Here is a 56,532-nt window from a genome sequence, read left to right on the forward strand (position 1 = left end):
GCCATAGTTCGTGCCCACGGTTTCGGTTCCTGCCCCCGCTTCGCGAGGGGGCGGAATCGCAGGCCCGTGGGCACGAACTATGGCAAGCTGGCGCTGATGTCACTCGTCGATCCCCGGCAGGTGCCGCCCTACCCACCTCCGCGCTAAACAGCGCCCGAAGCGGAGGTCAGCGGCTGGGTGCGACGCGGCACGGAACCGGCCGACTACGACTCGTTCGGGCTCGTGAAGTACCACTATCTCGCCGACCAGAAAGCGACCGGCGGCGACTACGGGCTGTATCGCGTCGATATCGCACCGAACGGCGGTGGGCCGGGACCACACTTTCACCGCGCGATCTCCGAGGCCTTCTTCGTGCTGTCGGGAACGGTGCGGCTCTACGACGGCGCCGACTGGTTCGATGGCCTCGGCGACCTCACCGACGAAGAGCGCCGAGAGTGGTTCATCCGCAACGACAATTTCTTCATCGAGTGACCAGCCGCGCGGCCAGGTACGGCGCCGTGCGGCTGCCCTTGGCCTGACTCACCTCCTGCGGTGTGCCCGCCGCGACGATGCAGCCGCCGTCATGGCCCGCACCCGGTCCGAGGTCGATCACCCAGTCCGCCCCGACGACCATCCGCATGTCGTGTTCGGCCACCACCACCGTGTTACCCGCGTCGACGAGGCGATGCAGTTGCGCGTCGAGCAGGTCCACATCCGCCGGATGCAGACCCGTCGTCGGCTCGTCGAGTACATAGAGCGTGCGACCACGCCGGGATCGCTGCAGTTCCGAAGCCAGCTTGATGCGTTGGGCTTCCCCGCCGGAGAGTTCGGTGGCCGGCTGCCCCAGACGCAGATAACCGAGCCCTACCTCCCGCAGCGTCGCCAGGCTCCGGGACGCACCGGGGATGTCCTCGAGGAACTGTGAGGCTTCGTCGACGGTCATCGCCAGGACGTCGGCGATGGTGTGGTCGCGGTAGCGCACCCGCAGCGTGGCCTCGTTGTAGCGGGCGCCTCCGCAGGTCGGGCAGGTGGCGTAAGTGCCTGGCAGAAACAGCAATTCGACCGATACGAAGCCCTCGCCCTGACAGGTCTCGCATCGGCCCTCGGCGACGTTGAACGAGAACCGGCCAGCCGTCCAGCCGCGGCGACGCGCCGCCGGCGTCGCGGCGAATTCCCGTCGCACGGCGTCGAACAGGCCGGTGTAGGTCGCCAGCGTCGAGCGCGGGGTGCGCCCGATCGGTCGCTGGTCGACGGCGACCAGCCGGTCGATCACCTCCACGCCCTCGGCGGTCACCCCGATGCTGGCGTCGTGATCCAGGTCGACGATCTCGGCGTCGGAATCGTCGCTGTCGCCGTCGCTTTCGGCCAGGCCCACCGCGCGGCCCAGATGACGATTCACCACATCCCCGAGTACCTTCACAACGAGCGTCGACTTGCCCGATCCGGAAACGCCGGTGACCGCGGTGTAGACGCCCAGCGGCACGTCGACATCCACGTCGCGCAGATTGTGAAAACAGATGCCGCGCAGTCGCAGCCGCGATGACGGTTCGCGCGGTGTCCGCGGTTCGGCCGCCTCGTCGCCGAACAGGTAGCGCCGGGTGATCGACTCGTCGACGTCCTCCAGGCCGTCGACGGGACCGCTGTAGAGCACGCGCCCGCCGAACTCACCAGCGCCGGGTCCCACGTCGACGATCCAGTCGGCCCGGCGCACGACGTCCATGTCGTGTTCGACGATGAACAGCGAATTTCCCGCTCGCCGAAGCCTATCCAGCACATCGAGCAGCGGCTCCGCATCAGCGGGGTGCAGGCCGGCCGACGGCTCGTCCAACACGTAGAGCACCCCGAACAGTCCGGCCCGCAGTTGCGTGGCAAGGCGCAGTCGCTGCAGCTCACCAGGTGACACGGTCGGGGTGCGACGGTTCAGCGTCAGATAACCCAGCCCGAGGTCGATGAGCACCTGGATGCGGGCGACCAGATCGGCGGCGATCATCGTGGCGACCTCGGTGTGCTCACCGGACGCTGTCGACTCGAACGCCGGCGCGGCATCCGTGCGCGACGCGGTCGGTCGGAGCGCGTCAGCGAGTTCGGCCAGCGGCATCGCAACGTAGTCAGCGATGCTGCGACCCGCAAAGGTCACCTTCAGCGCCTCGGGCCGCAGCCCCGATCCGTGGCACACTTCACACTCGACGCTGTCGACGTATTGCAGGACGCGGCGGCGCATCATCGCGCTCTGCGAGTTCGCCAGCGTGTGTCTGACGTGGCGTTCCGCACTCGAGAAGGTCCCGTTGTAGTAGTACTCCGCGGTGACCGGGTGCTGGCTCGGATCGATCTCGACGGTGGGCTGCTCGTCGGTGAACAGGATCCAATCACGTTGGCGTTTCGGCAGTTTGCGCCATGGCTTGTCGATGTCGAACCCCAGCGTGATGAGGATGTCACGCAGGTTCTGGCCCTGCCATGCGCCGGGCCACGCCGCGACGGCGCCCTCGCGGATGGTCAACGAGGGGTCCGGCACGAGCGACTGCTCGGTCACCTCGTGGAGCCGGCCGAGACCGTGACACTTGGGACACGCGCCGACGGCGGTGTTCGGGGAGAACGCGTCGGAGTCGAGTCGTTCGGTGGCGCCGCGCGGGTAGGTCCCGGCGCGGGAGAACAACATCCTCAGCAGGTTGGACAGGGTCGTGACGGTGCCGACCGTGGACCGCGACGTCGCCGTCCCTCGGCGCTGCTGCAGCGCGACGGCAGGCGGCAGCCCGGTGATGTCGTCGACCTTGGGCGCACCGGTGGGCAGGAGCAGGCGCCGCGCGTACGGGGCGACCGACTCGAAGTACCTGCGCTGCGCCTCGGCGTAGATGGTGCCGAACGCCAGCGACGATTTGCCGGATCCGGAGATGCCCGTGAAGGCCACCAGCGCGTCGCGCGGCGCGGCGACGCCGACGCCCCGTAGGTTGTGTACGCGGGTACCGAAGACACGGACGCACGGGTCGATGTCGTCGCTGGGGGGAGTGGGGGTTGCCGACATGGTTGGCGGAGAGTACCCATGTCGCGCCCGGACAAGCATCGTGTTTGCTGCGTGCACTCCTCCAGCGAGCCATCGAGTGCCGTCGGCCGCTCGACGCTCCGGTGCGCATCGGACCCGTAGGCAACCCCGACACACCGGCCGTCCAGCGACACGCCAAGCGAAGATGCGCAGCCGTAATCCGTTGCGCTAGGCTGCTGTCCGATCAGTGAGGAGTCTTTGGGTGCGGGCAGACACAGCGCCCGACACCCAGGCTTTGCGAGGCTGGCAGCGTCGGGCTTTGGTGCGGTATCTTGGCGCCAAACCGCGTGACTTTCTCGCTGTCGCCACCCCCGGGGCGGGTAAGACGACGTTTGCCCTGCGCGTGGCCGGCGAGCTGCTGGCCGACGGGACCGTCGAGCGCATCACCGTCGTCGTACCGACCGAACACCTCAAGATCCAGTGGGCGCTGGCCGCCGCGAGACTCGGCCTGTCGCTGGACCCGAAGTTCTCCAATAGCGCCGCACACCACTCGTCGGAGTACCACGGCGTCGTGGTCACCTACGCCCAGGTGGCCAGCCACCCGACCCGACACCGTGTGCGCACCGAGAACCACCGCACCCTGGTCATCTTCGACGAGATCCACCACGGTGGCGACGCGAAGAGCTGGGGCGAGGCGATGCGCGAGGCGTTCAACGACGCCACCCGCCGGCTGGCGCTGACCGGCACGCCGTTCCGCAGCGACGACAGCCCCATCCCGTTCGTCACCTACGAACCCGACGGCGAGGGGGTGTTGCGCTCACGCGCCGACCACGTCTACGGCTACGCCGACGCGCTCGCCGACGGGGTGGTGCGGCCGGTGGTGTTCATGGCCTACTCCGGGGAGGCGCGGTGGCGTGAGCGCGCCGGCAGCGACGATGTTGTGTACTCCGCGCGGCTCGGTGAACCGCTCAACGCCGAGCAGACCGCGCGGGCGTGGCGCACAGTGCTCAACCCGAACGGCGAGTGGATACCGGCGGTGCTGCAGGCCGCCGACACCCGGCTCTCCCAGTTGCGCAACGGCGGCGTACCCGATGCGGGCGCGATGGTGATCGCATCGGACCAGAAGGCGGCGCGTGCCTACGCCAAGGTGTTGACGACGCTGACCGGGGAGACACCGACGCTCGTCCTGTCCGACGACCCCGGATCGTCGGACCGCATCGCCGAATACGCGGCCGGCACGTCTCGTTGGCTGGTCGCGGTGCGCATGGTCTCCGAGGGCGTCGACGTGCCGCGCCTGGCCGTCGGGGTGTACGCGACTTCGGCGTCCACCCCGCTGTTCTTCGCGCAGGCGATCGGCCGCTACGTCCGGTCCCGTCGGCCCGGTGAGACCGCGAGCATCTTCCTGCCGTCCGTGCCGTCGCTGCTCGACCTGGCCAGCGAGATGGAGGCCCAGCGCGACCACGTGCTCGGCAAGCCGCACCGCGAGTCCCAGGACGACGCGGCGCTCGACGACGCCAACAAGAAAAAGGACGAATCGGCCGAGCTGGACAACGGTTTCGAGATGTTGGGCGCCGACGCCGAACTCGACCAGGTGATCTTCGACGGCTCCTCGTTCGGCACTGCGGCGGCCGTCGGCAGCGAGGACGAGGCCGATTATCTCGGCATCCCCGGCCTGCTCGCCCCCGATCAGATGCGGGACCTGTTGCGGCGCAGGCAGGAAGAGCAATTGACCCGCCAGACCGCCTCGGGCGAGGTCCCCCGCGTCTCGACACACGGCCAACTGCGCGAGCTGCGCAAGGAACTCAACACGTTGGTGTCCATCGCGCACCACCGCACCGGCAAGCCCCACGGGTGGATCCACAAGGAGCTGCGCCGGATCTGCGGTGGGCCGGCCGTCGCGGCAGCCACGACGGATCAGCTGCGAGCCCGCATCGAGGCCGTCCGCAAGCTACAGGCCTAGCCGCCTGCAGCGCCGCGCTCCTCGGCGAGGGTGGCGAGGTTCTTCAGCGAGTTGTCGAGGTGCTGGGGCTCGAAGGGCGGAAACTCGATGTCGCGCATGTGCGGCGCCACGTTCGACCAGTCGTAGGTCAACGTGACCGCGGTTTGTCCAGGCCCGGACGCGTCGAGGTCGTACCGCCAGATCCAGCCGCCCCATTGGAGTTCAGTGCCGTTCATCAGATAGCCCCGCTGCTCAGGGCCCTGGCCCGGCTGCCACGCGATGGCACGCGGCGGGTCGAACACCTCGATGCGGTTGGCCATCTCGTAGTACTTCTCCGGATGGTTGTCGTGGTACATGCCCATCAGGAAGACCTGGCCGATCTCGGTCAGCGGCTTTCCGTCAAGCGGTTCGCGCACCCATCCGGTGCCGTCGATCGCATGGTGCGTCGACGGGTCGGCGAGTACCTCGAAGACGGTCTCGATCGGGGCGTTGACGGTTGTGGTGGCGTGTATGCGTTGTTCGGTCATGTCGATACAGACCGCGGCGACCGCGGAAAGTCATCGCTAAAACACTCCGCAGCCGGCCACCCCGCACGCCATCGAGCTGATCAGCAGGAGCGGCCACAGACCAACCGTGACGACCAGGGCCGCGATGTTGGCGAAGATGGTGAAGTCGCCCGACAGCGCCGCCTCCAGCTGTCCGATCAGCTCGATGTGGAACGCCGCGTACACCACACCGATCACGGTGTAGATCAGAAGGATCCACAACACCACCTCCAGGTAGGTGTTGATCCCCCGCTGCAGCAACATGTGCTGCAACCGCTCCCACATCGATTCCCCTACAGTTCGAGCAGTCGTGGCAAATCCGCCACCGAGTCGATGACGTGGTTTGGCTGCATCGCGAATTCGTCTGCCGCCCAACGGTCCAACGTATCCTGTCGGAATTTGCCGGTGCGCACCAACACGCCGGTCATACCGACCACCTGCGCCGCCAGCACATCGTTGTTGAGGTCGTCGCCGACCATGTACATCTCGTCGGGTTCGACACCGAGGCGGCTCGCCGCGGCCAGGAAACCCTCGGGTGCGGGCTTACCGACCGCCGTCGCCTTCCGTCCGGAGGTCTCCTCCATACCGATCAGGTACATGCCGGTGTCCACGCGCAACCCGTCGGTCGTCGTCCATGCGGTGCTGCGGTGCATCGCGACCACAGGCACGCCCTGCGCCATCCAGTCGTAGACCCACGACAACGTCAGGTGGCTGTACTCCGGGCCAGCACCCCCGAGCAGGACGACGTCCGGGGCCTCCGGCGCGCGCGGACCGCTGAACTCGTGGGAGTAGACGATGTCGATGCCCGGCATGTCCTCGGCGATCTGCCCGTTGTTGACCAGAAAGCAGCGCGCGTCCGGATACCGGTCGCGGACGTACTGCGCGGTCAGCACCGCGGCGGTGATGACCTCGTCAGGCCGGACCGACATACCCGCCTCGGTGAGCAGTTCGGCGATCTGCACGCGGGTCTTGGTCGTCGTGTTGGTCAGGTACGCGCAGGCAATCTGGTTGTCGTTCAACGTCCGGACGGTCCGCGCCGCACCCTCGATGGGCTGCCACGAGGTCACCAGCACGCCATCGATGTCGAACAGCACCCCACCGATAGACATGGCCCCGACAGTAAACGGCGGATGCGCCAGCGCAAATCGTGGAGCCTCGGTGGATTCGAGTAGTCGACTACGCTAGTGCGCCGCGAGCGGCCGTCGAAAACTATCCCTTACCAGGGCCGATACCGGCCACGGATGTCGAGGTGAGGGGTGGACGATGCCAGTCGTAGGCGAACGAGCGGTGGTTCTCGGCGCGAGCATGGCAGGCATGCTGGCCGCCAGGGTGCTCGCAGACAGCTACCGGACCGTGACCGTGGTGGAGCGGGACGCGCTGCCGACCGGACCCACGCCGAGGCGTGGAGTCCCTCAGGGCAGGTTGATCCACGCCCTGCTCGCGCGCGGGGCCCAGGTGCTCGACGAGCTGATGCCGGGCATTCTCGACGAACTCGTCGAAGACGGTGCCATCAGGTGGGACGGCGATTACTCCAGGCTCTGCTTCACGCCCGGTGGTCATCGACTCGTGCAATCGGGCCGGTGCCCGTCCCCCGACTCGATGCCTTTCTACTTCCAGAGCCGGCCGTTTCTGGATTGGCATGTGCTGCGGCGCATGCGCGAGATTCCCAACGTGACGATCGTGGAGCGCCACGACGTGGTCTCCCTGGCGGCAACCCCCGACCGCAACCGGATCACGGGCGTCGACGTGATCGACCGCGACACCCGCGAGGTGACGATGCTGGACGCCGACCTAGTCGTCGACGCGACCGGGCGTGGCTCCCGCACACCGCTGTTCCTCGAGCAGTTGGGTTATGACCGGCCGCCGGTGGACGAAGTAGTCGTGCAATTGGCCTACGCCTGCCAGCCGGTGCGCATCAAGCCCGGCGCGCTCGCGGAACACTTCATCGCGCTCATGCCGGAGCACGGTAGGCCCCGGATGTTTGCGACCGCGTGCTTCGAGAACGACGCGACGATGTTCGCGATCGGGGCCATGGCCGGCCACCCGGTGCCGGACACGTCCGATGAAATGCGTGATTTCGTCGCCGATTTCGTGCCCCCGAACGTGCTGGCGGCCCTCGCCGACGCCGAACCGCTTGGACCCGTGGTGAATTACCGGGTGCCGTCCAACCGCTGGCGCCGCTACGACAAGTTGCGCCGGCTACCCGACGGGCTCCTGGTGCTCGGCGACGCGGTGTGCAGCTTCAATCCAATCTACGGGCAGGGCATGACCGTTGCGGCCGTTGAGGCCACCGTGCTGCGCGACTGCCTGCAGCGCGGCGACAGGAATCTGGCCCGCCGCTTCTTCCGATCCAGCGTCAAGCCGATCCGCATCGCCTGGCAGACCGCCGTCGGATCGGATCTGGCGTTGCCCGAAGTCGAGGGGACTGTGCCGCTGTCGATACGGCTTAGCAACGCGTACCTGGACCGTGTATTGACGGCGTGCGAAACGGACGAGGCGGTCACGCTCCGGTTCCTTCGCGTCCTCGGGATGCTGGACCCGCCGACGAAACTCTTCTCGCCCTCGATCATGCGACGGGTGCTGCGAGGCCGGCAGCCCCACTACCGCCGCGACCACTCATTGTCGCCCACCCACGGCGAGGCCTCGGCCGCGATCGACCACGCCAGCTCGGTGGGCACATCTATCACCTGATAGTGCTTGACCCCGGCGGCTGTCGCGGCAACCAGCGTCGCCACCCCGGCACGCCGCTGCATCCACGTCTGGCGCACCGTCCATCCGATGATGCCCGTGGCCTCGATGCAGTCGCGACGACGTTGCAGGCTGCCGGTGCGCGCGACCAGCCACCCGTCTCCCACGCGGTGTCCCAACGACCGTGAGCGGTCGACCGCCAGCATTGCGCAGCAACCGGTGATGACGGCCCACAGCACCCACCCCCATGCCGGCGTCGGCGCCGCCAGCAGCACCACCGCGGCAACCGCGGGCATCACCATCGCCCGCGTCCACCGTCTGCGACTCGCGACCGCCCCGTGCGCACGAAGCGGACCCGTCACCGCGTCGGGCCTTTCGATCAGATCGGTCAACACGTCGTCGGCCGTGCGCTTGGGGCAGGGCGGCAACAACAACGACGACTCACCCTCTCCCCCGACGCCGGTCATGACCGCATCGAGGCGGGCGCCGCCGAACAGCCGGACCAGCAACGGTTCCCGAAGTGTGCCGCCGCGCATGCGGCGCATGTCGAAGGTGTGCTCACGGACGCGCAGCAACCCATACCGCAGGTGCAGCACCTCGAAGTCACGCCGCAACTCGAGGTTTCCGTAGGTCACCAACGACTGCAGCACCGACAGCACGACGGAGGCCAGCAGAAGCACCACAACGCCGGCCGCGATGCTGGCCGCGGTGCCGAAGCTCCTTGCCGTTTCGACCCACGACTGGGCCAGCCGCGAATCCTGCACGCCGCTTTCGGCACCCACCTGATACACCACTCCCGCAGCGGCGGCGATCATCGCGAGCCCGGTGAAACTCAGGGGGCTGTAACGCAACCACGACGGCCTCCACCGGGCCAGCACCCGCCCGGGGGCCGACGGCTTGTCCTCCTCGACCGTCAAGGATTCGGCCAGCAGCAACGCGCGCAGCGGGCCGACCTGGTCGCTGGGTACGGCGTCGAGCGCGAACGCGGCGTCCCCCCTGGCTTCCCGGCCGGTGCTGACCCGCAACACCGTCAACCCCAGCAATCGGTGCAGCAGGCGGGCGTCAGTGGACACCGACCGAATCCTGTTGCGCGGCACCGAAAGCTCCTTGCGCTGCAGAACGCCGGTGCGCAACTGCACGTCGCGCGGCCCGATGCGATACGTCGTGGTGAACCAGCGGGCCAGGCCGAACGCCACCGTGATTCCCAGCGCCGCGAAGGCCAGCACCGGATTCCCGGTCGCCGAGCCGAGCAACAGTGTGCCGACGATGACGGGGATCTGGCGGACCACCTCATGCACCGGATGCACCAGCAGCATCCGGGGGCTGAGGCGCTGCCACATCTGGCCGGGCGGTGGATACCCCCAGCCGGGGCCCGTCCCGCTCGTCATGTCGCGTCCTCGGCGCCCAGCGCGGCGATGTCGGTGAGCCTGGCGACGACCGCATCGGCGACGTCGGCGTCCAGCGCGATGATGCGCACCGCGCCCGCCGACGACGCGGTCGTCACGGTGACGTTCGCGAGCCCGAACAACCGGTCCAGCGGTCCGCGCTCGGTGTCGACGGTCTGCACGCGCGAGATCGGCGCGATGCGGCGCTCCTGCGTCAACCAGCCGGTGCGGGTGTACACCGCGCGTGGGTCGACGTCCCACCGGTGCACCCGGTACCTCCACCACGGGACCACCACGACGAACAGGACGATGCCGAGCAGCGTGCCGAGCGCCGCGAGCGCGTGCACCCACCACGGGTGCGAATCCACCGCGAACCAGACCAGCTGCGCGAACGCCAGCATCGACCACGGGATCGCCGCGCCGATCGCCCACACCAGCGGCGCCTTGCGGCTCGGTCTGTTCGCGGGGTCGACAAGATCGGTCATCAGTCGTCCAGCCTAGGTAACCGCGAGTCGGTCGGCCGCTGAGTATGTTGATCGACATGGGCAGCAAGTGGACCGCGGCCGACATACCCGACCAGTCCGGGCGGACCGCGATCGTGACCGGAGCGAACAGCGGGCTCGGCTATGACACCGCGGCCGCCTTGGCGGCCAAGGGCGCGCAGGTGGTGCTCGCGGTGCGCAACCTCGACAAGGGCAACGAGGCCGTCGACCGCATCAGGAAGTCGACCCCCAACGCCGCGGTCAGTCTGACCGAACTCGACCTGTCGTCGCTCGGCAGCGTCCGCAGGGCCGCCGACGAACTGCGCGCCGCGCATCCCCGTATCGATCTGCTCATCAACAATGCCGGCGTGATGTATGTGCCGAACCGCGAGACCACCAAAGACGGCTTCGAGATGCAGTTCGGCACCAATCATCTCGGCCATTTCGCGCTGACCGGCCTGCTACTCGAGAACCTCCTGACCGTCGAGGGGTCACGCGTCGTGACGGTCAGCAGCGTCGGCCATCGCATCCTGGCCCGAATCCGCTTCGAGGATCCGCATTTCGAGACCGGATACAACCGGGTGCGCGCCTACGGCCAGTCGAAGCTGGCCAACCTGATGTTCACCTACGAACTACAGCGCCGCCTCGCGGCCAAAGGCGCTCCGACCATCGCGGCCGCCGCGCATCCTGGCCTCTCCGACACCGAACTGATGCGCTACATGCCCGCTTTCATCCCCGACTTCGTGTGGAAGTTCGCGGCCCAACCGCCGGACAAGGGCGCACTGCCGACCCTTCGCGCGGCCACCGACCAGGGCGTGCAAGGCGGACAGTACTACGGGCCCGACGGGATCGGCGAAGTGACGGGGAATCCGAAACTCGTTGCCTCCAGCGCACAATCGCACGACGAAGACATTCAGCACCGATTGTGGACCATGTCCGAGGAGCTGACCGGCGTCACGTATCCCGTCTGATGCGGACCGTCGATGAGCACCAGCGCGTCGTCGCCGCGCTGATCAACGCCCGCCCGCCCGTCGGCGTCCAGATCGCCGACGCTCTTGGACTCGTGCTCGCCGAGGACGTGGTCGCGCCGTTGTCCCTGCCGGGTTTCGACAACTCGGCGATGGACGGCTACGCCGTGATCGCCGACGACGTCGCATCGGCGACGCCCGAGAGCCCGGTCAACCTGCCCGTCTCCGAGGACATCCCGGCCGGGCGCACCGACGTTCTGACGCTGAAACCCGGTACAGCGCACCGGATCATGACCGGGGCGATGTTGCCGTCCGGCACGACGGCGGTGGTGCCGGTGGAGGCGACGAACGCGGCGACCGACACCGTGGAGATCCGCGCGGCCGCGAAGAGCGGCCAGCACATACGGCGCGCCGGTGAAGACGTCACGGCCGGAACGGCGGTGCTGCGCGCGGGTCAGACCGTCACGCCGGCCGCGCTCGGTTTGGCCGCCGCCCTGGGGCTCGCTGAGCTGACGGTGATACCGCGACAACGAGTGCTGGTGATGTCGACCGGCACCGAACTGGTCGCGCCGGGCACACCCCTGGCGCCCGGCCAGATCTACGAGTCGAACGCAGTCATGCTCGCCGCTGCATTGCGCGACGCCGGCGCCGACGTCGTGGCCTCCCCCATGACCGGTGACGACGTCGACTCGTTCCGCGCGGCCCTCGCGACACACACCGGGGACGCCGACCTGATCATCACGACCGGTGGGGTGAGCGCGGGCGCCTACGAAGTCGTCAAGGACGCACTCGCGGGAGCCGTGGAATTCGTCAAGGTGGCCATGCAGCCCGGTATGCCGCAGGGCTGCGGGGTCGTCGACGGAACCCCGATCGTGACGCTGCCGGGAAACCCGGTCAGCGCGCTGGTGTCCTTCGAGGTGTTCCTGCGCGCCCCGCTGCGCGCAGCGATGGGCCTGCCGAACCCCGGCAGGCCGCGACGCACAGCCGAGCTGACCGAGGACCTCACCTCACCACGCGGGAAACGGCAGTTCCGCAGGGGTGTGCTCGACGCCGACGCCGGGACCGTGACCAGCTACGGGCCCCCTGCATCGCACCACTTGCGCTGGTTGGCGTCGGCGAACTGCCTGTTGGAGATCGCCGAGGACGTCGACGCGCTGCCGGCCGGGTCACCCGTCCAGGTGTGGGACCTGACCTGAACCCGCCCCGTAGAATCGCTGCACGATGGCCAGACGCCCCGACCTGAAATCCGGCCCCGCGCGGCTCCTGGCGCTGGCCCGGACCACGATTCCCCCGATGCACCCCGCCGGACTGCCGTTCGTCGGCGCGAGCCTGGCGGTGGCCGCGCTCGGGCACCGCAACCGGTGGGTGCGTGGCACCGCCCTGGCGTCGGCCGCGGCCAATGCGTTGTTCTTCCGCCACCCGCCGCGTGTGCCGCCGACCCGCCCCAACCTCGTCGTCGCTCCCGCCGACGGCCTGATCTGCCTCATCGAGGAGGCGTTGCCGCCGGCCGAACTCGGTTTGCCCGCAACGCCGTTGCCGCGCATCAGCATCTTCCTGTCGATCTTCGACGCGCATGTGCAGCGTGCCCCGATAGGCGGTGAGGTCGTCGCCGTCGAGCACCGCCCGGGCCTGTTCGGTTCGGCCGAACTGGAAGCCGCCAGCGAGGACAACGAGCGCAACAGCGTGCGCATCCGCACCGCCGACGGCGTCGAGGTGATTGCCGTGCAGATCGCCGGCCTGGTGGCGCGGCGCATCGTGTGCGAGGCGAAGGTCGGCGACAAGCTGGAGATCAGCCAGACCTACGGGTTGATCCGTTACGGCTCGCGCCTCGACACCTACCTGCCCGCAGGGTCGAACATCCTGGTGACGACCGGCCAGCGGGCGGTGGCGGGCGAGACGGTATTGGCCGAAATCGGGCCCGATGTCGCCGGCCGGGCGGCTCCCGCACCCGATGTCGCCGGCCGGGCGGCTTCGCGATGATCCGGCCCCGCATCAAACGTTCCGTCGTCAGCCTGCGGATCCTGCCCAGCGCGATGACCGTCGCGGCAATCTGTCTCGGCCTGAGCGCGGTCAAGATGGCCCTGGACAACCGGCCGACGGAGTCGATGGCGTTCCTGGCGGTTGCCGCGATTCTCGATGCGCTCGACGGTCGCATCGCGCGTGCGCTCAAGGCGACCTCGCGCATGGGTGAGGAGATCGATTCGCTCGCCGACGCGGTCAACTTCGGTGTCGCGCCCGCGTTCATCGTCTACGGCACTCTGCTGTCGCAGTCGCAGATCGGGTGGATCGTCGTGCTGGTGTACGCGGTGTGCATCGTGCTGCGCCTGGCCCGGTTCAACGCGATGCTCGACGTCGACAAACCGGACTACGAGAAGAAGTACTTCGTGGGCATGCCCGCCCCGGCCGGCGCGATCGGCGCCATCGGTCCGCTGGCGGCCAAGATGCAGTTCGGCGAAGGTTGGTGGACCTCCGAACCCGCGGTGGTCATCTGGATGCTCGGCGTCTCACTGCTGGTCGTCAGCACGATTCCGATGCGCAAGATCCACACGTTCTCGGTGCCGCCCAACATGGTCGCGCCGCTACTGGCCCTCGTGGCGATCGGCGTAGCGGCCGCAATCCTCTACGGCTACCTGGTGATCCTGATCATCATCGCCGCCTACGTCGTACACATCCCGTTCGCCATCCGCACCCGCCGCTTCCTCGCCGCGCATCCGGAGGTCTGGGACGACAAACCACGCCAGCAGCGCGCCGCCCGACGGGCCATCCGCAGGGCCCAACCACACCGCCGATCGGTGATGCGGCTCGGGTTGCGCAGGCCCGGTTCCGGGCATGACTGAGCTGCAGTCCGACCGACCGGGTCCCCGGCAGCAGCTCACGCTGACCGCACGGCTGAATACCTCGGCACTCGATTCACGCAGGGGCGTCGTCCGCCTGCACCCGGAAGCCATTGCCGCGCTGGGCATTCGCGAATGGGATGCGGTGTCGCTGACCGGTTCGCGCACCACCGCCGCCGTCGTCGGCGCGGCGCCTGACGGCGTACCGGCGGGCACCGCGCTGCTCGACGACGTCACGCTGTCCAACGCCGGGTTGCGTGAGGACACGACCGTTCTCGTCGCCCCGGCGACCGTTTACGGTGCGCGGTCGGTGACGCTGACCGGTTCGAGGCTCGCCAGCCAATCCATCTCACCGGCCACCCTTCGACAAGCGTTGCTGGGCAAGGTGATGACGGTCGGTGACACGGTGTCGCTGCTGCCCCGAGAGTTGGGTCCCGACATCCCGACCTCGCGCGCGACGGCGGCACTCGCCTCGTCGGTGGGCATCACCTGGACCTCTGAACTGTTGACGGTGACCGGTACCGATCCCGCCGGACCCGTGAGCGTGCAACCCAATTCGGCGGTGTGCTGGAGCGACGGTTCTCCCGTCGGCTCCATCGCGACGGCCCCCGACACGACGCCCGGTCAGGTGGTGGTGACCGGGCCGGAGAAATCGCAACCGGCGCTCGGCATCGACGACCTCAAGGGGTCGCAGGCCGAGGCGCAGCGCCTCACCGAATGGCTCAAGCTCGCACTCGACCAGCCTGAGCTGCTCGAAACCCTGGGTGCCACAGCAAATCTGGGGGTCCTGGTGTCCGGGCCCGCCGGTGTGGGCAAGGCGGCGCTGGTGCGCGCGGTGTGCGCCGACCGGCGACTGGTCGAGCTCGACGGGCCGGAGGTCGGCTCGCTGCGGGCCGAGGACCGGCTGGCGAGCGTGGCGTCGGCGGTGGCCACCGTCCGCGACGGAGGCGGGGTGCTGCTGATCACCGACGTCGACGCGCTGCTGCCGTCCACGGTTGAGCCGGTGGCCACGTTGATCCTCAACGAACTGCGCACCGCGGTCGAAACGCGGGGTGTGGCCTTCGTCGCCACGTCGCAACAGCCCGACAACGTCGACGCACGGTTGCGGGCACCCGATCTGTGCGACCGCGAACTCGGGCTCAGCCTGCCGGACGGCGCGATCCGCAAGCAACTGCTCGAGGTACTGCTGCGCGACGTCCCGGCCAAGGAGCTCAAACTCAACGAGATCGCCGATCGCACACCGGGATTCGTGGTCGCCGACCTCGCCGCGCTGGTTCGTGAGGCCGCAATGCGGGCCGCGGCGCGGGCCAGCGCCGACGGTGAGCCACCCGCCCTCACCCAGGACGATCTGCTGGGCGCGACGACCGTGATCCGCCCGCTGTCGCGGTCGGCCACCGAGGAGGTGTCCGTCGGGTCGGTGACGCTCGAGGATGTCGGCGACATGGTCGACACGAAGCAGGCACTCACCGAGGCGGTGCTGTGGCCGCTGCAGCACCCTGACACGTTCGCCCGGCTCGGCGTCGCCCCGCCCCGCGGTGTACTGCTCTATGGCCCGCCGGGGTGCGGCAAGACGTTCGTGGTGCGCGCACTGGCCAGTTCGGGACGGTTGTCGGTGCACGCGGTCAAGGGCGCGGAACTGATGGACAAATGGGTCGGCTCGTCGGAGAAGGCCGTGCGCGAACTGTTCCGCCGCGCCCGCGACTCGGCGCCGTCCCTGGTGTTCCTCGACGAGATCGACGCGCTCGCGCCGCGCCGCGGTCAGAGCTTCGACTCCGGGGTCACCGACCGCGTGGTCGCGGCGCTGCTCACCGAGCTCGACGGCATTGAACCGCTGCGCGACGTGGTGGTCCTCGGCGCGACGAACCGGCCCGATCTGATCGACCCGGCGCTGCTGCGCCCCGGCCGGCTGGAGAAGCTGGTGTTCGTCGAACCGCCCGACGCCGATGCCCGTCGCGAGATCCTGCGCACCGCGGGCAAGTCGATACCGCTGGCCTCCGAGGGAGAACAGGCCGTCGACCTCGACGCATTGGCCGGTGAACTCGAGGGGTACAGCGCCGCCGACTGCGTCGCGCTGCTGCGGGAGGCCGCGCTGACCGCGATGCGGCGCTCGATCGATGCCGCCGACGTCACCGCCGCCGATGTCGCGGCCGCCCGCGAGGCGGTGCGACCGTCGCTCGACGCCGCGCAGGTGGAGTCGCTGCGCGCATTTTCGGCCGCCCGCTGAAGTAGATCTTGACAATGACTAGTTGCATCGGCACACTCGGAATAACTTGCCATTGTCAAGATCGAGGGGAGGTCGCCATGCCCGCCATCGCACCCGTCGTCCGCGCGGGAGACCCGGACCGGGAGAAGACCGCTGACGTGCTCGGTCTGGCCCTGACGCAGGGCTACCTCGGAATGCCCGAGTACGAGGCCCGGTTACAGGCCGCGTTCGCCGCGACCACCCGCCAGGAACTGCACGGGCTCACCGCCGACCTGCCCGTCGAGCGCCTACGGCGCAACGATCCGCGCCGCCGGGAGGCCCGCAGGAGGATGGCCCGCCGCGGTGTGCAGGTGCACCTGGCCGGTTACCTGACCATGGTCGCGATCGTGCTGACGGTGTGGTTGGCCGTCGCCCTGACCGCCGGCGCGTGGTACTTCTGGCCCATCTGGCCGATCCTCGGCGCTGGCATCGGACTGCTCGGCCACGCTCTTCCGGTGCGGTACGCGCTCCCACGGGCGCCCCGCCGAGGCGGTCACGGTTCGATCAGGCCGGCGCGAATCACGTAGCGGGTCAACAAGACAAGGCGCACAAGGCTGGTCTTGGCCAGCAGCACAGTGTGTTTCACGACCGCGAGGCCTTGCTGACCTCGACTCAGGCGAGCCAGCGGGGCGCGGCGGCGGTCATCTGGGCCGCGTCGGGAATCCGGTCGCTCGCCCACGCCACGTAGCCGTCCGGGCGCACCAGAACCGCGTCGGGAAGGCGCGAACCGGCGCCGACGGCACGGACGACGCCGGCCATATCCACGTCCACCGAGGCTGCTGTCACCAGAACAAACTTCTGCTCGCGCAGGAGTTCGTAGATGCGTGTACCGCCGCAGTCGAAATCCGGCATCCGTCGGCCGACCATTCGATGCTCGCCCTGGGCGTGCGGATAAGCGATGCCGATGCCGCTGAGCCGTTCGGCGATATAGCGTTTCGTACGGGGGACGCGGGTCAACGCGCCCACGGCGACCCTCTGCGCGAACCGCTGAACCGGCGAACGGCCGAGCACCAGTTCGTTGAATGCGTCGGTGAGTCGAAGCACCGACTCGCCGACGGGATGTCGCTCGCCGCCGTAGCCGTCCAGCAGCCACGGCGGTGCCGAGCCCCGCACCGCAGCCGCCATTTTCCATCCCAGGTTCATCGCATCCCCGATACCGGTGTTCATGCCCTGACCGCCAAGCGGTGAGTGGACATGTGCGGCGTCCCCGGCCAGAAACACCCGGCCCCTGCGGTAGTGGCTGGCCTGTTTGCGCTCACTGAGAAACCTTGAACTCCAACGCATCTCGTTCATTCCGTAGTCGTCGTCCGCGATGCGGCCGAAGGAACCTCGGATCTCGTCGAACGTCACCGGCTCAGAGAGCGGCGCCTGCTCCCGCGTTCGGTCCCAGGCGATGGCGCGGAACCAACCGTCACCGAACGGAATCATCAAAACCGCGCCGCGGCCGTTGAACACACCGGTCAGGGTGTCGCCCGGTGCCCTCGCAAGCTGGACGTCGGCCAGCAGGATGTGCGTTTCGTACTGCTTACCGATGAAGTCGATGCCGACCGCGGTCCGCACGGTGCTGTGGGCGCCGTCGCACCCGACGACGTACTGGGCCCGCACCGACGACCCGTCGGCGCACCGGACCGTCACCCCCTCGTCGTCCTGAGCGAGCCCGGTCACCGCGGCGCCGCGCACGATGGGCACGCCAAGCTCGTCGGCGCGGGACTGCAACACCTGTTCGGTGCCGCTCTGCGGAACGATCAACAGCATCGCGAAGCGACTGTCGAGCGCGCCCAGATTCATGGTCGCTCCGCCCGGCGGCGCGAACTCTCGGACCGGCACACCCCGCGGCAGCAAATCCTCCGCGAGGCCGCGCGCGTCCAGCAGTTCCAAGGTGCGGGCATGCACCGCGAACGCTCTAGTGATGTTGGGTTTCGAGGTCCGTTCCTCGAGCAACTGCACGGCGGCTCCGCCCAGCGCGAGCTCACACGCCAGCATCAATCCCGTCGGACCGGCGCCGACCACCACGACGTCGGTGGTGCCCACGACGCGGCATCGTAGCGCCGATCGTCCCCCGTAGAATGAAGATCACCGAAAGCCTTACTCGGCTGACACCCCGACCATCAGTTCTCCGGTTGGCGGCCGCGTGCTGACCAACCCAACCGATCGGAGTGCCCTGCTCGCCGTCCTGCTCGCTCACGCGGTCGCCACCGCGCTAGCGCCCCTGCTCGTCCATAGGTGGGGGCGCAATGCCTTCTATCCGCTGGCGCTGGTGCCGCTGGCATCCTTGGTCTGGGTGATGCTGAACTGGCCGTCCGCCGGCCGGGCCGGCACCGTCGACGTGCAGTGGGTGCCCGAGCTGTGGATGAACATCACCCTGCGCTTCGACACGCTCGCCGCGATCATGAGCGTGCTGGTGCTCGGCATCGGTGCGCTGGTGCTCCTCTACTGCGCCGACTACTTCCGGCACCACGACGGCCGCATCGAGAACCGGCTGCCGAGCTTCGCCGCCGAACTGGTTGCGTTCTCCGGCGCGATGTTCGGGCTGGTCACCAGCGACAACCTGCTGGTGCTCTACGTGTTCTGGGAGATCACCTCGGTGCTCTCCTTCCTCCTGGTCGGACACTACGCCGAACGGCTCACCAGCCGACGCGCCGCGACGCAGGCGCTGCTGGTCACCACGTTCGGCGGCCTGGCGATGCTGGTCGGCATCATCGTGCTCGGCAATCTGGCCGGCACCTATCTGCTCTCCGAACTGCTCGCCTCCCCACCGGGCGGGGTGGCCGCGGCGGTCGGGCTGGTGCTCGTTCTGGTCGGCGCCCTGTCGAAGTCGGCGATCGTGCCGCTGCACTTCTGGCTGCCGGGCGCGATGGCCGCGCCCACCCCGGTGAGCGCGTACCTGCACGCCGCGGCGATGGTCAAGGCGGGCGTCTACTTGATCGCGCGGATGAGCCCCGGCTTCGCCGACTCCCCGGTATGGAAACCGATCGTCGTCACCCTCGGCCTGCTCACCATGCTGCTGGCGGGCTGGCGTGCGGTGCGCGAATACGACCTGAAGTTGATCCTGGCCTTCGGGACGGTGAGCCAGCTGGGGCTGATCACGGTGATGGTGGGCACCGGCGGTGCCGACATGATGCTCGCCGGGCTCGCGATGCTGGTGGCACACGCCATGTTCAAGGCGGCGCTGTTCATGGTCGTCGGCATCATCGACCACGCCACGGGCACCCGCGACATCCGCCGGTTGGCCTGGCTGGGCGACAAGGCGCGACCGCTGCTGGTCATCGCCGTCGGCGCGTCGGCCAGCATGGCGGCGCTGCCCCCGTTCTTCGGCTTCGTCGCCAAAGAAGCCGATTTCGAAACCGTGCTGCACAGCCCAACGCTCGGTGCTTTCGCGCCGGTCGTGCTGGCGGGCATCGTGCTCGGCTCGGTGTTCACGACCATCTACAGCCTGCGTTTTCTGTTCGGCGCGTTCGCCCGCAAGGGGCATTCGCACCCCAGCACCCGCGTCGCCGAGATGCACCGCCCCGAGCGCACGTTCATGATCGCGCCGGGTGTCCTCGCGGCGGCCGGCCTGGCCTTCGGGATCTGGCCCCTCGGAATCGGCGACGTCCTCGAGGGGTACGCCGACACCGTGCCCGGCGGCAACAACGAGTACCACCTCGCCCTGTGGCACGGCGTCAACCTGACGCTGCTGTTGTCGGTACTGGTGATCGCCACCGGCGTCGTCGCCTTCATCGGACGCGAGCGGTTGCGCCGGTTCCGCACGGTGCACGAACCGCTCGGCAACGCCGACCATGTGTACGACGCCGTCGTGCGCAGGCTCGACCTGTGGTCAGTGGAGCTCACCGCGATCACGCAGCGCGGCTCGATCCCGGCGACCCAGTCGGCGATCCTGTCGACGCTGGTGCTGGTGCCGACGATCGTGCTGGCGCTGGGCGCGCGGGACCGCCCGGAGTTCAAGCTGTGGGGCTCACCGCTGCAAGTGGTGATCGGTCTGATCATCCTGGCCGCCGCACTGGGGGCGCTGGTGATGCGCAACCGCCTCGCGGCGGTGCTGCTCGTCGGCGTGACGGGATACGGCTGTGGTGCGATCTTCGCGCTGCACGGCGCACCCGACCTGGCGCTGACCCAGTTCCTGGTCGAGACGTTGACGCTCGTGGTGTTCGTCCTGGTGCTGCGCACGCTGCCCGCCGAGGCCGACCGGCTCCACATCCGGCGGTACCGGTGGCCGCGAGCCGTGCTGGCACTCGCCGTCGGTGCGACCGTGACCACCACGGCCGTGTATGCGATGGCCGCACGCACCGGAGTCCCGATCGCGGCGCTGATCCCCGACGCGGCCTACTACCGCGGCCACGGCGCCAACGCCGTCAACGTCCTGCTGGTCGACATCCGCGCCTGGGACACCATGGGCGAGGTCATGGTGCTGCTGGTGGCAGCGACCGGCGTCGCGTCAATGGTGTTCCGGCACAGACGATTCGGGGCGCCACCGCGGGTGGCCGACGCCGGTCAGCCCGACATCGGACGGCTGCCCGCGATCGTGAACACCAGCCCGGCGGCCGGTGAGATCACCTGGCTGCGAGGCAGCGAGCTACGCGACCCGCGGCACCGGTCGCTGATCCTCGAGGTGGCGACGCGGGTCATCTTCCCGCTGATCATGGTGCTCTCGGCGTACTTCTTCTTCGCGGGACACAACACCCCGGGCGGCGGGTTCGCCGGCGGATTGACGGCCGGGCTCGCGCTGGTGCTGCGATACCTCGCCGGTGGACGTTACGAACTCGGTGAGACGCTGCCGCTGGACGCGGGCAAGATCCTCGGCGCGGGGCTGACTCTGGCCGCGGGCACCGCGGTCGCGTCGCTTCTGGTGGGCGCGCCCGCGCTCTCGTCGGCGCTGATCGAGGTCGACGTGCCGGTGTTGGGCACCGTCAAGTTCGTCACCGCGTTGTTCTTCGACCTCGGCGTGTACCTCATCGTCGTGGGGCTGGTGCTCGATGTGCTGCGCAGCCTCGGCGCCCGCATCGACGTCGAACTCGGCCAGGAACAGGGGACGGCGGTGAGCTCGCAATGACGACCTCGCTCGTGCCGCTCGTCCTGCTCGGCGGCCTCACCAGCGCCGGGGTGTACCTGCTGCTCGAACGCAACCTGACGCGAATGCTGCTCGGGCTGTTGTTGATCGGCAACGCGATCAACCTGCTCATCCTCATCGCCGGCGGCCCGTCCGGTAACCCACCGATCCGGGGCCGCACCAGCGACGGCCGGACCACCACCGCAGATCCGTTGGCGCAGGGCATGATCCTGACCGCGATCGTCATCACGATGGGCATCGCGGCGTTCGTGCTGGCGATGGCCTACCGGACCTATCGGTTGACCACCGAAGAGGAAGTGGGCGACGACCCGGAGGACGCGAAGGTCTCCGAGCTGGCCGCCAAAGACACCGCCGCCGTCGAGGAGGACCGCCCCCAACCCGAAGCCGCGCGCGACACCGACGCACCCGACGAGCTGGACGCGTTGCCCGGATACGAGGGTTCGAAGTGATCCGGATGCAACGAGCGAAGGCGGACCGCGCATGACGTTGGCCGCCACCTTGATTCCCCTGCCCGTGCTGTTGCCCACGCTGGGCGCGGCGACGACGTTGATCGCCGGCCGGCGGCCGCGACTGCAGCGGCTCGTCACGCTCGTCGTGTTGTGTGTCGTGGTCGCGGTGTGCGGCGCGCTGCTCTATCTCGCCGACAGGGACGGCACGCTTGTCCTCAACGTCGGAGGCTGGGGACAAACGGCGCCGGGGATGGGGCCGCTGGGCATCACGCTCGTGGTGGACCGCTTGTCAGCGCTGATGCTCGTCGTCTCGTCGATCGTGTTGGTGGCGGTGGTGTTCTACGCCATCGGACAGGGTGTCCGCGACGGTGACGAACGCCAACCGGTGTCGATCTTCATGCCCACCTATCTGGTGCTGTCGGCGGGCGTGTGCATGGCGTTCCTCGCCGGCGACCTGTTCAACCTGTTCGTCGGCTTCGAGGTCCTGCTGGCCGCGAGCTTCGTGCTGCTGACCATCGGAGCGAGCAAAGACCGTGTGCGCGCGGGCATCTCCTACGTGATGGTGTCGATGGTCGGGTCGCTGATCTTCCTGTTCGGCATCGCCCTGGTCTACGGCGCCACCGGAACACTGAACCTGGCCGAGGTCGCCGTGCGTCTGGACGACGTGTCGGGAGGCGTCCGTTCGGCGATGTTCGCCGTGCTTCTGGTGGCGTTCGGTATCAAGGCCGCGGTCTTCCCGCTTTCGGCCTGGCTGCCCGACTCCTACCCGACCGCACCCGCGCCGGTCACCGCCGTGTTCGCCGGCCTGCTCACCAAGGTCGGTGTGTACTCGATCATTCGGGCACACTCGCTGCTGTTCCCCAGCGGTGGTCTGGACCCGATCCTGTTGGTGGCGGCGCTGCTGACGATGTTGATCGGCATCTTCGGCGCGATCGCGCAGAGCGACATCAAACGACTGCTGTCGTTCACGCTGGTGAGCCACATCGGATACATGGTGTTCGGCATCGCGCTGTCCAGCCAGCTCGGCATGTCGGGAGCGATTTACTATGTGGCGCACCACATTCTCGTGCAGACGGCCCTGTTCCTGGTCGTTGGGCTGATCGAACGTCAGGCCGGCGCGTCGACGTTGGACCGCCTCGGCGGCCTGGCGGCCGCCAGCCCGCTGCTGGCGTTCGTGTTCGTCGTGCCCGCGCTCAATCTCGGTGGTATACCGCCGTTCTCCGGTTTCATCGGCAAGGTCGCGCTGCTCGAGGCGGGTGCGGAGGACGGTTCGGTGCTGGCCTGGACGCTGGTCGGCGGGGGCGTGGTGACCAGCCTGCTGACGCTGTATGTCGTGGTCCGGGTGTGGACGAAGGCGTTCTGGCGGTCGCGTGAGGACGCTCCGGAAGGGCACCTGTCCGCGGCGGTGCCGTCGGCATTGCTCGACGAACCCGAGGACATCCAGTTCGTCGACCGAGACCACGTCGGCCGCATGCCGGCGGGAATGGTCGGGCCGACGGGCGCGCTGATCGCGGCGGGGCTGGCGCTGACGGTGCTCGCCGGACCGATCTTCGGATACAGCGAGAGGGCGTCGCAGGAGGTGCTCGACAGGGCTGAATACATCACCGCCGTGGTGGGGCAGCGATGAGCGCTTGCGCGAAGAGCAGAAGGCAGCGATGAGCGCTTGCGCGAAGAGCAGAAGGCAGCGATGAGCGCTTGCGCGAAGAGCAGAAGGAAGCGATGAGGGCGTCGAGGACCGCACCGATGAGAAGCGTCGCGCTGCGCATCTGGGTCCTGTGCTGGCTGGTGCTCGTCTGGATCCTGTTGTGGGGCACGTTTTCTGCGGCGAATGTGCTTTCGGGCTTGGCCGTCGCGACGTTGATCACCTGGCTACTGCCGCTGCCTGCCGTGCCGGTCGAGGGCAAGGTGCACGTGCTGTCGCTGATCCGGCTCATCCTCACCGTCGCCTACCGGCTGGTGCTGTCGTCCGTACAGGTCGCGTGGCTGTCGTTGAAACCCCGCCCACCACTGTCCGCCGTACTGCGCGCGCAACTTTCGGTGAAGTCGGATCTCGTGCTGTCGCTGGCGGTCATCATCTTCAACCTGATTCCGGGATCGATCGTGCTCGAGATCGACCAGACCCGCCGCCTGCTCTACATGCATGTCATCGACGTCGGGTCCGACCGCGCGCTGAGCGCGTTCTACCACCAGGTGGCCGTGATTGAACGACTGCTGGTCCGAACGTTCGAACGTCCCGAGGATTGGCGTCCGTCGCACGAGGAGGACGAAGCATGAATACCGTGTGGGTCATCGCCGCGGTGATGATCACCGCCGCCTCGGCGATCACGATGTTTCGGCTCCTGGCCGGCCCGAGCACGCTGGACCGGCTGGTCGCCGTCGACACGCTGATCGCGGTGGCCATGTGCGGGATCGGCATCTGGGGCGCCTACAGCTTGGACAGCACCGTGACCTACGGGATGGCCGCGCTGGCTTTGATCAGCTTCGTCGGGACGGTGAGCGTGGCGCGGTTCCGTGTTCCCGACGTCGACAAGCCGCGGACCGTCCGGGGGCGGCGATGACGACGTTGGACATCATCACGGCCGTGCTCGTGCTCGGCGGATCGACGCTGGCGCTGACCGCGGCGATCGGCATCGTCCGTTTCCCCGACACGCTGACGCGGATGCACGCGGCGTCCAAACCGCAGGTGCTCGGGCTCCTGCTGGTGATCGCGGGCGCCGCGATCCGGCTACGGGGCAACACCGATGTCGGCATGCTCGTGCTCACGGGCTTGTTCACCATCATCACCGCTCCCGTGGTGGCGAACCGGGTTGGTCAGCTCGCGTACCGGGAACAGAACGTCCGGGACGATCTGTTGACCGCGGACGAGATTGACGAGTTCGCCGACCACCCGGGAAGCGGTGCCAATGGCCAGGACTGACGACGACAGCTGGGACATCACCGAAAGCGTCGGCGCGACCGCGCTGGGTGTGGCCTGGTCTCGTGCGCAGGAGCAGAACACCGGCTGCCCGCTCTTCACCGACCCGTACGCCCAGATGTTCATCGACGCCGCTGTCGAGCGTGGTTGGCGACAACCTCCGCACCACATGGTCGAGCGGATCCGCACGATCGGCGGCTACGCCGCGTCGCGCACCAAGTGGTTCGATGAGTTCTTCATCGCCGCCGGTGCCAACGGCATCGACCAGGCGGTGATACTCGCGGCCGGCCTCGATGCGCGGGCATGGCGGTTGCCCTGGATCGACGGCACTGTCATCTACGAGATCGATCAGCCCAAGGTGCTGGCGTTCAAGGTCGACACCCTGAGCAAGAACGAAGTCGAGCCGACTGCCCGATACGTCCCCGTGCCGATCGACCTTCGCGACGATTGGCCACGGGCGCTGCGCGATGCCGGGTTCGACCCGAGCGAGCCGACCGCGTGGGCGGCCGAGGGGTTGCTGCCATATCTGCCGGCGAGCGGGCAGGACCTGTTGTTCGAACGGATCACGGGACTCAGCGCGCGAGGCAGCCGCATAGCCGTCGAGGCGTTCGGCGCGGGATTCTTCGATCCGGAGTATCTGGCGAGTCGCCAAGAGAAGTTACGCGAGTACCGGCAGCAGGCCGACGAGGAAGGCGACGAGAACGCATACGACGTCCAGGACCTGTGGTACGTGGAGGACCGCAGCGAGGTGAGCGAGTGGCTCGCCGACCATGGTTGGGACGTCAACGCCGTCACCGCGGCGGATCTGATGGACCGCTACGGCCGGTGCGCCGCTGGCGAAGCCGACGACACCACGCCGCGCACGGTGTTCGTCGAAGGGAAGCGGACCTGCTGATCCGCTCGTCAGCGACTAGTCCCCCGAGGACAACTGAAACTCGACCATCGCAGTGACGGTCTCGACCGCGTCGCGCAGCGCGGCCAGCCGCGCTGCGGCTGTCGGCGCGGCCAGCACGGCATAACGGTCGGCCTGCCCCATCGGCAGCCGGGAGGTCAACGCGTACAACCACTTACCGGCGTCACCGGAGGCGTCGGCACCGGCGATGAATTCGCGGCCGTTGACCTCGCCGCCGCGCGCCACTGCGATCCGCTCGAACAAGGCGACCATGCGGTCCTCGACATCGCGGATCGCATCCACGTCGACGGGATCACCCGGCTGGTCAGGCCACGGTTCGACCGCGGCACGCGGATACGGGTCGTCGGGCTGCCATTCGATGACCCGGATGCGTTCGCCCATCGTGCATTTGAGGCGGTAACGGCCATCGCCGAAGTCCGCGACCTCGACGATGTGGGCCAGAGCGCCCACATCGCTGCGGACATCCCCGCCGCCCACCTCACGGCCCGCGGTGATCAGCACAACGCCGAACGCCGGATCCTCGGTGGACAGACAGTCCGAAACCAGTGCGCTGTAACGCGGTTCGAAGATGCGCAGCGGCAGTTCCTCACCCGGCAGCATCGCCACCTGCAGCGGGAACATCGGGATGGCCGCCATCGTCTACAAATCCAGTTCGGCGACCAGGGCGTCGACGACGGAACGCAGGTCACCGTCGTGCTCCTCGGCGACGCGGCGCTGGCGTTGATACGACGCGCCGGAGGTGTAGATCTCCGCGACCCGGCGGAGTTCGTCGGCGCAGTGCAGCGACGCAGCGACCGGTTCAAGACGGTTGAGCAGCTCGTCGAGATCCTCGGTAACCAGGCGCTCGTTGCTGTCGGCGTCCTGAATGATGATCGCGTCCAAGCCGTAACGCGCTGCGCGCCACTTGTTCTCCTGCACGTGCCACGGCGGCATGGTCGGCAAGGACTCACCCGCGTCGAGCCGCCTGTCGAGGTCGACAACCAGGCAATGCGTCAACGCCACCAACGCACTCAGCTCGCGCAGATTGGACACACCGTCGAAGACCCGTACCTCCACGGTGCCGATGTGCGGCGAAGGCCGGATGTCCCAACGGATCTCGTTCATGTGATCGATGATGCCGGTCTTCTTCTGGTCGTACACGAACCGTTCCCACTCAGCCCACGTTTGGAAGTGGAACGGCAAGCCTGCCGTCGGCAACTGCTGGAACATCATTGCCCGGTTGGACGCGTAGCCGGTGTCCTGACCATCCCAGAACGGGGAGGACGCCGACAGGGCCAGCAGATGTGGATAGTGGTTGAGCAGCGAGGTGTTGATCGCCATCACCTTGTGCGCGGACCGGACTCCGACATGGACGTGCACGCCCCAGATCAGCATCTGCCTGCCCCACCACTGGGTGCGCTTGATCAGTTCGGCGTAGCGCGGGGCGTCGGTCAGGCTGCCCGGCGACCACTTCGCGAACGGGTGGGTGCCCGCGCAGAAAAGCTCCATGCCGCGGGACCGGACGATCTCGCGTGCCGCCCCGAGCGTCGAGCGCAGGTCCTCCATGGCCTCGGGCACCGAATCGCAGATGCCCGTGACGATCTCGACGGTGTTGCGCAGCAACTCTTTGTGCACGCGCGGGTTGTTCTCGCCAAGCTCCTCGATGACCGCGGTGGCCTCGTTGCTCAGATCCCGCGTCGTCGCGTCGACAAGAGCGAACTCCCACTCGACCCCGACCGTGGGTCGCGGCGAGCCGACGAAGTCAATATGGCTGTTAGCCGGTACGGATAACACCGCATGCCACCCGCGATCCGGCGTCACCGGTCGCCAGAGTGGTCGCATCCGGCGGCGGGTCACCGTTTACCTGTTGGTAGCGCTCCGGCGGGATGTTGGCGAAGTTGTCCGCCTTCTCGTGGATGATGATCGCGGTTCCCGCGCCGGAGGTGAGTTCCTCGGCGGTGAATGCGTCGGTGGTTGTCACCACCTTCGCCGAACCGTCCTCGCGGACCTGCAGCGACGACAGGTCGCCGCTGGCCGGGTGGCCGCTGTGGCCGGGCACCTGGAAGTGCCCACCCGCGGAGTTGAAGTTCCCCGGCGCACCGCCGGTCGGCGCGACCGAGTTGGCCTCACACTTGCCGACCTGATGGATGTGCATGCCGTGGAAGCCGGGAGTCAGCTTGCCCGATGCCTTGGTCTCGACGGTGATCGTCGCGTAGCCGCCGCTGAACTGGATGTCGGCGGTGGCCACCGGCGTGCCGTCGGCCAGTTTCAGTTCGGCGCTGAGGGTCTCACCGGAGCCCTGACCCTCGCCTTGGCCTGGATTCTGACCCTGGCCCTGTCCGCCACCGTGGCCGCCGCCCTCACCCGGCGGAGCCGACGGAGGCGGCGAACCCGTCCACACGGGCGGCGGGGTGCCCTGAACGTTGCTGGGCTCCTCGGGTGACGAGCAGGCGCTCAAGGCCAAAGCGGGAATTGCGAACAAGGCAGCGGCGGCGACGGTCTTGAACATGTGCAAGAGCCTAACCGGTGACCACCACGATGACGCCCGGCGGTTGTTCGGCGAGTGCGGGCAGCCGCGGTTCGACGGGCGCCTCGAGCAGACGCCCCACCTCTTCTGCGGCCTTCTGTTCGCCGGGGGCGTCGCTGAAGTACACGGTGGTCGCCGTGACCTCCGGCAGTTCGAGGTTGCCGGTCTCGGTGACGTTCCAGCCGGCTTCGCGCAGCCGCCCGGCGGCGCCCTCCGCCGCGCCCTGCACTGCGGAGATGTTGAACACCCGCACCTCGGCCTCGGCGGGTTTGGGCGTGGCCGAGGTAGTCGGCGTCGTGGACATGGTGGTCGTGGCCAGCGGTGGCGCGTCGTCGTCGTCGCTGTCAGAACCCATTGCCTGGAACGCGATCAACAGGAACACGACGCCCAGGAAGAGCAACACCATCACCATGGCGCGCAGCGGCAGCCCCGACGAATCTCGCTGGTTCATTGCGCCCACCTTATCGAGCGGGCCACGCGGCCCGGGTAACTCAGGTGACGTCGAAGCCGAGGCGGCGCGCCGCCCGCGCCTTCTGCCTGCTGGCCCGCAGCCGTCGCAGCCGTTTGACCAGCATCGGATCGGCGGCGAGCGCCTCCGGCCGGTCCACGAGGGCGTTGAGGACCTGGTAGTAGCGGGTGGCCGACATGGAGAACAACTCCTTGATGGCGTCTTCCTTGGAGCCGGCGTACTTCCACCACTGCCGCTCGAACGCGAGAATGTCGTGCTCGCGCCGGGTCAGTCCGTCGGAGAGTTCAGAGTTGTCTCCGGATTGTTCAGTCCGCGCGATCGCGCCGTCCATCTGGCTCTTGGACCCTTCCGACAACTTGAATGACATCGCTGTGGTTCGGCGCTCATTCAACCACGTGATCGGCCGATGAGCGCTTCGACATGCCCGCGAGTCGGCCGGCAAGCATTGCCGACCTAAGATTTTGCGCATGGCAGTCGTTCCGATCCGCATCGTAGGAGATCCCGTCCTGCACACGGCCACCGAGCCGGTGCCGGTCGGAGAGGACGGTTCACTGCCCCCCGATCTCGCGGATTTGATCGCCGACCTGTTCGACACGATGGACGCGGCGAACGGGGTTGGCTTGGCCGCGAATCAAATCGGGGTGTCCAAGCGGGTGTTCGTCTACGACTGCGCCGAGGTGCGCGGTCGTCTGACCCGCCGCCGCGGCGTGGTCGTCAACCCGGTGCTCGAAACCTCCGAGGTTCCAGAGACCATGCCGGATCCGGACGACGACGACGAGGGTTGCCTGTCGGTGCCCGGGGAGTCCTTCCCGACGGGGCGGGCCGACTGGGCTCGGGTGACGGGTCTGGACGCCGAAGGCAATCCGATCACCCTCGAGGGCACCGACCTGTTCGCCCGGATGCTGCAGCATGAGACCGGCCACCTCGACGGCTTCCTCTATCTGGACCGCTTGGTCGGCAGGCATGCGCGTAGCGCCAAGCGCGCGGTGAAATCGCACGGCTGGGGTGTGCCGGGGCTGTCGTGGATGCCCGGTAAGGATCCCGATCCGTTCGGTCACTGACCGTGGGCGAGCTGCCCACGGTCGGAACGCGGGTGATGGTGCGTTACCGGCGGCCGGCCGGTTCGACCCCACCGCTGACCGACTTGATCGGACACGTCGTCGATGTCGGTGCGACACTTCGCATCCGAACGAAGTCGGGTGCCGTGGTGCAGGTCGCAGTCGACGACATCGTGGCCGTCAAGGCGCTTACTGCCGCGCCGGTGCGCACCGCCGACATCCGCAACACTGAACACGCGGCGGCCATGGCGTGGCCCGGTGTCGAACAGAAGTGGCTCGACGGCTGGCTGTTACGCGCCGCCGACGGTTACACTCACCGCGCCAACTCCGCTGTGCCGCTTGGCTTCGACGCCGACGCGACGGCCATCGCGGCGATCGTCGACTGGTACGGCGAACGGGGGCTGACGCCGTGGCTCTCGGTGCCCGATCGGCTGTTCGGCGCGGCTCCCGTCCCGCCCCACCTCGAAACCGAGTTCATGACAAGCGATTTGCCTCATGCAGTGACCGACGAGCGGGTGCGCCTGACCCCGACCCCCGACGCGCAGTGGTTGGACCTGTATCGCCGCGACGTGCCCGTCGAGGTCCTGACCGCCGTCGTCGACGGCGAGGTCGCGTTCGCGACGATTCCCGGCGCGGCCGTGGGCAGGGCCGCGGTGACGACGGCGCCGGACGGTCGGCGCTGGGTGGGGTTGTCGGCGGTGCGCGTCGACGAACAGGCCCGCGGCCGGGGGCTGGCGCGTGCGCTGTGCACGACACTCCTGCACTGGGGAGCGGAACGAACGGCCACCCGCGGCTACGTGCAGGTTCTCGTCGACAATGCGGTGGCGCTCGGCCTCTACCGGTCGATGGGTTTCACGACGCAGCACCGCAGCCGTTACGTCGACGCTCGTAGCCTGTAGGCCATGCGGATCGCCACCTGGAACGTCAACTCGATTCGGGCCCGTGTCGAGCGGGTCACCGACTGGCTCGAGCGCGCCGACGTCGACGTGCTGGCGATGCAGGAGACCAAGTGCAACGACGAGCAGTTCCCCGTCATGCCGTTCCTCGCGGCCGGTTACGAGGTCACCCACTGCGGGTTCAACCAGTGGAACGGCGTGGCGATCGCGTCCCGCGTCGGCATCGACCACGTGCAGGTCGGGTTCGACGACCAACCGAGCTGGAGCGACAAACCCGAAGTGGAGGCGGCCGCGGAGGCCCGCGCGCTCGGCGCCACGTGCAACGGCGTCCGCGTGTGGAGCCTCTACGTGCCGAACGGCCGGTTCGTCGGCTCCCCGCACTACGCGTACAAGCTGGAATGGCTTGATGCGCTTCGCAATACGGCACAGAAGTGGTTGTCCGACGATCCGGCGGCCCAGATCGCGCTGGTCGGCGATTGGAACATCGCGCCCACCGACGAGGACGTGTGGAGTGTGGAGTTCTACCGCAACAGCACCCACGTGACCGAACCCGAGCGCGCTGCCTTCAACGCGGTGGTCGAGACGGGTTTCGCGGATGTGGTTCGGCCGTTCACCCCCGGACCGGCGGTCTTCACGTACTGGGACTACACGCAGCTGCGGTTCCCGAAGAACCGCGGTATGCGCATCGATTTCATACTCGGCTCACCCGCACTCGCCGAGCGCGTCACCCACGCCGAGATCGTCCGCGATGAACGCAAGAGCGGCAAGGACCGCGTCGGGGCGCCGAGCGATCACGCCCCGGTCTTGATCGAACTGGCCTGACCGGAGGCGGCGTTCTCGTTCGCTTGGTCGCCGTAATTCCCGGGGTTGAAGATCGACGCCACCGCCCCGATGAGCATCATCACCGCCGCGGCGATGAACACGACGACCAGCCCGCTGTGAAACGGTCCGGTGATCAGATGCGGGAAGAACGTTTGGCCCGTCAGGGTTTCGGCATCCACACCGGGCTGCTGAAGCGCGTGGTAGGGCTCGAGGAGTTCGGCCATCGGGTTGTAGCCGAGGAAGGCCGCGAACAGGCTCCCGACCGGAGGCAGGTTGGCCACGTCATGCGCCACAGGCGCGGAGACCCCCTGCTCCTGCAGGCCCGCATTGAGCGCCTCGGGCAGCGTGTTGGCCAGGCCGACGATCATCAGCGAGAAGAAGATGCCGATCGACAGCGCCGAGCCGGCGTTGAAGAACGTCGACCGCACGCCCGACGCGGCGCCGCGTTCGGCGGCGGGCACGCTCGACATGATCGCCGCGGTGTTCGGGGCGGTGAAGATGCCGCCGCCCAAGCCGTTGAAGAAGACCAGGACCGCGAAGACCCAGTAGTCGAAATTCACCGGGATCATCACCAGGGCGACGAAACACACGGCCATCAGCAGCATTCCGCCGACGGTGAACCACCGGGCGCCGAATCGATCGGCCAACGAGCCGGCAAGCGGCGCCGCGATCAGGAAGCCGAACGTCGCGGGCAGAAGATAGATGCCTGCCCACAGCGGCGTCGATTCGAAGTCGTAGCCGTGCAACGGAAGCCAGATGCCCTGCAGCCAGATGATCAACATGAACTGCAGGCCGCCGCGGCCGACCGAGGACATCAGCCCGGCGAGATTGCCCATCCCGAACGAGGTGGACCGAAACAGCCGGATGTTGACCATCGGCTGCGGCACCCGCAGTTCGATGACGCAGAACGCGACCAGCAGCCCGAACCCGCCGATGATCGATCCGAGAACCCACGGATTCGTCCATCCCGTGGACGAATTGCCGTAGGGCTGGATGCCGTAGGTGATGCCAACCAGCAGCGCGGTCAGGCCGATGCCGAACGTCAGGGTGCCGGCCCAGTCGAGCCGCCCCGGCGTCCGCACACCGAGTTCGCGCAGCGACCGATAACTCCACACCGTGCCGAGCAGCCCGATGGGCACACCGACCCAGAAGATCGCCTGCCAATGGATCTCGGCGAGCACTCCGCCGATCAGCAAGCCGAGAAACGACCCGGCCACCGCGGCCGTCATGTTCACCCCCAGCGCCATGCCCCGCTGATTGGCGGGGAACGCATCCGTGAGGATGGCGCCCGACGATGCCATCAGCATCGCACCGCCCACACCCTGGACCACACGCCAGGCGATCAGCCACATCGCCCCGCCGCCGAGTTGGAACGGGTCGAAGGACAACGCGATGGCCGCGACGGTGAAAACGGCGAAGCCGAGGTTGTAGATACGGACCCTGCCGAAGACGTCGCCGAGGCGTCCGAAGAACACCACCAGCACCGCGGTGACGACCAGGTAGCCCATCAGCATCCACAGCAGATAGCCGACGTTGGCAGGCGACAGCGGGTTCAAGCCGATGCCGCGGAAGATCGCCGGCAGCGAGATCAGCACGATCGAGGCGTTGATCGCGGCGAGCAGCATGCCCAGCGTCGTGTTGGACAAGGCGATCCACTTGTATCGCGGGTGATCGTGGTCCATCAGCATCCGACGACGCGTCGTTTCGGTGAGCGCCGTCTCGGCGTCGGGCGCCATCGCAGGCTCTGTGGTCTCAGGGGTCATCGCTGTCGCTGTCCACTTCGCTCCGGGTCGATGGGCGCCGCAATGGCGGAAACACATATGTTAGCTATACAAATTACTCACCCACAAATCCGCGCGATTTCGTACTCCCTTCGACGCCGCGGCTGCGCTAGCGTGGCAGGCGTCCACACACGGGAGCGCACACCAGTGCGCTGAGAGGACGGGTGGGCCCGTCGACCGTACGAACCTGACCGGGTAATGCCGGCGTAGGGAGATTGATCAGATGACGCACGTCGCGAATGGTTCTGTCACCGTGACCACCGGCCCCATCGAGGGCAGCACAAAGATCTACCGCGAACTCGACGGGGTGCCCGGCGCGAAGGTGCCGTTCCGCCGGGTGCACTTGTCCAACGGCGAACACCTCGACCTGTACGACACTTCCGGTCCGTATACCGACCCGACCGCAAATCTCGATCTGCAGGCGGGCCTGCCGGCACGGCCCGGCGTCGTGCGCGACCGCGGCACCCAGCTGCAGCGGGCCCGCGCCGGCGAGATCACCGCCGAGATGGCCTTCATCGCGGCCCGCGAAGGCGTCCCCGCCGAGTTGGTCCGCGACGAGGTCGCCGCGGGCCGAGCCGTCATACCCGCCAATCACAATCACCCCGAGACCGAGCCGATGATCATCGGCAAGGCCTTCGCGGTGAAAGTCAATGCCAATATCGGCAATTCGGCAGTGACCAGTTCGATCGCCGAAGAGGTCGAGAAGATGGTGTGGGCCACCCGGTGGGGCGCCGATACGATCATGGACCTGTCCACCGGCCGCGACATCCACACCACGCGCGAGTGGATCCTGCGCAACTCCCCGGTGCCCGTGGGCACCGTGCCGATCTACCAGGCGCTGGAGAAGGTCAATGGTGATCCCGCCGCGCTCACCTGGGAGTTGTACCGCGACACCGTGATCGAACAGTGCGAGCAGGGCGTGGACTACATGACGGTGCACGCCGGTGTGCTGCTGCGCTACGTTCCGCTCACGGCCAAGCGCGTGACCGGCATCGTCAGCCGCGGTGGTTCCATCATGGCCGCCTGGTGCCTGGCGCACCACACCGAATCGTTCCTCTACACCCACTTCGAAGAACTGTGCGAGATCCTACAGCGCTACGACGTGACGTTCTCACTCGGTGACGGGCTGCGGCCCGGTTCGATCGCCGACGCCAACGACGCTGCACAGTTCGCCGAGCTGCGTACCCTCGGCGAGCTCACCAAGATCGCGAAATCGCATGGGGTGCAGGTGATGATCGAAGGCCCCGGTCATGTGCCGATGCACAAGATCGTGGAGAACGTGCGGCTCGAGGAGGAGTGGTGCGAGGAGGCGCCGTTCTACACCCTGGGCCCGTTGGCGACCGACATCGCCCCCGCCTACGACCACATCACCAGCGCCATCGGCGCGGCAATCATCGCCCAGGCGGGCACCGCGATGCTGTGCTACGTGACGCCGAAGGAACACCTGGGCCTGCCCGACCGCAAGGACGTCAAGGACGGGGTCATCGCCTACAAGATCGCCGCGCACGCCGCAGATCTCGCGAAGGGCCACCCGCACGCCCAGGAGCGCGACGACGCGTTGTCCCGCGCGCGCTTCGAGTTCCGCTGGAAGGACCAGTTCGCGTTGTCGCTCGATCCCGACACCGCGCGTGAGTACCACGACGAGACGCTGCCCGCCGAACCGGCGAAGACAGCGCACTTCTGCTCGATGTGCGGGCCGAAGTTCTGTTCCATGCGGATCACCCAGGACGTCCGCGACTACGCCGCCGCGCACGGCCTCGACAGCGAGGAGGCGATCGAAGCCGCCATGCAGATGGGAATGGACGAGAAGTCACGCGAATTCGCCGAACACGGCAACCGCGTATACCTGCCGCTGGCATGAGCTATCTGCCGCTGTCCGAGCCCGGCGTCACACCGGTGCGGGTGCTGACCATCGCCGGCTCCGACTCCGGCGGAGGTGCCGGCATCCAGGCCGACATGCGCACATTCGCGCTGCTCGGGGTGCACAGCCTGGTCGCGGTCACGGCCGTCACTATTCAGAACTCGCTCGGCGTCAAGGGTTTTCACGAGATCCCGCTCGACGTCATCGCCGGACAGATCGAAGCGGTGGCCTCCGACATCGGCGTCCAGGCAGCCAAGACGGGAATGCTCGCGTCGTCCGACATCATCGACACCGTCGCCGACGCCTGGCGAGCGCACGGCCTGGCGGGTTCGGTGCCGTTGGTACTCGACCCGGTGTGCGCCTCCATGCACGGCGATCCCCTCCTGCATCCCAGTGCTCTGGATTCGCTACGGACACAACTGTTCCCGTTAGCCACCCTGGTCACCCCGAATCTGGACGAGGTGCGCCTGCTCGTCGACATAGACGTCGTCGACGACGCCACCCAGCGGGAGGCCGCCCGCGCGCTGCACGCCCTCGGACCGCAGTGGGCGCTGGTCAAGGGTGGGCACCTGCGCGCCTCGGCACAGAGCCCCGATCTGTTGTTCGACGGCACAGAGTTCCACGAGTTCGACGCCACGCGCATCACCACCGGACACGATCACGGCGCCGGGGACACGCTGGCAGCGGCCATCGCCAGCGCGCTGGCGCACGACTATTCCGTCCCTGAGGCCGTCGCGTTCGGCAAACGCTGGGTGACCGAATGTCTGCGCGCCGCTTATCCGTTGGGACACGGGCATGGCCCGGTGTCGGCGCTGTTCCGGTTGGTCGAGTGAATCTGGAGGCCATCGCGGGTGTCGCACACGAGCCCGACGGTGACCCCGCAGGTGCTGTCGTTCTCACCCACGGCGCGGGCGGAAGCAAGGAGGCGCCGCTGCTCATCAGGCTGTGCGACGAGTGGGCTTCGCGCGGTTGGCTCGCGGTGCGCTACAACCTGCCGTACCGGCGCCGCCGCCCCAAGGGGCCACCGTCCGGATCCGCCAAGGCCGATCAGGCCGGAGTGGTCGAGGCTGTCGACCTGGCCCACACACTCGTCGACGGTCCGGTCATCGCGGGCGGGCACTCCTATGGTGGCCGGATGACCTCGATGGCGGTCGCCGACGGGGCGGCCGATATCGCCGTGCTGACGCTGTTCTCCTATCCGCTGCACCCGCCCGGTAAGCCCGAACGTGCCCGCACCGAACACCTTCCGCGCATCCCGGTACCGACGGTGTTCACCCACGGCACCGCCGACCCGTTCGGTTCGATCGACGAATTGCGGCCCGCGGCAGCGCTGATCGGCGCGCGCAGCGAGATCGTCGAGATCACCGGTGCCCGGCATGATCTGGGCTCCAAGTCGCTCGATGTGCCCGCGCTGGCGGTCGATGCGGCATTACGGTTGCTAGGTGCGTCCTAGCCACTGGGTGATCGTCGGGGTCGTCGTCATCGGCGTCGTCGCGCTCGCGACGATCGGCTGGTTTTACATCGTCGCGCCCCGGCTGACGGCTCCGGTGCGGGCCGACCTCCTGGCGCTCGGTGACTGTGTGCGGGCGTCCGAAAACGACGTCCTGCCGCACGAAGTCAAACGGGTGACGTGCGAAGGCCCGCACTACGGGGAGGTCTTCGCGATCGTGCGCGCACCTGACACCCGCGAGTATCCCGGCGAGGACGCGCTGAGGCGGCTCGGCGACCAGTGCAGCGGAAAGCTGTTCGACTACGCACCGAACATCCCCGAGGGCCCGACCTTTCGGCTCGCACTCGGCATTCCGAGCGCGCAGGCCTGGTCCGAAGGGTCGCGTTCGGTGGTCTGCGTCGCGATGGCCAAGAACGAGCGCTGGGGATCGATCCGCAGCTAGATGGCGATCGCCGCGCTACGGTTGCTCGCGTGACCACGCCGCCGGGCCCTCCCCCGCCGTACGGACCGCCGCCTTACGGGGGCCAACCGCCCGATCCGTACGCGCGGCCCGCGGCCGCGTATCCGCCGCCACCGCCACCCCCTGCGGGTTACCCGCCACCGCCGCCGCCTCCGTACTCGCAGCAGCCGTCCTATTACCCGCCGCCCCAACAGCGGTCCACGAATTGGTGGGCCGTCATCTCGCTGATCTTCGGTCTGCTCGGTGGCGTACTGGTCAGCGTCGTCTGCGGCGTCGTCGGCCTGAGGAAGGCCAGGGAGGGCCAGGGCGGTCGCGGCATGGCGATCGCGGGCCTGGTGCTGTCGGCGCTGTGGGTGGTCGGGCTCGTCGTCGGCCTGCTCGTCTACTTCCTGCTCGGCAACGGGACCGTGACCGCGACCGACGTCAAGGAGGGCGACTGCCTGGCCGAGATCCCGTCGAACACCCGGGTGCTGACCGTGAAGACGGTCGGTTGTGATCAGGACCACGCCGGCGAGGTCTTCGCGGTGCTCCAGATGCCCGACGGCGACTTCCCGGGCCAAGCGGCGATCGACGCCTACGCCGAGAAATGCAGTCCCGAACTGGCCGCCTACGCGCCGACCGCAATGACGGACGCGTCCGTGCAGCTGTATGTGCTCTATCCCACTGCCGAGACGTGGGAGCAGGGCGACCGCGCCGTGACCTGCATCGCGACCCTCGACCCACCGCGGTCCGGAACGATAAAGGGCTGAGGTCGCTTCGGCACGCCGACGGGCCGTATTCGCTGCCTGAGGTACCGTTTTTTGCATGACTTCCGAACAATTCGACGCCGTCATCGTCGGCGCCGGCTTCGGGGGGATCGGCGCGGCTATCCAGCTCAAGCGGTTGGGCTACGAGAACTTCGTCATCCTCGACCGCGAGGACGACCTGGGCGGCACCTGGCACGTCAATCACTACCCCGGATTGGCGGTGGACGTGCCGACGACCACCTACTCGTACTACTTCGAACCCAACCCGAACTGGTCACGGTTGTACTCCACAGGCACCGAGATCAAGCAGTATGCCGGCGACGTCGCCGACAAGTACGACGTGCGCAGGCACATGCGGTTCAACACCACCGTCGAAGGTGCGTGCTGGGAGGAAGAGGCCGACGTGTGGCGGGTCGCGTTGGCCGACGGTGAGTCGCTGACGGCGCGCTACCTGATCACCGCCACCGGCTTCCTGTCACAACCGCACACGCCCGACATCCCGGGTATCGCGAGCTTCGCGGGCAAGATCATCCACACCACCGACTGGGATGACACCTACGAACTGACGGGCCGTCGCGCAGCGGTCATCGGCACCGGCGCGACGGCGGTGCAGCTCATCCCCGAGCTGGCGAAGAAGGTGTCGGACCTGACCGTCTATCAACGGACGCCGGTATGGGTGGTGCCTAGACTCGATTTTCCGATCTCCGACGGTGTCAAGCGGTTGTTCGCGCGGATTCCGTTGACGCAGCGCGCACTTCGGGCGGTCACCGATGTGATCTATGAGTTCTTCCTCTATGTCGGTTTGCGCCACAGCCGACTGCTGTTCCGGCGGCTCAACGTCGCGGCGTCGGATGTGGCGAAGATGCACCGCTTCTTCTCGGTTCGCGATCCCGAGCTGCGCAAGCAGCTGACACCGGACTACGATTTCGGCTGCAAACGCCCCACGTTCTCCAACAGCTACTACCGCGTCTTCACCAAACCCCATGTGCACCTGCAGACTTCGGGAATCGATCACATCGAAGCCGACGGCATCGTCGCCAGCGACGGCACCAAGACCGAGATCGACACGCTGGTGCTGGCTACCGGCTTCGATCTGTGGGAGGCCAACTTCCCGGCGATCGAGATCGTCGGGCGCGCGGGGCGCAACCTCGGTAAGTGGTGGCGCGACACCCGTTTTCAGGCCTACCAGGGTGTCACGGTCCCTTACTTCCCCAATTATCTGAGCCTGGCGAGCCCATACGCGTTTCTCGGATTGAACTTCTTCAACACGATGGAATACCAGATGCGCCACATGGATCGGCTCTTCGGCGAGATGCAGCGACGTGACGCAACGACGTTCGAGGTCACCGAGGAAGCCAACGCGCGGTACCTGGACCGCATGACGGAATTGATCGGCCATTCGGTGTTCATGGCCGGGCACTGCGCGGGTTCGCGGTCCTATTACTTCGATCCGAACGGCGAGGCCACGCTGCTGCAGCCGACCTCGACCCGCAGGGCCATCAAAGAGGCGTCCCAGTATCCCCTGAGCGATTACCAGTTCGCCTGAACGGAGAGGAACAGCTGTGTCTCATGAGGATTCGGGCGGCGGTTCGCGGGCGGCCACGTTGGCCGGCCTGGGTGTCGCCGGCATCGGTCTCGCGCATTTCGTCAGACCGGAGCTGTTCGAGTCGGTGACCGCGCAGGCGTTCCCGCGCAACACCCAGCAGTACATCTACGTCAACGGCGCCCTCGAGACGGCGCTCGGGCTCGGGCTGGCCGCGCGCAAGACCCGCAAGCTGGCGCTGCTCGGGACCGTCGGCTACCTCGCCTACTTGGCGGGCAACGCGGCGCGCAACCGGTAGCGCCCCAGCAGCGTCATATCGAGCAGCCGCTGCAGCACCGCACGGTTCTGCGGTGAGTTGGTGTACCGCATCAGCCGGCCCAGATCGATCACCAGTGACATGGCCGCGTGGACGGCGAACCGGGCCTGGCCCGGCGTCCACTCCGGTCGCACGGCGACCACCAATTCGACCCACGATTCGACGTTGGCGCGCTGCATGTTTCGCAGGATCTTCTGATCGGTGGGCGACATGTTGAGTCGCTCGGTGTAGTAGACGTACTCCAATTCCGGCTGCGCGAACGACCTGGCCACGTAGGCGTCGATGACGGTGCCGAGCGCGTCCTCGGGGTCCGCGATCGCTCCGGTGATCGCCGTGAGCTCCTCGGAGAGCCGGTCCGCCGCCCTACGGAAGGCCGCGGCGAGGATGTCGCTCTTGCCGGCGAAGTAACGGTAGATCCCCGAGGCGGGCATCCCGACGGCCGCGGCGATGTCTTCCATGCCCGTGTCGCGGTACCCCCTGCTGTTGAACAGGCGCATCGACTCGTTGAGCAGCGCTTCATACTTCGACGGCTCGACACCGGTGGAGACCGGCGCGACCGGCTTCTCGGCGACGTCGTCGCCATCCGGCAGCTCCGTGGCCGTCAGGGAGACCGCGAGATCGGAGATCAGCGACCGGACCTGGGCGGCGGGCAGCTTGGCCCGATGGTCGACGATGCTGCCGACGACCGACAGCACCGCGATGGACAGCGTCCACCCCTGCCGCGAGGTCAGGTCCGGGCGCATGGCGCGGATCGGACGCTGGATGCGGTGGTTGACCGTGCGCATCTGCGCGATCAGGGACGCTTGATCGTCGCCGCGCAGATAGCGGCCCTCCCAGCGGTACAGACCACCCGACTCCCGGTTCGCCAGTGCCGTCTCGACGAGCGCGTCGGCAAGCCGCCGCAGATGCACCTGCGGGTCTTCGAGGTCGGCGTCGTCGGCGAATGCAGTGGCGTCCACCAGCTGCTGGCCCAGGTTCAGCACCGCGTCGCGGAACAGGTCGTACTTGCTGGCGTAGTGCCGATACAGTGCGGCCGCCGAGATCCCGACCCGCGACGCGATCGACTCCATGCTGACGCCGTAAAACCCCAGCGTGCTGAATGCCTCGGCGGATGCCCGGGCGATCTGGGCCTTGCGGTCCTTCGGCCGGCGCCGGACCGCGTCACCGCTCGCCGGCCGAGTGCGGGACATGGCAGACACGATATCGGACCGCGTGCCCCCACACCGGTCGAGTTCACCGGTAAGGGTCGGCGCGAACTTGCCAGAGGACGCAGAATCGCGATTAACATAATGGGGTGTTCGGCGCGCTCCGCAAGTTCCTGGGCTTTCAGGTCACGATCGGCGAGTTGATCACGGTGGCCCTCGTCCTCGGCACGCCGTACCTGCTGGTCGGTGTGTTCTGGTCGACCACCCATACCGACCACCTGCGGCAGATGAACGGCGCCGACCTGGTCGTCTCGTATCTGGGGGCGATCGTTTCCTGGCCCGTGCTGCTGTTCGCCGATGTCTGCATGACATGAACGGGGGAACACATTGTCCGACCACCACCACCGCCTCGCCTGGACCGGCATCATCGCCGCCATCGTGCTGGCCGGCGCCCTGCTGGCGTTGAACTTTCCGGTGTTCCTGGACAGCTACGACCAGTACGGATTCCAGATCAAATGTGGGACGGGGTATCTGTCCGACCTGGCGCAGGCGGCCGCGGCCACCGGCGGCGGCGACTACGTCGACCAGTGCGAGACGGCGCTGCTGACGCGACGGCTGTGGACCATCCCCCTGGCCCTGGCTGGCGGGGCCGCGCTGCTGCTGGCCCTCGTCGCGTCCGCCACGACGTCGGCGCGCCAGTCGTTGCAGGCGCACCACGACAACGCCTGATCTAGCATTCCGGCGTGAGCACGCCGGCGGGCCCAGCGCTGCCTCGGCGACTCGGCACCTTCGACGCCGTGGTCATCGGACTGGGTTCGATGATCGGTGCGGGCATCTTCGTCGCCCTGGGGCCCGCCGCGGCGGCCGCCGGATCGGGGCTGCTGATCGGTCTGGCGGTCGCCGCCGTCGTGGCGTACTGCAACGCGACCTCATCCGCCCGGCTCGCCGCGCGGTACCCACAGTCGGGCGGCACCTACGTCTATGGGCGTGAACGGCTCGGCGAGTTCTGGGGTTACACCGCGGGGTGGAGCTTCATCGTCGGCAAGACCGCGTCCTGCGCGGCGATGGCCCTCACCGTCGGCTACTACGTCTGGCCGCATGCCGCCCGGGGGATCGCGGTCGGGACGGTCGTCGCACTGACGGCAGTGAACTACGCAGGCATCCGCAAGTCGGCGCTTCTCACCCGCGTCATCGTCGGACTGGTACTCGCGGTGCTGGGCACCGTGGTGGTGACGATCCTGGGCTTCGGAGACGTCGACGCCGGCCGGTTGTCGATCGGCACCGACGCCTCCGTCGGCGGCGTGTTGCAGGCCGCCGGGTTGTTGTTCTTCGCGTTCGCCGGTTATGCGCGGATAGCGACGCTGGGCGAGGAGGTCCGCGATCCGGCCCGCACCATCCCCCGCGCGATCCCGTTGGCGCTGGCCATCACGCTCGCGGTGTACGCTCTGGTCGCCGTCGCTGTTCTGTCCGAATTGGGCAGTGCGGCAACGGCGTCGGCCACCGCGCCGCTGGCCGACGCGGTGCGGGCGGCGGGGTTCGGGGCCCTGGAGCCTCTCGTGCGGGTCGGTGCCGCGGTGGCGGCGCTCGGATCGCTGCTGGCGCTCATCCTCGGGGTGTCCCGCACGACGCTGGCGATGGCGCGCGATCGTCACCTGCCGCCCGCCCTGGCCCATGTGCACCCGCGATTCGGCAGCCCGCACCGCGCCGAGGTCGTCGTCGGCGTGGTCGTCGCCGTACTGGCCGCGACCGTCGACGTGCGCAACGCGATCGGATTCTCCTCGTTCACGGTGCTCGTCTACTACGCGATCGCCAACGCGTCGGCCTGGACGCTGGGTCGCCGAGCGATCCCGGCGGTGGGGCTGGCGGGTTGCCTGCTGCTGGCGTTGCTATTGCCTGTCCCGTCGGTGCTGGCCGGCGCTTGCGTGGTGCTCGTGGGCGCGCTGGCTTACCGTCTTAGACCGTGATCGAGCTGACCTGGAAGCACGTCGAGGCAGATTCCGGTGACGACTTCGTCGTCGCACCCGACGAACGTCTCGGTTGGGGCCGGACGATCGGGCTCGGCGCCCAACACGTGGTGGCGATGTTCGGCGCGACCTTCCTGGTCCCCGTGCTCACCGGCTTCCCTCCCGCGACGACGCTGCTGTTCTCCGGTGTCGGAACCGTGCTGTTCCTGCTCATCACGGGCAATCGGCTGCCCAGCTACCTGGGGTCGAGCTTCTCGGTCATCGCGCCGGTCACGGCGGCGGTGGCCTCACACGGAACCGGAAGCGCCCTCGGCGGTCTCGTGGCGGTGGGCCTCGCGCTGATCGCGATCGGCGGTCTCGTCCACCTGGTCGGCACGCACTGGCTCGACGTGACCCTTCCCCCGGTGGTCACCGGGGCGATCGTCACGCTCATCGGGTTCAACCTGGCACCGTCGGCCAAGGCCAACTTCGAACAGGGTCCGTTGGTCGGTCTCATCACGCTGGTGCTGCTGGTCTCGACGCTGGCCTTCTTCCGCGGCATCATCGGCCGGTTGGCCATCTTCGCGGCCGTTCTCGTCGGATACCTCCTCGCGCTGGCGCTCGGTGAGATCGACACCGCGGCGATCGCCGCCGCCCCGTGGCTCGGGCTGCCGGAGTTCCAGACCCCGACGTTCACCCTCGCGGTGCTGCCAATGTTCCTGCCCGCGGTGATCGCGCTGATCGCCGAGAACATCGGCCACGTCAAATCGGTCGGTCAGATGACCGACACCGACGTCGACCCCGTGATGGGCCGGGCGCTGGCCGCCGACGGTGTGGCCACGACGCTGGCCGGTTTCGGCGGGGGTTCGGCCACGACCACCTACGCCGAGAACATCGGCGTGATGGCGGCGACGCGAGTGTATTCGACTGCGGCGTACTGGGTTGCGGGCACGGTGGCGATCCTGCTGTCGCTGTGCCCGAAGGTCGGCACGGCGATCTCGGCCATTCCGGCCGGCGTACTCGGCGGCGCGACCGTCGTACTCTACGGTCTGGTCGGTGTGCTGGGAGTTCGGATCTGGTTGACCAACCGGGTCGACTTCTCCAAACCGATCAACCAGATGACCGCGGCCGTTCCGCTGATCATCGGCATCGCCGACTTCACGTGGAACGCAGGCAGTTTGACGTTCACCGGGATCGCGCTGGGGTCGATCGCCGCGCTGGCGGTGTATCACGGCATGCGGCTGTTGGGATTCCGGCAGGCTAGCGAGTGCTCCGCTTCCGCTGATCCGGAGGCGGAACGCCGTTGACGCCGTCGACCGACTGCGCGTAGCGGGCGATTGCATGGGCGGCGGCAGGCCCCAACACCGACAGGGCATCGCGGTTCACGTTCTCGGCGGTGTCGCGTTTGGTCCGATAGTTCGGATCGAATGGCATACCCGCGCGCCCGCCCCACAGACGGGCCTGGATCTCCGTCTTGCGCTGTGACGAACCGGCCGTCAGGCCGCCGACCGGCACCCCCGCGGTGAGAAACGGGTAATAGTCGGTGAATTCGCTCAGCGGCATGTCGGCCGGCCGGACCCCCGCCAGGTTGAGGAAGCCGGCCAGCGTCCGCTCGATACCGGCCGACCCCTCGGGAACCGACTGCGCGGGGATCGCGGGGTTGGGCTGGGCCGATTGGTCGCCGTCGTAGGTGAAGTAGCCGGCGTTCGGCGAGCCGAGCATGTCGAAGCCCAGATAGAGTGCGATGTCGCGGAGTTCGTCCGGCGAGAGTCCCTGAACGTACTTCGTCGGCCCGGCCAGCCCGTTCTCCTCTGACGCCCAGAACACGAAGCGGACGGCGTTGGCGACCGGCGGCCCGGATCCGAGGGCGGCCGCGGTCTCGAGCAACGCCGCGATGCCGGTTCCGTCGTCGTTGATCCCCGGGCTCACCGGCGAGCTGTCGAGATGCGCGCCCGCCAGCACGACGTTGCGGGCATCGCCGGTCTTGGTCTGCGCCACGATGTTTCGGGTCTTCTTCATCACCGGTTTGCGGTCGAGTACCAGTCGCACCGGTGCCGTGGTGCGCCGCAACGCGGCGTCGGCCTCGCGACCGATGACTCCGACGGGGACTGTCAGGTCCTGGTAGTAGCCGGGGGTGAACAGGCCGGCGGGGCTGCCGCTGCTGCCCGGCGAGCTGACGACGAGAAGGCCGACGGCGCCCTCAGACACCGCCGCGTTCTGTTTGGCGACGACCGAACAGCCGGTGTCGTCGACGATCGCGATCGCGCCGCGTACCGACGTTCCGTCGTAGTCGGCCGCCCGGCAGCCCGCGGCCCGCGTCGGCCGGAGCGTGACGGCGCTGAGCCCGCCGGGCGGCGTGGTGATCAGCAGGGAGGCTTGGTCGACGGGATATTCGCGCCCGCTAACCCGCATCGACGGGTTGCCGCCCTGACTACGGTCCAGCAGTTCGAACTCAGGTGTCTCGACGTCGAAACCCTTGTCGCGCAGAAACTGTGAGACGTAGTCGACTGTCGCGTCGTAGCCGGGAGTGCCGTCGGCACGGTTACCGCCGTTGGTGTCGGCGATCTCCTGCAGCTTGTGCAGGTGGGTGTACATGCCGTCCGCGGTGACCTGGTCGGCTACCTCCCGCGGAGACGGCGGCGGTGGCTCCGGCGACGAGCAGGACGTCAGGGCCGCGACGGCTCCGACCACGACTCCCGCCATACCGGCGAAACGGAGGGAGGCCGCCCACGTCCTCATGATGCGAGCGGGTGCCGGACGCGGAGGTCGCGCGTGGGAATTCCGTTCGGGCCGCCCTGGTCTTGGGCATAGATGCCGACGGCGTAGGCCACCCCGGCGCCGTGGATGCCGAGTGCGGTGCGGTCGATGTGCTCGAGGTTGTCCGACGCCTTGTGGTAGTTGGGGTCGAACGCCTGATCCGCTTCGCCGCCCCACGATTTGGCTTGTTCGGGGGTCATCTTCTCCTCGGCGCCCGAGAAGGTGCCGCCGGAAGGGATGCCGGCGAGGGTGAACCCGTCATAGTCGGAGCGGCCGTCGAAGCTGGTGTCCTCCGCCGGTTTCCCCGCCGCATCGAGGTAGTCCACCAGCGTGCGTTCCAGACCCGCCGATCCCTCGGGCACCCGGCTGATCGCGCCTTCCTCGTCGGGTGGGATCGACTGGTTGCCGTCGTAGGTGAAGTAGCCCGGGTTGGGGGAGCCCACCATGTCGAAGTTCAGGTAGAGCGAGATGTCCTTGAGGGCATCGACATCCAACGACTCCAGATAGTTGTTCGATCCGAACAACCCGACCTCCTCAGCGCCCCAGAACCCGAACCGTACCGCGTTCTGGACGTCGGGGGAACTGCCCAGCTGCAGCGCGGACTCCAGAACGGCAGCCACGCCCGATCCGTTGTCGTTGATACCCGGCCCCTCGGGGACACTGTCCAGATGGGCTCCGGCCATCACGACGTTGTGGGTGTCGCCCGTCTTGGTCTGGGCGATGACGTTGCGTGTGCGTTCCTCGCGCACACCCGCGTTGAGCTTCAGCGAGACATCGCCCGGCTCGGTCCGGAGCCGATCACCCTCGGCCTTGGTGATGCTGACGACCGGGATGGTCACGTCGGTGTCTTCGCCGAGGGTGCCGCCCATCTCGTCGTCGTTCTCGTTGTTGGCGACGATCAGCGCCACCGCGCCGCGTTCGGCGGCCGCCTTCTCCTTCTCCGAGAACTGGCACTTGCCACGGTCGACGAGAACCACCGCACCCTTGACCGGCAGACCGTCGTAGTCCGAGCCCGTGCAGCCCGGCGAGTCTTCGACGCGGGCGAGCACCAGCGGACCCGACACACCGCCCGGCGGCGTGCCGATGGTGAAGTTCAGCGGTTTGGCCTTGACCCCGTCACCACCGACGGTCAGCGCGGGCTCGTCGGCGAACGGCAGTCGCACATCGAACTCGGGTGTCTCGACGTCGAATCCTTTGTCCCGCAATGTATTCGCGACGTATTCGACGCTGGCGTCGTAACCCGGTGTGCCGAGCGCCCGGTTGCCGTCGTTGTCGTCGGCGATCTGCTGCAGCCGGACCAGATGCTGGTAGATGGCGTCGGCGGACGTGCGCTGGGCGAGACCTCTGGCGAAGTCCACAGCGGCAGGTGACACCCCCGCCTGCGTGGTGGGCGGTTGCACCGTCGGCTGCGGTTCGCTGTCCCTGCCACAGCCTCCGAGCACGACGACGGCGGCCGAGATCAGGGCGATCGCTTTCGACGTTCTCGAGGTTTTCGAAACCTTTGATTGGCTCATTGCCCACTACGTTAGCGTCGCCGCGGCGCTAGCCCGTCAGCCGCGCGACGATGAGGTCGGCCACGGCCCGCATACCCGCGGCGTTGGGGTGCAGGGGTGCGGGCTTGCCCGGCCTCAGGAAGTCGGTCAATCCGAAGCGCGTCGTCCACGGTTCGGCCGACCACGCGTGGTGTGCGCGGCTGTGCTCGGCGGCCCGCACGAGCCCGCAACCGGTCGCGGCGGCCGCCTCCGCGGTCAGCCGCTCCAAGGTTTCGGCGATGCGGCGTCCGATCGCGACGTCGGTGTCGGGCAACGGCGGTGCGGGCACACCGGGTGGCGGCAGCAACGTGAGGTAGTCGACGAACAGCACCGTCGCGTGCGGTGCGCGGGACCGCACGGTTCGGCCGACCTCGACGAGCGACGCGCCGACCTCGGCCAGCGCGTCGTCGCGCGCCCGTGGGTCGAGCTGAGCGCGCAACACGCCTCCCAGCAGCGGCAGGCGGCGGGCGATGCGCGGCAGTCCCGCGGCGAACAGCATCGGCACATAGCCGACGTCGTTGCCGCCGATGGTCACGGTCACCAGCTCCTCGGAGCCGTCCAAGGCCGAAATCTGCGGCGGCGTGCCGCGTTGCGGTTCATGCAGCACGTTGGCGGTCGTGGCCCCGGAGTATGTCGCGTCGACGAGGTCGAGGCCCAGCGTCGCGGCGACGAGATGCGCATAGTTGCGCGCCGAGCGGCCGGCGGCCCAAGGCGCGCCGTCGGCGCGGGGACCGATTCCCGGTCCCGCCGCCATCGAACTTCCCAGCGCTACATAACGACTCATCGAGTCGGGCTGGACGCCTGCGCCCAGAACCGCTTCGGGATGCGGCCGGCCTGGCGCGCCAAATGGCCCGCGGTGACGGCAGCCGCCATCGCAGCGGCCATGGTCGGCGGGTCGGCCGCCCGTGTCACGGCGCTGGCCAGAAGAACGGCGTCACAACCCAATTCCATCGCCAGCGCGGCGTCGCTCGCGGTACCGATACCGGCGTCGAGAACCACGGGAACCGAGGCGGCCTCGACGATCATCTCGATATTGTGCGGATTGGCGATGCCCAGACCCGTTCCGATCGGCGAGCCCAACGGCATCACCGCCGCGCACCCGACGTCCTCGAGCCGGCGGGCGAGCACCGGATCGTCGTTGGTGTAGGGCAGCACGGTGAAACCGTCGTCGACCAATTGCTCGGCCGCCCCGACCAGTTCGACGGCGTCGGGCAGCAGCGTGCGTTCGTCGGCGATGACTTCCAGCTTCACCCAGTCGGTGTTCAGCGCCTCGCGGGCGAGCTGCGCGGTGAGCACCGCCTCAGCCGCGCCGCGGCAGCCCGCGGTGTTCGGCAGCGGCGTGATGCCCAACCGGTTGAGCAGTTCGAGCACGCCCGTACCGCCGTAGGCGTCCACGCGCCGCATCGCCACGGTCGTCAGCTCGGTGCCCGACGCGACGAGTGCTTCCTCCAGCACCGCGAGGTTCGCCGCACCGCCGGTGCCGAGGATGAGCCGAGATCCGAATTCGCGACCGGCGATGGTCAGCTTCGTATCAGCCACCCTGCACCGCCGTCACCACCTCGACGCGGGCGCCGTCGGACAACGCGGTGTCCCACTCCGACTTCGGCAGCACCGACCAGTCCACCGCGACCGCGATGCCCTTCTCCGGAAAACCGAGTCGCTCGAGCAGCGCCGAGACCGTCGTCGCCGCATCCACTTCCACCGCTTCGTCGTTGACGAGAACCTTCACCTGATTGCTCCAACCGTGACATCGAGTTCGGCCGCGATCCGTTCGGCCGTCCAAGGCGCGAGGAGAAACCCGTTGCGCCCATGGCCCACCGCGACCAGTGTGCGCTCGTCGAGGCGTTCGACGAGCGGTAATCCGTCCGGGGTCATCGGCCGCAGACCCGCGGCGCATTCGGCGAGTTCGTACTCGCCGAGCGCGGGCATCACCGCGCAGGCGTCGTCGAGCAGTTCCCGGACCCCGGCCACCGCGGGCGCGGTGTCGCGGCCGTGCTCGTACTGCGTGGCGCCGACAACGACGCCGTCGGCCCGCGGCACGAGGTAGACCTGCCTGCCGTGCACCCGCGCCCGAATGACCCGTTGCGGCACCGGCATGCAGCCGCGGCGCCACCGCAACCGCAGCACCTCGCCCTTGACCGGCCGGATCGGCAAGTCCGGCCACAGCTTCGGCGCGTCGATACCGTTGGCGATCACGACGGCGTCCGCCTGCACCGCGGCGAGGTCGGCAACCGGCGGCGCCCACTGCACCCCGAGCCGCTCACACAGGGCGCCGAGCGCCTGCACGACCAGCCGATTGTCAACGGCGAGTTCGGTTTCGGCGCGAAAGCCGTGCCGAATGCCCTGGGCCAGCATCGGTTCGATGTCGCGCGCGGACGTCGTCGCCGTCACCGGATGGCCTTGGGCGGCAAGCCATTCCCCAACAGTCTTGAGGTCGGCGGCGTCGGCACGGTCGACGGCGACCACCAACGACTCGCGTGCAGTGACGACGTCGTCGGGCAGCCCGTCGAGGAATCCGGCGTGCCACAGGTGCAGTGACTCCAGCCCGAGCTGCAGAAGCTTCTCCTCGCCGGGCCAGCCCTCACTGTGGGGGGCGAGCATGCCACCGGCGACCCACGACGCGCCGCGGTCGTCGGTTCGGTGCACCCGAACGTCCCAACCGGCGATCAGCGCACGCCGCGCGACGGCCAACCCGATGACGCCGCCGCCGATCACGGCCAGGCTTGCTTTGGTCAACTTCCCTCCCTTCGCCGGCATGACCCGGATCAGGTGCGACGGTAAGGGCAGGTGCGCATGCCCACTCTCAGTCCCCGCTCCCGGGACTCCCGCGTTCGTCAACCCACACTACCCGCCGGGCATCCTCCGAACGATGAGTCGCTAGCGTCGCGGTGTGCACGAACCTCGGGAACGCCTGGCCGGCGCGTCGCTGTACCTGTGCACCGACGCCCGCCGCGAGCGGGGCGACCTCGCCGAGTTCGCCGACGCGGCGCTGGGCGGCGGTGTCGACCTCATCCAGTTGCGGGACAAGGGCTCGCCCGGCGAACAGCGGTTCGGCCCGTTGGAGGCGCGTCAGGAGCTCGAGGCGCTCGAGGTGCTCGCCGATGCGGCCCGGCGCCACGGGGCCCTGCTGGCCGTGAACGACCGCGCCGACATCGCACTGGCCGCCGGCGCCGACGTGCTGCACCTCGGCCAGGACGACCTCCCTCTGACGGTGGCGCGCGGCATCGTCGGTGATCGGACGGTGATCGGCCGGTCCACCCACGACGCCGATCAGGTCGCCGCGGCGGTCGACGAACCCGTCGACTACTTCTGCGTCGGCCCCTGTTGGCCCACGCCCACCAAACCGGGCCGCCCGGCACCGGGCCTCGACCTGGTCCGCCACGCCGCCCAGCTCGGTACGGACAAGCCGTGGTTCGCGATCGGCGGGATCGATGCCGACCGGCTACCGCAGGTGGTGTCCGCCGGCGCGCGCCGCATCGTCGTGGTCCGCGCGATCACCGGCGCCGAAGATCCGCAGGCGGCGGCCGCAGCGCTGAAGGCGGCGCTCAGAGCTGCCGGTTGACCAGCAGGGGAATCGAGGCGATCTCGTCGCGCAGCTGCTCCCAGCTGGCGGCGAACCCGGGATGCAGCGGCAGCGCCGCGACCTCGTCGACGGCCACCCAGCGCAGCTCGGCGCTCTCGCGGTTCGGCACGGTGTTCAGCATCGTGGGGGCATCGGCGATGACCGTGCTGTAGCTCCAGCTCACCTCGTCGCCCGCGACGAGCTTGGTCTGGACCACCTTGCGCACCGTCAGCTGCTCGGCGGGCAGCCCCGCCTCCTCGTGGGCCTCGCGGATCGCGGCCTGCTCGGCGGTCTCGTGACTGTCGCGGGCGCCGCCGGGCAAACCCCAGGTGTCGCCCTGGTGGCTCCACGCCGCGCGGTGCTGGAGCAACACCACCGCGGTCCCGTTGTGGCCGGGTGCCCGCAGCAGTAGTCCGGCTGCGCCGTATCTGCCCCAGTAGGCCTGGCCTTGGGAAACCACCCATCCGTCACCGTCGCCACGCACGCCTCAACAATAGGGCCGCCCGGCCTGCCGGAAACTCTTAGACTTCTTTCATACAGTGGGAGCGGTCGTAACGACGAGCCGGAAAGCGATGCTGATGAGGTCCGCGCGCACGTGACTGTGGAGTTGGCGCACCCGTCGACGGAGCCGCTCGCATCGCGGGCCCCGTCGACACCGGCACACCAACGCTGGTGGTTTCTGTGGACCACGCCCGGGCGGATCCTGACCATTGGGATCGTGCTGTCGGCACTCGTCATTGCGAGCGCGTTCGCCACGTCGACCACGATCAACGACCGCCAGCAGGCGCTCATGACAGTGCTCAACCACACCGAGCCGCTGTCGTTCGCTGCGGGGCAGCTCTACACGACGCTGTCCGTGGCGGACGCCGCCGCGGCGACGGCGTTCATCGCCGGCGCGGAACCGCGCGATGTCCGGCAGCGCTACGAGCAGGCGATCACGGACGCGTCGGTCGCCGTGACGCGGGCGTCGAGTGGGCTCACCGACGAGGATCTGGTGCAGCTGCTCGGGCGGATCAATGCCGAGTTGTCGATCTACACGGGACTGGTCGAGACCGCCCGCACCAACAACCGCTCGGGTAATCCGGTCGGGTCGTCGTACCTGTCTGAGGCGTCGGCGCTGATGCAGACGCAGATCCTGCCGGGGGCGCAACGGCTCTACGAGGAGACTTCGGCGCGGGTGGACGTCGAGACCAGCGCGTCGACCCGCATCCCCGGGCCGGTCATCCTGGTGGTGCTGGCGACGCTGCTGTTCGGGGTGTTCGCCAACCGGTGGCTGGCCCGGCGTACGCGCAGGCGGATCAACATCGGGTTCGTCGCGGGCGGCCTGGCGGTGCTGACGATGCTCATCTGGGTGGGCACCGCGTTGGTCATCTCGACGTCGGACAGCCGCAGCGCCAAAGACACCGCGGCCGAATCGCTGAAAACCGTGACCAACCTGGCCATCACGGCGCAGCAGGCCCGCGCCGACGAGACGCTGTCGTTGATCCGCCGCGGCGACGAGACCGTACGTAAGCAGTCGTACTACCAGCGCATCGACATGATGCAGCAACAGCTTTCGGACTATCTGGCCCGCGATGACGCCATCGACAAGACCGACCTCGGCGAGGCCGAACAGTTGTTGAAGCGCTGGCGCGCCGCCGACGACCGGATCAACGCCTACATCAGCGTGGGCAATTACCAGGCCGCCACGCAGGTCGCGCTGGGCACCGGGGAGGACGACTCGACTCCTGCGTTCAACAAGCTCGACGAGGCGCTGAGCCAGGGCATCGAGAAGAGCCGTGGGCAGCTGCGCAACGACATCGTCAACGCGCACCGGGTGCTGTCGGGCGCGACCGTCGGTGCCGCGGTGCTCAGCGTCGTCGCCGCGATCGCGGTGGCGCTGGGGTTGTGGCCGAGGCTAAGTGAGTACCGGTGATGAGCGCTTGCGCGAAGAACAGAGAGCCTCTGATGAGCGCTTGCGCGAAGAACAGACGGCAGATGAGGAAGCTTCTCGCCACCCTCGCGCTCACCGCGCTCGTGCTCACCGGCTGCGGGCAGGCGGCGTCGGTGACCTCGACGCCCAACGTCACTCTTCCCCCGCCCACCCCTGCCGGTATGGAGGAGCTGCCACCGCAACCGGTACGCCCACCCGACGACGACACCGAGGACTGCAACCGCACAGCGAGCCTGCGGCCGTTCGGCAACCGGGCCCAGGCGGAGGAGGCCGTCGCGAACATCCGCGCGCGCGGGCGGCTGATCGTCGGCCTGGACATCGGCAGCAACCTGTTCTCGTTCCGGGACCCGATCACCGGACAGATCACCGGATTCGACGTCGACATCGCCGGTGAGATCGCCCGCGACATCTTCGGGACGCCGTCGCAGGTGGAGTACCGCATCCTGTCGTCGGCCGACCGCATCGCGGCACTACAGAACAACCAGGTCGATGTCGTCGTCAAGACCATGACGATCACCTGTGAACGCAAGAAGCTGATCGGGTTTTCGACCGCATATCTGACCGCCAACCAACGCATCCTCGCGCCGCGCGACTCGACGATCCGGCAGGCGTCGGATCTGTCGGGCCGCCGCGTGTGCGTCGCGAAGGGCACGACATCGCTGGAGCGGATCCGCCAGATCACGCCGCCACCGATCATCGTGGGCGTGGTGGCGTGGTCGGACTGCCTGGTGGCGTTGCAGCAGCGTCAGGTCGACGCGGTCAGTACCGACGACTCGATCCTGGCCGGCCTGGTGTCGCAGGATCCGTACCTGCACATCGTCGGCCCGAGCCTGAACGAGGAGCCCTACGGCATCGGGGTCAACCGGCAGAACACCGGCCTGGTGCGGTTCGTCAACGGCACGCTCGAGCGGATCCGCCGCGACGGCACGTGGAACACGTTGTACCGCAAGTGGCTCACCGTGCTCGGCCCGGCGCCCGCTCCTCCGGTCGCGAGGTATTCCGACTGATGTCTGAGACCACGCTGGACGATTTCGACGACGAGGGCCCCGGCACTCAGCCGGCGAGCTTCGACGACATGGGCATGGATTCGGGCTCGACCGTCCGCCCGATGGCGACCGAGGCGGTGTTCCGCCCGCACTTCGACGACGATGACGACGGTTCGGTGGGCACCGGGGACACCGAACCCCAGGAGCACGCCGCCACCACCACGACGACGAGGGCGCTGTCGCGCACCCGACGTCTCGGGGGCGGGCTGGTCGAGATCCCACGGGTGCGGGCCAAGGATCCGCTCGAAGCGCTGATGACGAATCCCGTTGTCGCAGAGAAGAAACGGTTCTGCTGGAACTGCGGACGTCCGGTCGGACGTTCGAGCGGCGACAAGGCGGCCCAGTCCGAAGGCTGGTGCCCGCACTGCGGCAGCCCGTATTCGTTCCTGCCGCAGCTGAATCCGGGCGATATGGTCGCCGACCAGTACGAGATCAAGGGCTGCATCGCGCACGGCGGGCTCGGCTGGGTCTATCTGGCCTTCGACCACAACGTCAACGAACGACCGGTCGTGCTCAAGGGTTTGGTGCATTCCGGCGATGCCGAGGCGCAGAAGATCGCGATGGCCGAGCGGCAGTTCCTCGCCGAGGTCACCCATCCCGGGATCGTGAAGATCTACAACTTCGTCGAGCACGCCGACCAACACGGCAACCCGGTCGGCTACATCGTGATGGAGTACGTCGGCGGCACCTCGCTCAAACAGGCCAAGGGCGAGAAGCTGCCCGTCGCCCAGGCCATCGGGTACATGCTCGAAATCCTGCCCGCCCTCGGCTATCTGCACTCGATCGGGTTGACCTACAACGACCTCAAGCCCGAGAACATCATGATCACCGAGGAGCAGCTCAAGCTCATCGACCTCGGTGCGGTGTCGACCATCAACTCGTTCGGATACCTCTACGGCACTCCCGGATATCAGGCGCCCGAGATCGTGCGCACCGGGCCGACCGTGGCCACCGACATCTACACCGTCGGCCGCACGCTCGCGGCATTGACGCTCAAACTGCGCACGCGCAAGGGCCGCTACGTCAACGGGTTGCCCGAGGACGATCCGGTGCTGGCCGAATACGACTCGTTCGGCCGGGCGTTGCGCCGGGCAATCGACCCGGATCCGCGACGGCGGTTCGGCAGCGCCGACGAGATGTCCGGTCAGCTGCTCGGCGTGTTGCGCGAAGTGGTGGCCAAGGACACCGGGTCGCCCAAACCCGGTCTGTCGACCGTCTTTTCACCGACCCGATCCACATTCGGCATCGATCTGCTGGTCGCACACACCGACGTCTATCTGGACGGGCAGGTGCACTCCGAGCGCCTGACCGCGCAGGAGATCGTCAGGGCGCTGCCCGTCCCGCTGGTGGACCCGACCGACGTCGGCGCGACGGTGCTGTCGGCCAGCGTGGTGAGCCAGCCCGTGCAGACGCTCGACCAGTTGCGTGCGGCCAGGCACGGCGCGCTGGACTCCGAGGGCATCGACTTGTCGGACTCGGTCGAACTCCCGCTGATGGAGGTGCGCGCGCTGCTGGACCTCGGCGACGTCGCCAAGGCCACCCGCAAACTCGACGACCTCGCCGACCGGGTGGGCTGGCCGTGGCGGCTGGTCTGGTTCAAGGCCGTCGCCGAACTATTGACCGCCGACTATGACTCCGCGACAAAACATTTCACCGAGGTACTGGACACCTTGCCGGGTGAACTGGCGCCGAAACTGGCCCTGGCGGCCACCGCCGAGCTTGTTGGCACCCAGGACGCGGGCAAGTTCTACAACACCGTGTGGTCCACCGACAACGGCGTGATCTCGGCGGGGTTCGGACTGGCGCGCGCGCAGTCGGCCGCCGGCGACCGCGACGAAGCGGTGAAGACGCTCGACAAGGTGCCTGCGATGTCGCGCCATTTCACCACGGCGAGGTTGACCAGCGCCGTCACGCTGCTGTCCGGCCGGTCGTCGAGCGAGATCACCGAACAGCAGATCCGCGACGCCGCGCGGCGCGTCGAGGCGCTGCCGGACACCGAGCCGCGGGTGTTGCAGATTCGCGCGCTGGTGCTGGGAACCGCGATGGACTGGCTGGCCGACAACACCGCGAGCACTAACCACATCCTCGGCTTCCCCTTCACCGAGCACGGGTTGCAGCTGGGCGTGGAGGCCTCGCTGCGCGCGCTCGCGAGGGTGGCGCCGACGCAAGCCCACCGTTACGCACTCGTCGACCTCGCCAACAGCGTCCGCCCGACGAGCACCTTCTGACGGTCAGGCGACGCTCGCGCTCGCGATCTCGTCGCTCAGCGGGGCGATGGCGGCAAGGATCTCGCCTACCGTGTCCGTGGGCACTCCGGCCGCGGCGAGGCTGTCTGCCAGATGGCCCGCGACGAGGTTGAAGTGGTGCATGGTGATCCCGCGGCCCTGATGAACCCGGCGCATCGGGGCGCCGGTGTAGGGGTCGGGCCCTCCCAGGGCGGCGGCGAAGAACTCGACCTGCCGACCCTTGAGCCGCGCCATGTTCGCCCCCGTGAAGAATCCAGCCAACTCGTCGTCGGCCAGCACGCGGCCGTAGAAGTCCTCGACGACCACTTCGAGTGCTTCATGACCGCCGATCTGTTCGTAGATGCTCGGCATGGGTGTCCCTTCGTCACACGGATAGGCACACTCAAGACGACGGGCATTGCATCCTGATTTCGGCCGGTTGCCGGCCGGGCAAATTCCTTCTCACGGTCGCTACCCGGCGGGCGTATGGACCTACGGAATCAGTCGTCGTGTCAGCAAACTATCTAGCTCGAGGCGGGCTTTTTACAGGATTTGCCCATGTCGTAAGACTCAATGGTCAGGGCGCGGATTTCGTAGTAATCTGCATCACAGGTTGAGGTCACAGCCAACTGCAGAGGTCATCGGGAAACCATTCCCGAGTGCGGCTGAGTTTCGGTTAGGCGCCGCTGACGGCATCCGCGGTTTCAATTGCATCTCGACAACAGGAGTGCACCGTGTCCGCTGTAGGAACCTGTCGGGTTTTCCGACCCGACCCCCGGTCCTTCGATCAGTGTGAACACCACCACCGCGCCAGCTTCACCGCGTCCCACCGGCATGGGTCGACGGTCCTCGTGACCGTCGACGGCGAGATCGATGCCACGAACAGCCGGGCGTTGGCGACCTACGTGGAAGGTCAGGTCGCGGGCACGCGGCGGCTGGTGATCGATCTGCGGCTCGTCGATTTCTTCGGCACCGCGGGCTTCGCCGCGCTGCACTACATCAACGTCATCTGTAGCCGTAACGGCATCGACTGGCAGGTGCGCTGCGGCAGGCAGGTGCGCCGCCTGCTGGCGATCTGCGATTCGGCCGAAGAGTTGC

Annotated in this window: 56 protein-coding genes, 1 pseudogene and 1 riboswitch (1 of these 58 only partly in view); of the genes and pseudogenes, 35 read left to right on the plus strand and 22 right to left on the minus strand. The window is 68.1% G+C overall.

What is annotated here, in order from left to right; all coding sequences use genetic code 11:
- Positions 1–96 precede the first annotated feature (96 nt).
- A pseudogene (locus A5650_RS02540) lies at positions 97–471 on the plus strand (cupin domain-containing protein).
- On the opposite strand, the gene A5650_RS02545 reads toward A5650_RS02540, so the two are convergent.
- Positions 461–2,998 (minus strand): excinuclease ABC subunit UvrA, encoded by a 2,538-nt coding sequence (locus A5650_RS02545; protein ID WP_067285967.1) that lies wholly within the window; start codon positions 2,996–2,998, stop codon positions 461–463. The pseudogene A5650_RS02540 and the gene A5650_RS02545 sit on opposite strands and share 11 nt — an antisense overlap.
- 220 nt (positions 2,999–3,218) lie before the next feature.
- Between A5650_RS02545 and A5650_RS02550 the strand changes: the two genes are divergently transcribed.
- Entirely contained in the window at positions 3,219–4,916 is a 1,698-nt protein-coding gene (locus A5650_RS02550) for a DEAD/DEAH box helicase (protein WP_067285969.1), read from the plus strand.
- Here the strand turns inward: A5650_RS02550 and A5650_RS02555 are convergent.
- Genes A5650_RS02555 through A5650_RS02565 form a run of 3 tightly spaced genes read right to left on the minus strand, consistent with a single transcriptional unit; the run spans position 4,913 to position 6,549 of the window.
- Complete coding sequence (locus tag A5650_RS02555) at positions 4,913–5,422, minus strand: SRPBCC family protein (protein WP_067285971.1); 510 nt, start codon at positions 5,420–5,422, stop codon at positions 4,913–4,915. The two genes, A5650_RS02550 and A5650_RS02555, sit on opposite strands and share 4 nt — an antisense overlap.
- 36 nt (positions 5,423–5,458) lie before the next feature.
- A complete protein-coding gene (locus tag A5650_RS02560; RefSeq protein WP_067285973.1) occupies positions 5,459–5,725 on the minus strand; it encodes an addiction module protein in 267 nt (88 codons plus the stop codon).
- Between the two features lie 8 nt (positions 5,726–5,733).
- On the minus strand, positions 5,734–6,549 hold the full coding sequence (locus A5650_RS02565; protein ID WP_067285975.1) for an HAD-IIA family hydrolase: 816 nt from the start codon (positions 6,547–6,549) through the stop codon (positions 5,734–5,736).
- A gap of 154 nt (positions 6,550–6,703) precedes the next feature.
- Here A5650_RS02565 and A5650_RS02570 point away from each other — a divergent pair, with 154 nt between their 5' ends.
- Positions 6,704–8,131: an FAD-dependent oxidoreductase gene (locus tag A5650_RS02570; protein ID WP_082950576.1), complete on the plus strand. Its 1,428-nt coding sequence runs from the start codon at positions 6,704–6,706 to the stop codon at positions 8,129–8,131.
- Here A5650_RS02570 and A5650_RS02575 read toward each other — a convergent pair.
- Positions 8,041–9,516 carry a PH domain-containing protein gene (locus A5650_RS02575; protein ID WP_067285979.1) on the minus strand — a complete coding sequence of 492 codons (1,476 nt, stop codon included), beginning with the start codon at positions 9,514–9,516 and terminating at the stop codon, positions 8,041–8,043. The genes A5650_RS02570 and A5650_RS02575 overlap by 91 nt on opposite strands.
- On the minus strand, positions 9,513–9,998 hold the full coding sequence (locus A5650_RS02580; protein ID WP_067285981.1) for a PH domain-containing protein: 486 nt from the start codon (positions 9,996–9,998) through the stop codon (positions 9,513–9,515). Before A5650_RS02580 ends, A5650_RS02575 begins: the two co-directional genes overlap by 4 nt.
- Before the next feature lie 56 nt (positions 9,999–10,054).
- Between A5650_RS02580 and A5650_RS02585 the strand changes: the two genes are divergently transcribed.
- The 6 genes from A5650_RS02585 (at position 10,055) to A5650_RS02610 (ending at position 16,566) form a co-directional block, all read left to right on the plus strand.
- A complete protein-coding gene (locus A5650_RS02585) occupies positions 10,055–10,966 on the plus strand; it encodes an SDR family NAD(P)-dependent oxidoreductase (RefSeq protein WP_067286167.1) in 912 nt (303 codons plus the stop codon).
- Positions 10,966–12,159 carry a molybdopterin molybdotransferase MoeA gene (gene moeA / locus A5650_RS02590; protein ID WP_067285983.1) on the plus strand — a complete coding sequence of 398 codons (1,194 nt, stop codon included), beginning with the start codon at positions 10,966–10,968 and terminating at the stop codon, positions 12,157–12,159. Before A5650_RS02585 ends, moeA begins: the two co-directional genes overlap by 1 nt.
- 25 nt (positions 12,160–12,184) lie before the next feature.
- Complete coding sequence (locus A5650_RS02595; RefSeq protein WP_082950577.1) at positions 12,185–12,943, plus strand: phosphatidylserine decarboxylase; 759 nt, start codon at positions 12,185–12,187, stop codon at positions 12,941–12,943.
- Positions 12,940–13,800 carry a CDP-diacylglycerol--serine O-phosphatidyltransferase gene (pssA, locus tag A5650_RS02600; RefSeq protein WP_067285985.1) on the plus strand — a complete coding sequence of 287 codons (861 nt, stop codon included), beginning with the start codon at positions 12,940–12,942 and terminating at the stop codon, positions 13,798–13,800. Before A5650_RS02595 ends, pssA begins: the two co-directional genes overlap by 4 nt.
- Complete coding sequence (locus A5650_RS02605; protein WP_067285987.1) at positions 13,793–16,021, plus strand: AAA family ATPase; 2,229 nt, start codon at positions 13,793–13,795, stop codon at positions 16,019–16,021. Before pssA ends, A5650_RS02605 begins: the two co-directional genes overlap by 8 nt.
- A gap of 77 nt (positions 16,022–16,098) precedes the next feature.
- Positions 16,099–16,566 (plus strand): DUF1707 domain-containing protein, encoded by a 468-nt coding sequence (locus A5650_RS02610; protein WP_067285989.1) that lies wholly within the window; start codon positions 16,099–16,101, stop codon positions 16,564–16,566.
- An 85-nt stretch (positions 16,567–16,651) separates the two neighbouring features.
- On the opposite strand, the gene A5650_RS02615 is transcribed toward A5650_RS02610, so the two are convergent.
- The gene (locus A5650_RS02615) at positions 16,652–18,070 is read right to left on the minus strand and encodes an FAD-dependent monooxygenase (protein ID WP_082950578.1); all 1,419 of its coding nucleotides are present in this window, start codon (positions 18,068–18,070) and stop codon (positions 16,652–16,654) included.
- 130 nt (positions 18,071–18,200) lie between these two features.
- Between A5650_RS02615 and A5650_RS02620 the strand changes: the two genes are divergently transcribed.
- From A5650_RS02620 to A5650_RS02650, 7 genes are all read left to right on the plus strand, one after another.
- Complete coding sequence (locus A5650_RS02620; RefSeq protein ID WP_067286176.1) at positions 18,201–21,089, plus strand: Na+/H+ antiporter subunit A; 2,889 nt, start codon at positions 18,201–18,203, stop codon at positions 21,087–21,089.
- Complete coding sequence (locus A5650_RS02625; protein ID WP_067285992.1) at positions 21,086–21,556, plus strand: Na(+)/H(+) antiporter subunit C; 471 nt, start codon at positions 21,086–21,088, stop codon at positions 21,554–21,556. Before A5650_RS02620 ends, A5650_RS02625 begins: the two co-directional genes overlap by 4 nt.
- A gap of 31 nt (positions 21,557–21,587) precedes the next feature.
- Positions 21,588–23,183, plus strand: coding sequence for a Na+/H+ antiporter subunit D (locus tag A5650_RS02630; protein WP_067285993.1), 1,596 nt, complete (start codon positions 21,588–21,590; stop codon positions 23,181–23,183).
- Between the two features lie 116 nt (positions 23,184–23,299).
- A complete protein-coding gene (locus tag A5650_RS02635) occupies positions 23,300–23,830 on the plus strand; it encodes a Na+/H+ antiporter subunit E (RefSeq protein ID WP_067285995.1) in 531 nt (176 codons plus the stop codon).
- On the plus strand, positions 23,827–24,114 hold the full coding sequence (locus tag A5650_RS02640) for a monovalent cation/H+ antiporter complex subunit F (protein WP_067285997.1): 288 nt from the start codon (positions 23,827–23,829) through the stop codon (positions 24,112–24,114). The genes A5650_RS02635 and A5650_RS02640 overlap by 4 nt, the downstream gene beginning before the upstream one ends.
- Positions 24,111–24,473 (plus strand): monovalent cation/H(+) antiporter subunit G, encoded by a 363-nt coding sequence (gene mnhG / locus A5650_RS02645; protein ID WP_067285999.1) that lies wholly within the window; start codon positions 24,111–24,113, stop codon positions 24,471–24,473. Before A5650_RS02640 ends, mnhG begins: the two co-directional genes overlap by 4 nt.
- Complete coding sequence (locus A5650_RS02650; protein ID WP_067286002.1) at positions 24,460–25,365, plus strand: SAM-dependent methyltransferase; 906 nt, start codon at positions 24,460–24,462, stop codon at positions 25,363–25,365. The genes mnhG and A5650_RS02650 overlap by 14 nt, the downstream gene beginning before the upstream one ends.
- Before the next feature lie 15 nt (positions 25,366–25,380).
- On the opposite strand, the gene A5650_RS02655 is transcribed toward A5650_RS02650, so the two are convergent.
- Genes A5650_RS02655 through napA form a run of 5 tightly spaced genes read right to left on the minus strand, consistent with a single transcriptional unit; the run spans position 25,381 to position 28,689 of the window.
- Positions 25,381–26,019: an LON peptidase substrate-binding domain-containing protein gene (locus A5650_RS02655; RefSeq protein ID WP_067286004.1), complete on the minus strand. Its 639-nt coding sequence runs from the start codon at positions 26,017–26,019 to the stop codon at positions 25,381–25,383.
- Between the two features lie 3 nt (positions 26,020–26,022).
- Positions 26,023–27,156 carry a glutamate--cysteine ligase gene (locus A5650_RS02660; RefSeq protein ID WP_067286178.1) on the minus strand — a complete coding sequence of 378 codons (1,134 nt, stop codon included), beginning with the start codon at positions 27,154–27,156 and terminating at the stop codon, positions 26,023–26,025.
- Positions 27,137–27,871: a superoxide dismutase[Cu-Zn] gene (gene sodC / locus A5650_RS02665; RefSeq protein WP_067286007.1), complete on the minus strand. Its 735-nt coding sequence runs from the start codon at positions 27,869–27,871 to the stop codon at positions 27,137–27,139. The genes A5650_RS02660 and sodC overlap by 20 nt, the downstream gene beginning before the upstream one ends.
- Positions 27,872–27,881: 10 nt before the next feature.
- Entirely contained in the window at positions 27,882–28,340 is a 459-nt protein-coding gene (locus A5650_RS02670) for a LytR C-terminal domain-containing protein (RefSeq protein WP_067286009.1), read from the minus strand.
- 40 nt (positions 28,341–28,380) lie between these two features.
- Positions 28,381–28,689 (minus strand): nucleoid-associated protein NapA, encoded by a 309-nt coding sequence (gene napA / locus A5650_RS02675; RefSeq protein WP_064351385.1) that lies wholly within the window; start codon positions 28,687–28,689, stop codon positions 28,381–28,383.
- 136 nt (positions 28,690–28,825) lie between these two features.
- Here napA and A5650_RS02680 point away from each other — a divergent pair, with 136 nt between their 5' ends.
- The 3 genes from A5650_RS02680 to A5650_RS02690 are packed head-to-tail and all read left to right on the plus strand — an operon-like array spanning position 28,826 to position 31,134.
- Positions 28,826–29,419 (plus strand): peptide deformylase, encoded by a 594-nt coding sequence (locus A5650_RS02680; protein ID WP_067082465.1) that lies wholly within the window; start codon positions 28,826–28,828, stop codon positions 29,417–29,419.
- Positions 29,420–29,421: 2 nt separating this feature from the next.
- Entirely contained in the window at positions 29,422–30,315 is an 894-nt protein-coding gene (locus A5650_RS02685) for an N-acetylglutamate synthase, CG3035 family (RefSeq protein WP_231992499.1), read from the plus strand.
- Between the two features lie 3 nt (positions 30,316–30,318).
- Positions 30,319–31,134 (plus strand): exodeoxyribonuclease III, encoded by an 816-nt coding sequence (locus A5650_RS02690; protein WP_067286011.1) that lies wholly within the window; start codon positions 30,319–30,321, stop codon positions 31,132–31,134.
- On the opposite strand, the gene A5650_RS02695 is transcribed toward A5650_RS02690, so the two are convergent.
- A complete protein-coding gene (locus A5650_RS02695) occupies positions 31,104–32,870 on the minus strand; it encodes an MFS transporter (RefSeq protein ID WP_067286013.1) in 1,767 nt (588 codons plus the stop codon). The two genes, A5650_RS02690 and A5650_RS02695, sit on opposite strands and share 31 nt — an antisense overlap.
- A gap of 166 nt (positions 32,871–33,036) precedes the next feature.
- Positions 33,037–33,145, plus strand: a riboswitch (TPP riboswitch).
- Between A5650_RS02695 and thiC the strand changes: the two genes are divergently transcribed.
- From thiC to A5650_RS02730, 7 genes are all read left to right on the plus strand, one after another.
- Entirely contained in the window at positions 33,139–34,776 is a 1,638-nt protein-coding gene (gene thiC, locus A5650_RS02700) for a phosphomethylpyrimidine synthase ThiC (RefSeq protein ID WP_067286016.1), read from the plus strand. Its footprint overlaps the riboswitch before it by 7 nt.
- Positions 34,773–35,609, plus strand: a complete 837-nt coding sequence (gene thiD / locus A5650_RS02705; protein WP_067286017.1) for a bifunctional hydroxymethylpyrimidine kinase/phosphomethylpyrimidine kinase — start codon at positions 34,773–34,775, stop codon at positions 35,607–35,609. The genes thiC and thiD overlap by 4 nt, the downstream gene beginning before the upstream one ends.
- A complete protein-coding gene (locus A5650_RS02710) occupies positions 35,606–36,229 on the plus strand; it encodes an alpha/beta hydrolase family protein (protein WP_067286019.1) in 624 nt (207 codons plus the stop codon). The genes thiD and A5650_RS02710 overlap by 4 nt, the downstream gene beginning before the upstream one ends.
- Positions 36,219–36,668, plus strand: a complete 450-nt coding sequence (locus tag A5650_RS02715) for a septum formation family protein (protein ID WP_067286020.1) — start codon at positions 36,219–36,221, stop codon at positions 36,666–36,668. The genes A5650_RS02710 and A5650_RS02715 overlap by 11 nt, the downstream gene beginning before the upstream one ends.
- Before the next feature lie 29 nt (positions 36,669–36,697).
- Positions 36,698–37,435: a septum formation family protein gene (locus tag A5650_RS27065; RefSeq protein ID WP_067286022.1), complete on the plus strand. Its 738-nt coding sequence runs from the start codon at positions 36,698–36,700 to the stop codon at positions 37,433–37,435.
- A gap of 55 nt (positions 37,436–37,490) precedes the next feature.
- Positions 37,491–38,978 (plus strand): flavin-containing monooxygenase, encoded by a 1,488-nt coding sequence (locus tag A5650_RS02725; protein ID WP_067286023.1) that lies wholly within the window; start codon positions 37,491–37,493, stop codon positions 38,976–38,978.
- A gap of 16 nt (positions 38,979–38,994) precedes the next feature.
- The gene (locus A5650_RS02730; RefSeq protein ID WP_067286025.1) at positions 38,995–39,273 is read left to right on the plus strand and encodes a DoxX-related protein; all 279 of its coding nucleotides are present in this window, start codon (positions 38,995–38,997) and stop codon (positions 39,271–39,273) included.
- On the opposite strand, the gene A5650_RS02735 is transcribed toward A5650_RS02730, so the two are convergent.
- Positions 39,240–40,481: a TetR/AcrR family transcriptional regulator gene (locus A5650_RS02735; RefSeq protein WP_067286027.1), complete on the minus strand. Its 1,242-nt coding sequence runs from the start codon at positions 40,479–40,481 to the stop codon at positions 39,240–39,242. The two genes, A5650_RS02730 and A5650_RS02735, sit on opposite strands and share 34 nt — an antisense overlap.
- 104 nt (positions 40,482–40,585) lie before the next feature.
- On the opposite strand from A5650_RS02735, the gene A5650_RS02740 reads away from it, so the two are divergent.
- From A5650_RS02740 to A5650_RS02755, 4 genes are read left to right on the plus strand one after another with little or no spacing between them, the layout of a single operon-like run.
- On the plus strand, positions 40,586–40,810 hold the full coding sequence (locus A5650_RS02740; RefSeq protein ID WP_067286029.1) for a hypothetical protein: 225 nt from the start codon (positions 40,586–40,588) through the stop codon (positions 40,808–40,810).
- A 13-nt stretch (positions 40,811–40,823) separates the two neighbouring features.
- On the plus strand, positions 40,824–41,165 hold the full coding sequence (locus tag A5650_RS02745) for a hypothetical protein (protein ID WP_067286031.1): 342 nt from the start codon (positions 40,824–40,826) through the stop codon (positions 41,163–41,165).
- Positions 41,166–41,179: 14 nt separating this feature from the next.
- Entirely contained in the window at positions 41,180–42,400 is a 1,221-nt protein-coding gene (locus A5650_RS02750) for an APC family permease (RefSeq protein WP_067286034.1), read from the plus strand.
- Positions 42,397–43,686, plus strand: a complete 1,290-nt coding sequence (locus A5650_RS02755) for a uracil-xanthine permease family protein (RefSeq protein WP_067286035.1) — start codon at positions 42,397–42,399, stop codon at positions 43,684–43,686. The genes A5650_RS02750 and A5650_RS02755 overlap by 4 nt, the downstream gene beginning before the upstream one ends.
- Here A5650_RS02755 and A5650_RS02760 read toward each other — a convergent pair.
- The 6 genes from A5650_RS02760 to thiO are packed head-to-tail and all read right to left on the minus strand — an operon-like array spanning position 43,640 to position 49,425.
- Positions 43,640–45,118, minus strand: a complete 1,479-nt coding sequence (locus A5650_RS02760; RefSeq protein ID WP_067286037.1) for a M28 family peptidase — start codon at positions 45,116–45,118, stop codon at positions 43,640–43,642. The two genes, A5650_RS02755 and A5650_RS02760, sit on opposite strands and share 47 nt — an antisense overlap.
- Complete coding sequence (locus A5650_RS02765; RefSeq protein WP_082950579.1) at positions 45,115–46,650, minus strand: M28 family metallopeptidase; 1,536 nt, start codon at positions 46,648–46,650, stop codon at positions 45,115–45,117. Before A5650_RS02765 ends, A5650_RS02760 begins: the two co-directional genes overlap by 4 nt.
- A 28-nt stretch (positions 46,651–46,678) precedes the next feature.
- Positions 46,679–47,452, minus strand: a complete 774-nt coding sequence (locus tag A5650_RS02770) for an SGNH/GDSL hydrolase family protein (RefSeq protein ID WP_067286038.1) — start codon at positions 47,450–47,452, stop codon at positions 46,679–46,681.
- Positions 47,449–48,207, minus strand: a complete 759-nt coding sequence (locus tag A5650_RS02775; protein ID WP_067286040.1) for a thiazole synthase — start codon at positions 48,205–48,207, stop codon at positions 47,449–47,451. The genes A5650_RS02770 and A5650_RS02775 overlap by 4 nt, the downstream gene beginning before the upstream one ends.
- Positions 48,200–48,397: a sulfur carrier protein ThiS gene (gene thiS, locus A5650_RS02780; RefSeq protein WP_067091770.1), complete on the minus strand. Its 198-nt coding sequence runs from the start codon at positions 48,395–48,397 to the stop codon at positions 48,200–48,202. Before thiS ends, A5650_RS02775 begins: the two co-directional genes overlap by 8 nt.
- The gene (thiO, locus tag A5650_RS02785) at positions 48,394–49,425 is read right to left on the minus strand and encodes a glycine oxidase ThiO (RefSeq protein ID WP_197501772.1); all 1,032 of its coding nucleotides are present in this window, start codon (positions 49,423–49,425) and stop codon (positions 48,394–48,396) included. The genes thiS and thiO overlap by 4 nt, the downstream gene beginning before the upstream one ends.
- 133 nt (positions 49,426–49,558) lie before the next feature.
- Between thiO and thiE the strand changes: the two genes are divergently transcribed.
- The gene (gene thiE, locus A5650_RS02790; protein ID WP_067286042.1) at positions 49,559–50,230 is read left to right on the plus strand and encodes a thiamine phosphate synthase; all 672 of its coding nucleotides are present in this window, start codon (positions 49,559–49,561) and stop codon (positions 50,228–50,230) included.
- On the opposite strand, the gene A5650_RS02795 is transcribed toward thiE, so the two are convergent.
- Positions 50,214–50,714 carry an NUDIX hydrolase gene (locus A5650_RS02795; protein WP_067286044.1) on the minus strand — a complete coding sequence of 167 codons (501 nt, stop codon included), beginning with the start codon at positions 50,712–50,714 and terminating at the stop codon, positions 50,214–50,216. The genes thiE and A5650_RS02795 overlap by 17 nt on opposite strands.
- Before the next feature lie 111 nt (positions 50,715–50,825).
- Between A5650_RS02795 and glnX the strand changes: the two genes are divergently transcribed.
- From glnX to A5650_RS02810, 3 genes are read left to right on the plus strand one after another with little or no spacing between them, the layout of a single operon-like run.
- Positions 50,826–52,145 carry a protein kinase G-activating protein GlnX gene (gene glnX / locus A5650_RS02800; protein WP_067286046.1) on the plus strand — a complete coding sequence of 440 codons (1,320 nt, stop codon included), beginning with the start codon at positions 50,826–50,828 and terminating at the stop codon, positions 52,143–52,145.
- A 32-nt stretch (positions 52,146–52,177) separates the two neighbouring features.
- Positions 52,178–53,170, plus strand: a complete 993-nt coding sequence (locus A5650_RS02805; RefSeq protein WP_082950580.1) for a glutamate ABC transporter substrate-binding protein — start codon at positions 52,178–52,180, stop codon at positions 53,168–53,170.
- Positions 53,170–55,437: a serine/threonine-protein kinase PknG gene (locus tag A5650_RS02810; protein WP_067286051.1), complete on the plus strand. Its 2,268-nt coding sequence runs from the start codon at positions 53,170–53,172 to the stop codon at positions 55,435–55,437. Before A5650_RS02805 ends, A5650_RS02810 begins: the two co-directional genes overlap by 1 nt.
- 3 nt (positions 55,438–55,440) lie before the next feature.
- Here the strand turns inward: A5650_RS02810 and A5650_RS02815 are convergent, their stop codons facing one another.
- Complete coding sequence (locus A5650_RS02815) at positions 55,441–55,806, minus strand: group I truncated hemoglobin (RefSeq protein WP_067286053.1); 366 nt, start codon at positions 55,804–55,806, stop codon at positions 55,441–55,443.
- A 362-nt stretch (positions 55,807–56,168) separates the two neighbouring features.
- On the opposite strand from A5650_RS02815, the gene A5650_RS02820 reads away from it, so the two are divergent.
- Positions 56,169–56,532, plus strand: partial view of an STAS domain-containing protein gene (locus tag A5650_RS02820; RefSeq protein ID WP_067286055.1) — the 5' portion only. The gene runs 83 nt beyond the window's last position; 364 of the gene's 447 nt are visible here — the first part of the coding sequence; the start codon lies at positions 56,169–56,171; the stop codon falls past the right edge of the window.

The sequence above is a fragment of the Mycobacterium sp. 1164985.4 genome (assembly GCF_001668575.1).
Taxonomy (GTDB): domain Bacteria; phylum Actinomycetota; class Actinomycetes; order Mycobacteriales; family Mycobacteriaceae; genus Mycobacterium.

Bases quoted from the DNA above. Each gene is read 5' to 3' on its own strand.
- A5650_RS02630 (WP_067285993.1), top strand. From the start codon at position 21,588: ATGACGTTGGCCGCCACCTTGATTCCCCTGCCCGTGCTGTTGCCCACG.
- A5650_RS02735 (WP_067286027.1), bottom strand. From the start codon at position 40,481: ATGTCCCGCACTCGGCCGGCGAGCGGTGACGCGGTCCGGCGCCGGCCG.
- A5650_RS02670 (WP_067286009.1), bottom strand. From the start codon at position 28,340: ATGAACCAGCGAGATTCGTCGGGGCTGCCGCTGCGCGCCATGGTGATG.
- pssA (WP_067285985.1), top strand. From the start codon at position 12,940: ATGATCCGGCCCCGCATCAAACGTTCCGTCGTCAGCCTGCGGATCCTG.
- A5650_RS02640 (WP_067285997.1), top strand. From the start codon at position 23,827: ATGAATACCGTGTGGGTCATCGCCGCGGTGATGATCACCGCCGCCTCG.
- A5650_RS02765 (WP_082950579.1), bottom strand. From the start codon at position 46,650: ATGAGCCAATCAAAGGTTTCGAAAACCTCGAGAACGTCGAAAGCGATC.
- A5650_RS02565 (WP_067285975.1), bottom strand. From the start codon at position 6,549: ATGTCTATCGGTGGGGTGCTGTTCGACATCGATGGCGTGCTGGTGACC.
- A5650_RS02625 (WP_067285992.1), top strand. From the start codon at position 21,086: ATGACGACCTCGCTCGTGCCGCTCGTCCTGCTCGGCGGCCTCACCAGC.
- A5650_RS02690 (WP_067286011.1), top strand. From the start codon at position 30,319: ATGCGGATCGCCACCTGGAACGTCAACTCGATTCGGGCCCGTGTCGAG.
- A5650_RS02555 (WP_067285971.1), bottom strand. From the start codon at position 5,422: ATGACCGAACAACGCATACACGCCACCACAACCGTCAACGCCCCGATC.
- A5650_RS02680 (WP_067082465.1), top strand. From the start codon at position 28,826: ATGGCAGTCGTTCCGATCCGCATCGTAGGAGATCCCGTCCTGCACACG.
- thiD (WP_067286017.1), top strand. From the start codon at position 34,773: ATGAGCTATCTGCCGCTGTCCGAGCCCGGCGTCACACCGGTGCGGGTG.
- A5650_RS02610 (WP_067285989.1), top strand. From the start codon at position 16,099: ATGCCCGCCATCGCACCCGTCGTCCGCGCGGGAGACCCGGACCGGGAG.
- A5650_RS02815 (WP_067286053.1), bottom strand. From the start codon at position 55,806: ATGCCGAGCATCTACGAACAGATCGGCGGTCATGAAGCACTCGAAGTG.
- A5650_RS02570 (WP_082950576.1), top strand. From the start codon at position 6,704: ATGCCAGTCGTAGGCGAACGAGCGGTGGTTCTCGGCGCGAGCATGGCA.
- A5650_RS02545 (WP_067285967.1), bottom strand. From the start codon at position 2,998: ATGTCGGCAACCCCCACTCCCCCCAGCGACGACATCGACCCGTGCGTC.
- napA (WP_064351385.1), bottom strand. From the start codon at position 28,689: ATGGACGGCGCGATCGCGCGGACTGAACAATCCGGAGACAACTCTGAA.
- A5650_RS02695 (WP_067286013.1), bottom strand. From the start codon at position 32,870: ATGGCGCCCGACGCCGAGACGGCGCTCACCGAAACGACGCGTCGTCGG.
- thiC (WP_067286016.1), top strand. From the start codon at position 33,139: ATGACGCACGTCGCGAATGGTTCTGTCACCGTGACCACCGGCCCCATC.
- A5650_RS02560 (WP_067285973.1), bottom strand. From the start codon at position 5,725: ATGTGGGAGCGGTTGCAGCACATGTTGCTGCAGCGGGGGATCAACACC.
- A5650_RS02650 (WP_067286002.1), top strand. From the start codon at position 24,460: ATGGCCAGGACTGACGACGACAGCTGGGACATCACCGAAAGCGTCGGC.
- mnhG (WP_067285999.1), top strand. From the start codon at position 24,111: ATGACGACGTTGGACATCATCACGGCCGTGCTCGTGCTCGGCGGATCG.
- moeA (WP_067285983.1), top strand. From the start codon at position 10,966: ATGCGGACCGTCGATGAGCACCAGCGCGTCGTCGCCGCGCTGATCAAC.
- A5650_RS02770 (WP_067286038.1), bottom strand. From the start codon at position 47,452: ATGAGTCGTTATGTAGCGCTGGGAAGTTCGATGGCGGCGGGACCGGGA.
- thiO (WP_197501772.1), bottom strand. From the start codon at position 49,425: ATGCCGGCGAAGGGAGGGAAGTTGACCAAAGCAAGCCTGGCCGTGATC.
- A5650_RS02580 (WP_067285981.1), bottom strand. From the start codon at position 9,998: ATGACCGATCTTGTCGACCCCGCGAACAGACCGAGCCGCAAGGCGCCG.
- sodC (WP_067286007.1), bottom strand. From the start codon at position 27,871: ATGTTCAAGACCGTCGCCGCCGCTGCCTTGTTCGCAATTCCCGCTTTG.
- A5650_RS02605 (WP_067285987.1), top strand. From the start codon at position 13,793: ATGACTGAGCTGCAGTCCGACCGACCGGGTCCCCGGCAGCAGCTCACG.
- A5650_RS02575 (WP_067285979.1), bottom strand. From the start codon at position 9,516: ATGACGAGCGGGACGGGCCCCGGCTGGGGGTATCCACCGCCCGGCCAG.
- A5650_RS02655 (WP_067286004.1), bottom strand. From the start codon at position 26,019: ATGGCGGCCATCCCGATGTTCCCGCTGCAGGTGGCGATGCTGCCGGGT.
- A5650_RS02635 (WP_067285995.1), top strand. From the start codon at position 23,300: ATGAGAAGCGTCGCGCTGCGCATCTGGGTCCTGTGCTGGCTGGTGCTC.
- A5650_RS02810 (WP_067286051.1), top strand. From the start codon at position 53,170: ATGTCTGAGACCACGCTGGACGATTTCGACGACGAGGGCCCCGGCACT.
- A5650_RS02585 (WP_067286167.1), top strand. From the start codon at position 10,055: ATGGGCAGCAAGTGGACCGCGGCCGACATACCCGACCAGTCCGGGCGG.
- A5650_RS02805 (WP_082950580.1), top strand. From the start codon at position 52,178: ATGAGCGCTTGCGCGAAGAACAGACGGCAGATGAGGAAGCTTCTCGCC.
- A5650_RS02725 (WP_067286023.1), top strand. From the start codon at position 37,491: ATGACTTCCGAACAATTCGACGCCGTCATCGTCGGCGCCGGCTTCGGG.
- A5650_RS02760 (WP_067286037.1), bottom strand. From the start codon at position 45,118: ATGAGGACGTGGGCGGCCTCCCTCCGTTTCGCCGGTATGGCGGGAGTC.
- A5650_RS02595 (WP_082950577.1), top strand. From the start codon at position 12,185: ATGGCCAGACGCCCCGACCTGAAATCCGGCCCCGCGCGGCTCCTGGCG.